Source organism: Gordonia hankookensis, from assembly GCF_014673215.1.
Classification (GTDB): Bacteria; Actinomycetota; Actinomycetes; order Mycobacteriales; family Mycobacteriaceae; genus Gordonia; species Gordonia hankookensis.
The window spans coordinates 115,343-173,013 of record NZ_JACWMS010000004.1; the positions used below are offsets into that span (position 1 = coordinate 115,343).

Sequence of the window (57,671 nt, forward strand, 5' to 3'; positions counted from 1 at the left end):
CATCGTTGCCGCACGGATGGGGGCACGACGTCGAGGGCACAAGACTCACCGTCGCGGCCGCGACGCCCGGCGTGAACGTGAACCGCCTCAACGACGGGACGGTGCTCGACCCGCTGTCGGGCACCGTGGTGCTCAACGGCCTGCCCGTCCAGATCGTGCCGGGCTGATCCGGCGGAGCCCTGTGCGTAGGGTTGGACCCGCGGCGACGAGTCGCGGTTCGACGACGTCTGGGAAGGGAAGCGCGTGCTCTACGAGGACGAGGGAACGAGGACCGACGCCGGATACCTGGTCAAAGTGCCCGTCCGGTGGTCTGACATGGATGTCTTCGCCCACATCAACCATGCCCGGATGGTGACCCTCCTCGAGGAGGCGCGGATTCCGTGGCTCTTCTACGACGGGCGGCCCACCGCCTCGCTGCGAGAAGGGTGCGTGGTGGCCGACCTGCACGTGAAGTACCGGGAGCAGGTGCGCCACGACGAGGGGCCGATCGAGGTGACCATGTTCGTCGAACAGCTGCGCGCGGTGGACTTCACGGTCGGCTATGAGGTCCGGCCGAAGGGAGCAGGCCCGACGAGCAAGCCTGCCGTCACCGCCACTACTCAGCTCGTCGCGTTCGACGTCGATGCGCAGCGTCTGCGGCGACTCACAGCGGACGAGAAGGAGTTCCTCGCGTCCTTCCGCCGTGCGGACCAGGAGGTTCGGTGACCGCTCCGGAACGCCACATCACCGTGACCGGGTCGGGTGACCGGTCCGATGCGGTCGCATTCCTTGGACGTGCGGTCCGTCTCGACGACACGGCCGCCGTGCGGGTGTCCGCCCGACCCGATGGTTTGCTCGGTTTCTGGGTCAACACCGGATTCGACGTTCTTGCAAGCAGATCCGTGTTCGGGACGATGCGACCCGACGACATCGTCGCGGACGCCGGGATGCTGCGCACGGCACTGTCGGCGGCGGAGCCGGGGAGCGCGGTCGACCCGGGTTTCGGTCTGGACAGTGCCTGGCGCGGCGCGCTGCCTGCGAACTCCGGGTTCACCCAGCTCGATGACGTGCCGGCGCGCACCGTCGTCGAATTGTCCCGCGGCGGTGCACATCTCGCGCGGACCGAGGGCAGTGCCCATGGTCCGGCGACCGGATTGCTCGACCAGGATGTGCTTGACGTGACGTCGCGCGACGGTGAACGGCGGGCCTCGGTCTCGATGAGGTCGCTCTTCGCCGTCACCGCGATGGGGTTCATCCGGGACGCCGACGGCCACGAGATCACCGAATCGTCCCCCCTCGACCGTATCGCCGCCGACGAACCGGTTCGGATCCGTGTGTCCGGGGCCTGGATTCGTATCGATGCACGCTACGGATCGGTCTTTCAGCGCCTGGAGAAGATCGCGATGATGACCGTGTGACCACGCCGGTCGCGCGGTGTTCGCCGGAAGGCGTTCAGACCAGCCAGGCAGCCGAGTTGGGTGCGAGCTGACCGTCGATGAGCGGATAACTGGTCAGCAGGATCTCGCCGGGTGGGAGCGGGACCGGGACGTCGCCGGTGTTGAGGGCGCAGGTCAGGTGCCCGACCGACCGGCGGAAGGCCAGGCAGCCGTCGGGGGCGCCGTACCACTCCACCGTGTCACCCTCGAATTCCGGTCGTTCATACCGCATCTCGATTGCCTGCCGGTAGAGCGAGAGCGTCGAACCGATGTCCTCGAGCTGTGCTTCGACGGTGAACCGCGTCCATGATGCGGGCATCGGCAGCCACGTGTCCGGATTGCTGCTGAAACCGAACGGCGGCTCGTCACCCTCCCAGGGCAACGGAACCCGGCACGCGTCGCGGCCGCGTTCGGTGTGCTCGGAGCGCTCCCACACCGGGTCCTGGAGGGCGTCGTCAGGCAGGTCGGCGTTCGGCAGTCCGAGTTCGGCGCCGTTGTAGATGAACACCGTTCCCGGCAGTGCGAGTTCGACGAGCAGCATCGCGCGTGCCCTCAGGATGCCCAGGTCGATGTCGGTGTCGGGCGACTCGATATCGACATCGACATCGACGGGGTCGGCACCGGCGGGTGTGACCGTGATACGTCCGTAGCGGCTGACCTCACGGTCGACATCGTGGTTGGAGAGGGTCCAGGTGGGCACCCCGGACACCGACAGCACTGCCTCCAGGGAGTTCTCGATCGCGTCCCGGATCGATTCGGTGTCGAACGTCGCCTTGGCGAGGCGGAAGTTGAAACCGAGGTGCAGCTCGTCGGGCCTCAGGTATTCGGCGAATCGTTCGTTGTCGTCGACCCAGATCTCACCGACGTTGGCCGCGCCCGGATACTCGTCGAGCACCTTGCGGATCTTGCGATGGATGTCGTGTACCGCATAGTTGTTGAACCGCGGATCGTCGTCGTCGTTCTGCAGCAGCCCCGCCGATTCGAGATCCATGTCGGGTAGGTCGGCAGGCTTCGCCATGCCGTGGGCGACGTCGATGCGAAAACCGTCCACGCCGCGGTCGAGCCAGAAACGCAGAGTCTTCTCCAGGTCGTCGAAGACCTCGGGGTTCTCCCAGTTCAGATCTGGTTGTTCGGCAGCGAAGATGTGCAGATACCACTGGCCTGGAGTGCCATCAGGATCCGGGACCCGCGTCCAGGCCGGACCACCGAAGATGCTCTGCCAGTTGTTCGGCGGCTCGTCGCCGTCATCGCCTCGTCCGTCGCGGAAGATGTACCGTGCCCGCTCGCTGCTGCCGGGTTCGGCCGCCAGCGCCTCGACGAACCACGGATGCTGATCGCTGGTGTGGTTGGGGACGAGGTCCATCGTGACCCGGATCGACCGCTCATGTGCCTCGGCGATCAGCTCATCGAATCGCGCGAGATCGCCGAAGATCGGATCGATGTCGCGTGGATCGGAGACGTCATAGCCGTGATCGGCCATGGGGGAGCGCATGATCGGACTCAGCCACAGAGCGTCCACCCCGAGGAGTTCGAGGTAGCCGAGCTTGTCGATCACGCCGGCGAGGTCGCCGACGCCGTCGCCGTCCAGATCGGAGAACGAGCGCGGATAGATCTGGTAGAAGATCGCGGACTTCCACCAGGTGTCGTCATCGGTATCGAGTTGCGTCGCAGCGCTTGTGGGTACCACGGCGTCGTCGGGATCGACAGACTGGTCGTCGGAATCGATATCGTCGGCGTCGATGGCGTCGATGGCGTCGTCCGCGTGGTCGACCTCAACGCCCTCAACGGTTTCGGCGGTCTGATCGCTGTCGTCTGCGGCCTCGATCTCCGGGTCGTCGATGTCCTCGTCGTCGCTCGCAGCGACGTCCGCGTCCGGAGTTCCGGTCTCGTCGGTGTCACCCGCATCGCCGGCCTCGGTGGGACCGGGATCTGCACCCGCAGAGTCGACGGCGTCGTCCGACAGTTCGTCGCCCACGACCTCGGCAGCGTCTTCGTCTGTGCTGTCGGTGGCCGTGGCCTCCTCGGAGGTCACGGCGTTCCCGTCGGCATCGGTGGACACCGCGTCGGGCGCGGCATCGGGATCCGGTTCGGCGGGGACAGCGTTCGATGTCTCGTCGCTCACCGTCGTCATTGTGCCCTACCTGTGTTTTCGGTGAGAACTACAGGTCATCTCGGCGCGTCGAAACGGACGTGTCGGCGTGTCAGACGGGCGAATTCATCATCGATTGCGCTGCCATCTCCATGTAGTCGACCAGTGCCCGCCGGTGCGGGTCATCGAGGGTCTGAGCGTCGATCGACCCGATCGCCGTGTGCATGCAGCGCAGCCATGCATCGCGCTCGATGGGACCGATGCGGAACGGGTGGTGGCGCATGCGCAGCCGTGGATGGCCACGTTCCTCCGAATACGTGCGGGGCCCGCCCCAGTACTGCTCGAGGAACATCCGAAGACGTCGTTCCGCGGGTCCGAGGTCCTCCTCGGGGTAGAGCGGCCGTAACACCTCGTCGGCGGCGACCTCCTCATAGAACCGCGCGGTCAGCTTGTGAAACGTCTCCGCGCCGCCCACCTCGTCGTAAAAGGTTCGCTGCGTGGAAGGGTTGCTGGGCTCTATGCCGCCGGGGACCTCGGTACTCACGGACTCCATTGTCCTGACCGCGGGCGCAGGCCTCAACCGCCGTGCTCCGCGGGTGATCGGGTCACCGGGTGTTCACCGAGGCGACCTGCGGTGACACGCACAATTGTCGTGCAATAGTCGGTGTTCCATGGTCAACTTGACCTCGTCGTGTTGAGGTGGGAGACACATATGACGAGCAGGAGCGCAGCAAAGACGGCATCGGCCGACGGCGGCCGGGCGCGCATCACTGCGCTCACCACGCTCCCCGGCGGCCGCGCGCACGAGTCCGTGGGCACCGGTCCATCGCGGTCGGCATTGCTGTGGGGCCGTCGCCGGGTTCTGTTGCTCAACGCCACCTATGAGCCGCTGACTGCCATCTCTCTGCGTCGGGCCATCGTCCTGGTCCTGCGTGAGCGGGCCGACGTCGTGCACGCCGACGACGGCGGACTCGCCGTGCATTCGGCCGACATGTCGGTTCCGGTGCCCTCGGTCATCCGGCTGCGGTCGTTCGTCAAGGTGCCGTATCGCGCCGTGGTGCCGCTGACGCGGGCGGCTCTGATGCACCGCGACCGTTTCCGCTGCGGGTACTGCTCCGCCAAGGCGACCACCATCGATCACGTCTTGCCGCGGAGTCGGGGCGGAGCCCATTCGTGGGAGAACTGTGTCGCCTGTTGCGCGAGCTGCAACCACCGCAAGGCCGATCGGCTCCTGAGCGAGCTGGGCTGGTCGCTGCGCGTCCAGCCGGGTGTCCCGAAGGGGCGTCATTGGCGCTTGCTGGCCACGGTCAAGGAGATCGATCCGGCGTGGGCGCAGTACATCGACGCCGGTGCCGCCTGATCCGGCCAGGATCGGACGGTGGATCGGCGGAATACTGTCTACGACGCACTGTAGGGGTCAGCGCCCGAGTGCCGCGTGCGTCGGCTAGATTGATCACAATGACCTGTACTTCGGATGTTCCGCAGGTCACCGCAGTGCAGCCGATCGAAAGGGTGACATGGACAACCTGATCGTCGCCATCGGAGTGCCTGTCACGATCATCTGTGTGGTCCTTGTCGTGGCATGTGTCATCGCGATGGCGTTCACGTTCAACACGAAGTATCCGAAGGTGTCGCTGTACACCCTCGATCAGCAGTGGGATCGCGCCCCTCTGCTCTTCAGTGCCACGGCCATCGAGCCGATGACGCTGGCGCATCATGCGGAATCGACCGACGTGGACGGAGGCTCGGCCAGTGGCAAGTGGTGAGGTAGCAACAGGTCGTCACGCCGAGGTCGAGGCGGCATCGGCGGCCGGGAGTGCACTGCCGGTCGGCACGGTCATCACCAACAGCGGACGCGTCTCCGCGACGCGGTTCCCGGGCCAGGCGCCCACCACGCCGCCGTTCACCCGTGAGGAACTGATCGGGCTCGACGACGCGCTCAAGAGCGCCAGCGAGAAGGCCCTCGTCCGGTTCTCGGTCTACATCGGTGAGCTCGGCGCGGACGCTGTCGCGGATGCGCGCGCGGTGCTGCTCCGCGCTCCGGAGCCCGCCAACGGCGCGCTGATCGCGGTGTCCCCGAACGCCCACGAGGTCGTGGTGGTCTCGGGTGTCGCCGTCGCCGACCGGGTCAACGATCGCGTCGCCCAGCTCGGCGTGACCGCGGCCGTGACGAGTTTCCGTCAGGGTGACCTGATCGACGGATTGATCGCGGCGCTGCGGGTCATGTCCACCGCCGCCGCCGTCTCGTGACAGGCGGTACGGGAGGCTTGTGACGGCCTGCACCGGAGTCTCCTGAGGGAACACCACACCAATCCAACCGACGGCCGCTCACCCCTGGGTGAGCGGCCGTCGGTCTTTCCGTCGGTGGCGCGTCAGTGATCGGTCAGTACGCGATCCGGCCGCGGTGAAGTCCGCGCCGCGTCGTCGCCGGGGCGACGGTCCACCGGTTCGTCGTCGACCATGTCCGACTCGTTGAACGGCGCGCCGCCGCGCAGGACGGTGTCGACCCTGCCCTTGTCGACGGTCCCCGTCCACGAGCCGACCAGCAGCGTCGCGACCGCGTTGCCGGAGAAATTGGTCACCGCGCGGGCCTCGGACATGAACCGGTCGATCCCGACGATGAGTCCCACGCCGTCGAGCATCTCGGGTCGATGGGCCTGCAACCCGCCGGCCAGGGTGGCCAACCCCGCGCCGCTGACGCCTGCCGCACCCTTCGACGCGATGATCATGAACGCGAGCAGACCGATCTGTTCACCGATCGAGAGCGGGTCGCCCATCGCGTCGGCGATGAAGATCGAGGCCATCGTGAGATAGATGGCCGTCCCGTCGAGGTTGAACGAGTATCCGGTGGGCACGACCACACCAACGGTGGTCTTCTCCACGCCCAGGTGTTCCATCTTCGCGATCAGGCGCGGGAGGGCGGACTCCGACGACGAGGTGGCGAAGATCAGCAGGTACTCACGGGCGAGGTAGCGGACCAACCGGAAGATGGACACGCTCGCCACTGTCCGCAGCAGGACGCCGAGGACACCGAACACGAACACCACGCAGGTGAGGTAGAACGCCAGCATCAGGATCAGCAGTTGCTGGACCGCGGCCCACCCCGTCTGACCGACGACGTTGGCGATCGCGCCGAATGCGCCGATCGGGGCCACCCACAGGATCATCGACAAGACCTTGAAGACGAGTTTCTGGAAGTACGACACCGCGGTCAGGATCGGCTCGCCGGTGCGACCCATGGCCTGGATCGCGAACCCCACGAGCAGGGCGACGAACAGCGCCTGCAACACATTGCCCTCGGTCAGCGCGGACACCATCGAGGTGGGGATGATGCCCTCGACGAAGTCGAGCGTCCCACCGGATTCGTGTGCCTCTGCCGCGAGTTCGGCGCCCTTGCCAGCAGTCGTCGTGATGTTGAGGCCCTCGCCGGGCTTGATCAGGTTGCCGACGACGAGGCCGATCGCCAGCGCGACGGTCGACATCACCAGGAAGTAGACGAATGCCAGTCCGCCGACCTTGCCGACGGTCGCCGCTTTTCGCACCGACCCGATGCCGAGAACGATGGTGCAGAAGATCACCGGCGCGATCATCATCTTGATCAGGCTCACGAACATGGTGCCCAGGAACGCGAGATCCTTGCCGGCCTGCGGTGCGACGAGCCCCACGACGACACCGGCCACCACCGCGACGATCACGGCGATGTAGAGCCAATGCGTGCGATCGCGCTTCTTGACCGCAGGCAGGTCAGCGGTGGACACCGGAGGAGCGGGTTCGTCGCCCGGCTCGTTCGGTCGTGATCGCAGATTCATCGGATTCCTCTCGTCGTCGCCGCGTCATGGACCGCGCGGTCACCGTCCGTGTATGGATTGTGGGACGAATGCGTGACACGGGTCACGATTGAGTTCGTTTCGTTCACCGAACGAAATCGACGAATCCCGGGTGGAGGTGGCCGATGTATCGAGCGATTCCCCGGACTCTCGCCGGTCAGGCGGTTGCCTGGCTGCTGATGCTGGTCGCCGTCATCGTCGTCGCCGGCAGTGTGCTCGCCGCGATCGATGCCCGCGTCGACGGTGATCGTGCCGCCCGGGGCGAGGTGACGGCGATCGCGGTCAGTCTCGCCGATTCACCGTCGACGTCGCGCGCACTCATGTCGTCCGATCCGGCGGCGACCCTGCAACCGGTGACCGAACAGGTCCGGAAGGCGACCGACATCGCCTTCATCACGATCATGGGCACCGACGGCACCCGCTACACGCACACCAATCCCGGGCTCATCGGGCAGAAGTACATCGGCTCGACCGCCGAGGCGCTCCGGGGAGAGGTCCACACCGAGACCTACACGGGCACCCTCGGACCGTCGGTCCGGACGGTCGCGCCGGTCCGGGCCCCCGACGGGCGGATCGTCGGGCTGGTCGCGGCAGGGATCACCCAGCAGTCGCTCACCGCGGCTTGGCGTGCGCAACTGCCGCTGATCGCTGCGATCGCGCTGGCGGCGCTCGTGACGGCGGGGTTGGGTCTCTGGCTGATCCGCCGCAGGCTCCTCCGGCAGACCGGTGGGCTGGCACCGTCGGAACTCCGGCTCATGTACGAACACCATGACGCGGTGCTCCACGCTGTTCGCGAGGGGCTGGTCGTGACCGAGCGCGGCCAACCCGCACTCGTCAACGACGAGGCTCGGCGGCTGCTGGGCGCAGGGCACAACGGCGAGATCGAACTGCCTACCTTTCTCGTCACGGGCGACGAGCCGTTGGTCGACGTGCTCTACGCCGAACAGGGCAGGACACTGGTGGTCAGCCGGTCGCCGGTGCCGACCGACGCCACCGCCGCGGTCGTCACGATTCGGGACCGCACCGAATTGGCCGATGCCATGGGCGAACTCGACTCGATGACCCGATTCGCCGAGGCGCTGAGATCGCAGCTGCATGAATCCGCGAATCGCCTGCACACCGTGGTCGCGATGATCGAGACGGGCCGCAGCGCCGAGGCGGCGTTGATGGCGACGACCGAGATGCAGTTGTCGCAACGATTGATAGATCGGATGACCGAAACCGTGGCGGAGCCGGCGCTGGCCGCACTGTTGCTGGGGAAGTCGGCACAGGCCGCCGAGCGTGGTATCTCGTTGATGCTCACGGAGGATTCGCAATTCGGCGACGATGCGATCGAACTCCTGACCGTGGGTGAGATGATCACCGTTGTGGGCAATCTCATCGACAACGCGCTCGATGCATGTGATCCCGCCGACCCCTGGGTGGAGGTGACCGTCGTCGGGGACCCCGCCCGTCTCGAGGTCGTCGTCGCCGACAGCGGACCCGGAATGGACCCCGGCGAGTTCGATCGCGCACAGGCCAGGGGCTACTCGACCAAGGCGGGCGGCGATGCCCTCGGCCGCGGGTTGGGTCTGGCACTGGTCGCCCAGGTGGTCGATCGGCACCACGGAACCCTGCGTGCCGAGAACACCTATGCGTCCGTGGTGACGGTTCTGTTGTCGGCACCCGAACGCAGCGGCCGCGCCGACGTTGCCGATGCGGATGCCGCGATCGAGGGGGACGGTGATCGATGATCCGCGTGCTGATCGTCGAGGACGAACCCCTCATCGCCGAGGCGCATCGCGAATATCTCTCCCGCGTGGGTGGATTCGACGTGGTGGCATCGGTCACGACGGCGCAGCAGGCGATGCGCGTGGCGACCGAGGCCGCGGGATCGTCCGAGCCGATCGACCTGGTGCTGCTCGACCTGGGACTGCCCGATGCGCGTGGGGTGGACCTCGCCTCCGCGCTGTCGGGGGTGCGGCCCGGACCGGATGTCATCGCGATCACCGCGCAACGGGATCTGGCCGCGGTCCGCAGTGCGATGTCTCACGGCGTACTTCTGTATCTCCTGAAGCCCTTCACCTTTGCCGCGTTCGGCGAGAAGATCCGGCAGTATCTCAACTATCGGGGTGCGCTCACCGCAGGCAGTGATGCGGTGAGCCAGCGTGACGTCGACCGAGCTCTTGCCGAACTGCGGACCTCCGACACACGTCGGACCGCGAAGAAGGGGGCCGCCCCGGACACCGAGGATGCCGTCGGGCGCGCGGTCCGGGACAGCGACGGCGGCCTCACTGCGTCGGAGGTGGCCGCGGTGCTGGGGAGTTCGCGTGTCACCGCCTGGCGATATCTGGAACGGCTGGCCGACGACGGCACCGTCGAGCGCACCACCGAATACGGCAACACAGGTCGACCTCAGGTCCGATACTGCTGGCGAAGCCGCTGAGCGAGCCGGGGTCCGACGACGGTGCCGCCGGACCCCGGACACTCACTGCTGTGCGTCGAACTCCCGTGCGCGCAGCGACCGGGCCACGGTGTCACGCCCCTCGGAGATCAGGCGTTTCAGTGCCGGCGGGTGATCGGCGGACAGGAACTCGTCCGCGGCGGAGATACCCTCGGCGTTGATCGCCCAGTGTGGGTAGAGGCCCACGACAACCGTCTGCGCCACCTCACTCGACCGACGGGCCCAGATATCGGGGATCGCCTCGAAGTACTTGGCCACATACGGCTGCAGCAGCTCGTCCTGGCCTGCCCGTGCGAAGCCCTCGATCATGGTCCGGGTGTAGACATTCGAGAGCGAGTCGTCGTCGACGGCCTGAGCCCAGGCGTCGGCCTTGGCCTCGGCCAGTGGTCGGGACGCCCGCGCGGCGGCCGCCTGGCGCTGACCGGTGGCTGTGTTGTCGCGTCCCGCCTCGGCGTCGATGACCGGCGAGCTCGCCGGATCCGTGTCGATCGCGCCTGCCGAGGCCAGTGCGCGCACCAACTTCCAGCGCATGTCGGTGTCCACCACGAGACCGGCGAGTCCGTGCGACGTCGGATCGTCGCCGTCGAGCAGACCGCGCGCGGCCGGGATCTGATCGTCATTCAGCTTGCCCGCGAGCCAGGTGTTCACGAAGGCGAGCTGATGATCGGAGCCGGACTCGGATCCTCGCGCGAGTTCGAGTAGTCGGGCGCTGAAACCCGGACGGCCTGTCGCCGACACCCATGCGGGATCGGCGTAGGCCTCGACTGCGCTGGTCGCCTGCATCAGGACTCGTTGCACCACACCGATCTCCGATTCGGAGGCGATGCCGCGCTGTACCAACTCGGCGAACTCGCGGGCCGCCATCTCGGCCTGCCGGGTCATCTCCCAGGCCGCCGACCAGACGAGCGTGCGCGGCATCGGATCGGCGATGTCGCCGATCCGGGCGGTCGCGGTGGCCAGCGACTCCGAGTCCAGGCGGACCGACGCGTAGGTGAGATCGTCGTCGTTGAGCAGCACGAGGGCGCCGCGGGCCACCCCGACGAGCTCGGCGACGTCGGTCCGTTCGCCCTCGACGTCGAGTTCGGCGCTGTGGACGCGCTCGAGCGCCCCGGAGCCGTTGTCGTCGTAGATGCCGACCTTCATGCGATGGACGCGGGTCTCGCCTGCGCCTGGTTGCGCGCCGTCCTGGACGATCGTGAACCGGCTGAACTTCCCGTCCGCGTCGAGCTCGAAGTCGGGCCGCATCACGTTGATGCCGGTCGTCTTGAGCCACTGGGAACCCCAGTCGGACAGGTCGCGCCCGGACGACTTCTCCAGTGCGGCAAGGAGATCGGAGAACGATGCGTTGCCGAACTTGTGGGCCTCGAAGTAGTCGCGCAGACCGGCCAGGAAGTCCTCGAGGCCGACATAGGCGACCAGTTGCTTGAGGACCGACGCACCCTTGGCGTAGGTGATGCCGTCGAAGTTGACCTCGACGGCTGCGATGTCGGGGATATCTGCGGCCACCGGGTGGGTCGACGGCAGCTGGTCCTGTCGATACGCCCAGGATTTCTCGACGTTCGCGAACGTGGTCCACGCGTTCTTGTACTCGGTCGCCTCCGACTGGGACAGGACAGAAGCGAACGTGGCGAAGGACTCGTTGAGCCACAGGTCATCCCACCACTGCATGGTGACCAGGTCGCCGAACCACATGTGGGCCATCTCGTGCAGGACGGTCTCGGCGCGACGCTCGTAGAGGTACTTGGTGACCCGTGAACGGAAGACGTAATCCTCGAGAAAGGTCACCGCGCCTGCGTTCTCCATGGCGCCTGCGTTGAACTCCGGCACGAAGAGCTGATCGTATTTGCCGAAGGCGTAGGGGATGCCGAAGTTCTCGTGGTAGAAGCCGAAGCCCTGTTTGGTCTCGGTGAACAGCCGCTCGGCGTCCATGTGCTCGGCAAGCGATGCGCGGCAATAGATCCCGAGCGGAATGGTGCCGTGATCGTCGGTGTAGCTGTCGGTCCACTCCGCATAGGGGCCGGCGATCAGGGCGACGAGATACGTGCTCAGCAGCGGCGTTGCGCGGAACCGGTGGAGTCCCGGTTCGGCAGCGAGCGTGTTCACCACCGCCGCATTCGAGATCACCTTCCAGTCCTCGGGTGCGGTGACCGTCAGCGTGTAGGTGGCCTTCAGGTCCGGCTGGTCGAAACAGGCGAACATGCGCTTGGCGTCGGCTGTCTCGAACTGGGAATACAGATAGACCGCATCGTCGGTCGGGTCGACGAAGCGGTGCAGCCCCTCGCCGGTGTTGGAGTACGCACAGTCGGCGACGACCGTGAGGGTGTTCTCGGCGGCCAGTGACGGGAGTGCGATGCCCACCGACTCGTCGAAGCCGGACACGTCGAGATCGGTGCCGTTGAGGGTCGCCGAGATGAGCGACGGTGCGACGAGGTCGATGAAGGTCTCGGCCCCGGGCGAGGCCGTGAACGTCACGGTGGTCACCGATCGGAAGGTGTCGACCCCCGGGCCGCCGTTGCCGTCGGTGAGGTCGAGGTCGATCGCATAGTTGCCGACATCGATCGTCGCGGCGCGTTCGCGGGCTTGGTCGCGGGTCAGGTTGGGAGCAGTCACAGTCGGGTCAGTCCGCCTCTCGAATCGTGGTCCGTGGGCCAGCTTAACGGGAATGAGCGTCCGGGAATCTGGTTGTAGTTTGCGAAGAGGTATACCCACGACACACGCGGAAGGTCAGGTCGATGGCGACAGAGACGCAGACAGGTCAGCAGGCACAGGATCGGGTGGATTTCTGGTTCGACCCACTGTGTCCGTGGTGCTGGATCACTTCGCGATGGATTCTGGAGGCCGAGAAGGTCCGTTCCATCGACGTGAAATTCCACGTCATGAGCCTGGCGGTGCTGAACGAGGGCAAGGACATCCCCGAGGAGTACCGCGAAGGACTCAAGCAGGCCTGGGGTCCGGTACGCGTGATCGCCGCGGCATGGGCGCAGAAGGGTGACGAGATCCTGGCACCGCTCTACGCGGCGATGGGCACGCGCATCCACAACAAGGGCATCAAGGACTCCGGCCAGGTGATCAGCGAGTCGCTGGCCGAACTCGAACTGGACCCGTCGCTGGCCGACGCTGCCACCTCGGAGGAGTTCGACGAGTGGATCCGGACGAGCCATCACGAGGGCATGGACAAGGTCGGCGACGACGTCGGAACCCCGACCATCCATGTGAACGGTGTCGCGTTCTTCGGGCCGGTGCTCTCCCGTATCCCGCGCGGCGAGACCGCAGGGACCGTCTGGGACGGTGCCGTAGCGCTCGCGTCCTACCCGCACTTCTTCGAACTGAAGCGCAGTCGCGACGAAGATCCCGAATTCGACTGACTCCCGGCCGGGCCGGTGCGGCGGTGTCGCACCGGCTCAGAGCTTGGGTGGCATCTCCAGCCCGTTGGGCAGCGTGCCCGGTGTGACGGCCGCCGGGTGCGGTGGCGGCGGGACCGGGACGACGTTTCCGCTGCCGACGCCGCGCACGATGGCCTTCGGACGGAACAGCATCGCGCCCGCACGGGTGCGATCGCGCAGTGCCGCCGCCCGCCAGGTGAGCACGGGGTGTGAGGCCAGTGCGTTGACCGCCCAGGTGAAGAATCCACGTTCGTGGGTGGCCCGGTCCGCGAACTGGTCGAAATCCACCGCCGACAACATGTATTTGCCCGCCGAGAGCACGCCCATCGCCCCGGGTACCCCTCGGGGTTTGGTGTAGTAGCCGTAGTTGTCGGCGGTGTATTCCTGTGCCCGCGACAGTGCCGCGCCGATCAGCGGGATGTTCATGCCCACCACGGTGGCCAGCTGTCGCCAGTAGGAGGTGTGGCCCGCGGCGATATGACCGACCTCGTGGCCGATGATGAACTCGAGCGCCTCGGGGTCGCGCGCTCGACCACCCACCTCGAAGAGGTCCGAGTAGACCACCACGTACCGCCGGAAGCCGTGTCCGGAGGCGAAGGCGTTGATCATGCCGTTGCCGAGCACCACATAGGCATCGGGAACGTACTCGAGTCCGTAGCGGGCGGCCGCCTCGACCACGATCCGGTAGCCCTCGGGGAATTGCGTCGGCGTCATCTGCACGCCGTTCACGCGGGGTTGCGCGTAGGTCAACCCACGAATCAGCAGGAGGACCAGGGGAGCGGCCAGGAGCGCGAGGAAGTACTCGCTGAACTGGCCGAGGACCACCAGCCAGACGATCACGAGGTAACCGATGAGCGTGATCGCGACGATCAGCACGAGCATCGGGATCTCCCATGGATGCAGGCGTGGCCGCAGCGCGTATTGGGCAGGCGGCAGCCAGTAGGCGCCTGGCCCCGACTCCGGAGGCGCTGAGGTCCGGTCACGGTCGGCGTCCGCGTGTGAGTCCGAGACACCGGGAACATTGGGTATCGGCGATTGTGCGTCCACCCGACCAATCTATAGTGACGCCATGCGTGTCTACCTCGGTGCCGACCATGCCGGATTCGAATTGAAGAACGCGATCGCCGAACACCTGACGTCCAACGGTCATGAAGTCGTCGATTGCGGTGCGCTCACCTACGACGCGCAGGACGACTATCCGGCGTTCTGCATCGAGGCCGCACGTCGCACCGTGGCAGACCCGGGCAGTCTGGGAATCGTATTGGGCGGCAGCGGAAACGGCGAGCAGATCGCCGCGAACAAGGTGCCCGGTGCGCGTTGCGCCCTGGCGTGGAGCACCGAGACCGCCCAGCTCGCCCGGCAGCACAACAATGCGCAGCTCATCGGGATCGGCGGCCGGATGCACAGCACGGCGGAAGCCCTCGCGATCGTGGATGCGTTCATTGCGACCCCGTGGTCGGACGAGGCTCGTCACCAGCGACGGATCGACATCCTCGCCGACTACGAGCGCACCGGCGAGGCGCCTGCCCTGCCGGAACAGAGCTGAGGCGACCCGCTCCGGGTCGTGGGTGAGTCGTGCCCGAAGGTCACACCCTGCATCGGTTGGCCCGCCGACAACAGCGCGCGTTCGGTGGGTCGTCGGTTCGTGTCAGCAGCCCGCAGGGCCGCTTCGTCGACGGTGCCGCCGCAGTCGACGGCATGGTGTTCGCCAAGGCGGAGGCGTGGGGCAAGCACCTCGTCCAGCATTTTCGGCCGCTCGGGGGACGGGCGCGCGCCGGTCGGCGGATGATCCACGTCCATCTCGGTCTGTATGGTGCGTTCAGCGAGGCGGCGATGCCGATGGACGATCCGGTCGGCCAGGTCCGGATGCGGATCGAGGGTCGCGACGTGGGGACGGATCTGCGCGGACCGACCGCGTGCGAATTGTTCACCCCGGCCGACCTGGATGCCCTGATCGCCCGGCTGGGTCCCGATCCGTTACGCAGCGATGCGGATCCGGCACGTGCCCGGGACGCCATCGCCCGGTCGCGCCGTCCGATAGGTGCCATGTTGATGGACCAACGTGTGATCGCTGGCGTGGGGAACGTCTATCGGGCCGAGGTCCTGTTCCGGGCGGGCATCGACCCTTATCGGGAGAGTCGCCGGATCGATCCCGCCGAGTTCGACGGGCTGTGGTCTGACCTCGTGGGCCTGATGCGGATCGGGGTGCGTCGCGGACGGATGCACGTGGTCCGGCCCGACGACGATCACGGGGCGCCGTCGTATGCGACCGATCGTCCGCGCACATATGTGTATCGCCGCGCGGGGGAGCCCTGTCGGATCTGTGGGGCCACCGTACGTGTCGCCGAACTAGACGGGCGAAACCTGTATTGGTGTCCCGCTTGTCAGCGTTGAGGGGCGATCAGCGGGTTTCGGCGCGCTGCGCCATCACCAGGAGTTCGTCGCGCTGGTTGCGACTGGCGAGCGCATAGATGTCGGCGTAGAGCTTGCGCTGTGCGAAGGGCTGGAAACGGGCGCGGAGGCGTGCGAAGGACATGAGGGTACAACTCCTGAATTTGCGGTGCTTCGACTCCCATTGTCCGTGTTACAGCCAGGTTAATCAATCTGACCTGGGGTGATGTCCCTTACGTCGAGTACGCGAATCACAGGAAACCCTCAGGCTCGGCCACGGAATTTCACACCCGGTACACGCACCATGGGGCGATGGGCGGGTTCTCTGAAATCGGATCACGGCAGCACCGGCGGGTGACCGTGCTCGCAGTGGGCGGCACCGGGGAGTCCTTCGACGGCGACCGACGACGTGCCGTGACCGGCATGCTGCGCGGCGTCACCGAAGGACTCGACGATCGCTTTGACTGTCGATGGATCGGATATCCCGCCAGCTACGGCCCCGCACCACACATCGGCGGGATCAGCTATCAGCGCAGCCTCGACATCGGGATGCGCGAGGTCGGCTCGGCCCTGCGGCAGACCGAGGGACCCGTCGCCTTGATCGGTTACTCGCAAGGCGCCGTGGTGATCCGGGCCGCGCTGCACGAACTGGGCGAGGCCTCCGACCCGGTACTCGAGCGCGTGTTGGCGGTCGGGTTCGTCGCCGACCCCCATCAGCCGCCGGGCGTGGTGGCGGGTTGTGAGGGATGGGGTGTCGCCGGCCCGGGGCCTGCCCTGCCGGCCACCGTGCCGGCTCACTGGGTTGGCACGCCGGACGACATGATCTGCAACGCGACTGCGGACTCTTTCCTTCGCGACGTCGCCGATCTGACGGCAGGTTTCGCAGTGGGCCGAGTCAGATCCTGGATGATGCAGATGTGGAACATATTGCGGCACAATTCCTTCCAGAATGCCGATCGGACATCGCCGGGGCTGGCGCAGATGTCACACGACGTCGGGCGGCTCTGGTCGGCGGGCCGGGAGGTGCTCGGTTATCTACCCGGGACCATCGCCTGGCGCGGACTGGTGTTCCGTAATCGCCGGGGCGGCCGGCACACGTCCTATGCCCGGGAGCCGTACCGGCGCGAATCATGGACGGACCCCGACACCACCGGATGCGAGGCGCTCGCCGCCTGGCTGCAGGTGTGCGCGACGTTCTCCGACGTCGGTTGCGCGGCGGAGTGGGGCGAGGTCGAGTTCGCCGCCTGAGCGTGTGGCGCCCGATCCGTCCGCGCCGATGATTCGTCGGTGTTAAATCCCGTCGAACACTGTGCTTCTCGAGTCGTACCGCCCCGGATTCGGGGCGAGACTTGATCCATGGATCATTACGACGTCGTCGTCATCGGTTCCGGTCCGGCGGGGCAGAAGGCCGCGATCGCCGCGGCCAAGCTCGGCAAGCGGGCTGCCATCGTCGAGCGGCGGGACATGGTCGGGGGAGTGTGCATCAACACCGGCACCATCCCGTCGAAGACGTTGCGCGAGGCCGTTCTCTATCTGTCCGGACTGAATCAACGTGAGCTGTACGGACAGTCCTACCGGCTGAAGTCGGACATCACCGTCAGCGATCTGGCAGCCCGCACCATGCACGTGGTCGGGAAGGAGATCGACGTCATCCAGAGCCAGCTCGCCCGGAACTCGGTTCGGATGCTGATCGGCAGTGCACATTTCGTCGATCCGCACGAGATCGCGATCGAGGATGCCACCGGAGATCTCAAACGCGTCAGCGCCGATCATTTCGTGATCGCCGTCGGGACCAGACCGGCGCGGCCGGCGAGTGTCGAGTTCGACGGGATGACCGTCGTCGACTCCGACCAGATCCTGTCCATGGACCGGGTTCCCGGTTCGATGGTGGTGGTGGGCGCCGGCGTGATCGGCATCGAGTACGCCTCGATGTTCGCCGCGCTCGGCACCAAGGTGACCGTCATCGAGCAGCGTCCCGTGATGCTCGACTTCTGCGATCGGGAGATCGTCGAGGCCCTGCAATACCAACTGCGTGAGCGGGGAGTCACCTTCCGGTTCGGCGAGCACGTGAAGACCGTCGAGACACATCCGTCGGGCACGCTGACCATCCTGGAATCCGGCAAGAAGATCCCTGCCGACACCGTGCTGTACTCGGCGGGCCGTCAGGGCGTCTCCGACGAACTCCGGGTGGAGGCCGCCGGGCTGACCGCGGACGCTCGGGGCCGGCTGAAGGTCGACGAGCACTTCCGCACCGCGGTCGATCACATCTACGCGGTCGGCGACGTCATCGGATTCCCCGCCCTCGCAGCCACATCGATGGAGCAGGGGCGTCGTGCCGCCTATCACGCCTTCGGCGAGCCCGTCGGTGCCACCGACGAGGATCTCCAGCCGATCGGGATCTACGCGATCCCGGAGATCAGTTTCGTCGGCAAGAGCGAAGACCAGCTGACCACTGCCAACATCCCGTTCGAGGTGGGGGTCGCACGCTACCGGGAACTCGCCCGCGGCGCGATCATGGGCGATTCCTACGGTCTGCTCAAACTCCTCGTCCACGCCGAGGACCGAACCCTGCTGGGAGTCCACGCGTTCGGTGGCAACGCCGCCGAACTGGTGCACATCGGGCAGACGGTGATGGGTCTGTCGGGCACCGTCGACTACCTGGTCGACGCGGTGTTCAACTATCCGACGCTCGCCGAGGGATACAAGGTCGCGGCGCTGGACGCGGCGAACAAGATGCGGGCCATCGCCCGGGTGCGGTCGGCGGGGCAGCACCTGGATCTGGAGGCGGGGCCTGCGGTCGGGGGATGAGGGTCGCCCAAGGGGGCTCCGGGCCTGGCGCCAGGGTCTCCGAGGACCGACGAGCAATGAGAAGGGCCCGGTCCGTGTGGACCGGGCCCTTCTCAGGTTCGTGAAGATCTGGCGGGTGTACTCAGTCGCCGGTGTATTTCGGACCGACGGTGCCACGCACGACGATCGGAGTATCACGGGGGATGGTGTTGAACACCCACTTGCCGTTCTCGGTGCTCACGTTGATGCAGCCGTGGCTCGCATTGCTGCGGCCCTGCTGTGACACCGACCAGGGAGCCGCATGGATGAAGATGCCGTCCCACGACATGCGGGTCGCGTACTCGACGTACGTGCGGTAGCCCTCGGCGGAGTCGACCGGCACACCGTACGTGGACGAGTCCATGTACATGTCGCGGTACTTCTCCTTGGTGTGGTACACGCCGTTCGGGGTCGGGTGATCGTTGGTGCCCATGGAGATCGGCATCGTCTTGACCTGATTACCGTTGTGCCACCAGGTGATCTGATGGGAGGCGTCGTCGGCGAGTGCGATCCAGCCGGTCGAGGTCTTGACTCCGGGGATGGCCGGGCCCTTGGGCTTCTCCGGCGTCGTGGGAGTCGGCTTCGGCTTCGGAGTGCTCTTCGGCGTCGACGGGGCACCCGGGATCTGCGGGGCACCCGGGATGTCGGGGATCGTCAGCGGCGGCAGCCCCGGCACCGGGGAGATGGTCGTCGGTGCGGCACTGGCGGCGATCGGCAGGGCGAGCACGACGGCGAGCGCGCCGATCACGATGGCGATCGCACGTTGTGTCAGGCCGCGACGCGCGCGACGTGAAGGCTTCGATGTGAACACAGAGAGACCTTTGCAGTTCGAGTTACTGAAGCGCTTCCCCCGGAGCGCTCAACCATCGTTACACAAACGTTGTCATCGGGCCAAAGCCGAAACGTCGAACATTCCACCAATTCCGCCCGACGGATGGGGTGATTCCGTGAACAGCGTGGTGACCGGTGCAGGTGACCCAGTCGGCGTGACAACCGTCACATCTGGACGGGTCATCTGTACGACCTGCGGCCGTCACGTGGCCGCGACCCGATGACAGTGTTCACGCGGGGTCACCCGGTGACCCCGCGTGAACTCCGGTCAGCAGCTACTCGGAGCCGGAGCCCCGTTGAAGCGGTCGGTGAGGTATTGGAAAGCGGGCAGGAGACCGATGACAGCAGCCGACAGATGATCGGGCGACGGCGTCAGCAGTCGCTGGACGCGAGCGCCGGCCCGGCAGTATCGGTTGATCGTGTAGTCGATCGACGACACGGGGATGAGGACATCGGTCGGGCTGTGCCATTCGAAGATGGGAACCCGCGGGATTCCGGGATAGAGCGAGAGGCTGTTCTCCTCGACGACCCGACGCGCATCCTTGTTGTCGAAGATCGCTCGGCCGCCGATGGTCACCTGCTGCGCGTCATGACCGGCGCCCAGGCGCAGGATGTCGTTCGTGCAGGCGTTGCGCATGCCCTGGTACATCTGCCTCCCGAGCGGCGACAGGTATTTCATCATCGGGATCTGTTCGGGGTACTCGCGCGCGACGCCGATCGCCGCGGCGAACGCCAGGCCGAAGGCCGGATGTGGGTTGTTGTAGCCCAGCCCCTCGGCCATCTTGATCAGGTTCATCGGCACGCCACCGTACGCGGCGCCGACGATGTTCAGCTCGGGCGCGTACTTCGGTGCCAGCGCGGCTGCCCACGCGGTGGCCATACCGCCACCGGAGTAGCCGGCCATGCCGACGCGACTCTTGGCCACCTGTGCGGGTGCGAATCGCTGCACCGCGCGGATGCCGTCCAAGGTGATCTGGCCCCCGAGTTTGGCCGCCCCGTAAGCGCTGCGTGGGCCGAGGTGGTCGGGGATGGCGATCGTCCAGCCGCGCTGCAGTGCCACGTTCAGAGCCGGGGCCTCCCGGATCGTCAGATTCGGATCCTGGGTCCAGAGTGCTTGCGACGGAGCGCATTCGAGGCCGGTCGCGTTGATGATGTGCTGGAACGACAGAAGTGGTCCGTTGACGGGCTTCTTGGTGGGCACCAACAGGGTGGTCACGGCCGAGATCGGCTTGCCCTGGCTGTCGGACGAACGGAACTTGATCTGGTAGGTCCGGACGTCGAAGAACGCGGGAGGATTGGGTCGGCCGCGCACCGAGATCACGTCACCGGGCGCATACTTCCCGATGTTCTTCGGGATCGTGTAGAAGCTGTCGGGTAGCGGTGTCGGCATCGCCACGTCGTCGGCGGACGCGGTCGGTGTGGCGGCGATCATGCCGCCCGCGATCATCGACAGTGCCGCCGCGGCGGCGACCAGTCTGCGTCGAATGGCCGTCGTCCTACGCGGCGGCGACGGCGTGATGTGCGTTCGGTCGTCGGGCAAGAGCATGTGTCCCCCAGGGCTGACTTTCAGGATCGGCTGTTCTCCGACGTCCTCCGACCCCCACGGTGGTGTCCGTCGTTCGTCCTAATGGTGCGACACATGGATGCTCAATGCCAACGCGTGTTGAGATATTTGGTCCGGACGGATGGTTGGTTGGCATGCCGAGACCCGGCGCCCGCGGGCGCCGGTGCGATGGGGCCGTCAGGCCGGCTGCGGGTGCTCGGTCCGTAGGTGACGAGCCGGTTCAGAACAGGACTCATCGCGGCACACGAGCATCACGTCGACGCGTCCGGGACCGGTGTCGGAGTGTGTGACGTCCTTTCGGACGTACAGGTGTGCACCGCAACTCGGGCACTTGCGCGGGCTCTTCGAATGGCTGGATGACATGGCCCAACCCTACGCCGCATGTGGCGCATATCACAGGTCCCGGCATGGGTCCCGTGTAGGTCCGACAGTCCTCGTGATCGAGGTGTCGTTCGTGTGGAGCGGGTGACGGGAATCGAACCCGCGTAGCTAGTTTGGAAGACTAGGGCTCTACCATTGAGCTACACCCGCGTGCCGCGCCACCGATGGGATCGCCACCGGCGTCGCGTGCGCACCAGACTGTACCCGGTGAGGTCGGTGATCTCGAAATCGCCTCGCGGGTCGGTATCCGCCCGGGTCGGAGAGCACCCGTTTAGGTCGTCGGCGCACCGCCACGTACTATCTTCTGTTGGCCCTGCTCTGCGTTCTCACCGGTCTCCGGTCCGTGTCGCGACGAGGGTCGACCGGGATGTGGCGCAGCTTGGTAGCGCATCCGCTTTGGGAGCGGAGGGTCGCAGGTTCAAATCCTGTCATCCCGACTCAGGTGAACGACCTCGAGACTTGTCATTACCCGACGCAGAAATGCAGATGTTAGGAGCAGGCGTGAAGAGCACCGTCGAGCAGCTGAGCCCGACCCGAGTGAAGCTCAATGTCGAAGTCCCCTTCGAGGAGTTGTCCGGGGAGTTCGACCGGGCCTACAAGTCTCTGGCCCAGCAGATCCGGATCCCGGGCTTCCGACCGGGTAAAGCGCCCGCGAAGCTGATCGAGGCCCGCGTCGGTCGTGATTCGATTCTCGCCCAGGTGGTCAACGACGCGCTCCCGACCAAGTACTCGCAGGCCGTCGAGGAGACCGATACGAAGGCGATCGGTCAGCCCGAGATCGACCTCGCCGAGCTCGTGTACGGCGATCCGGTCACCTTCACCGCCGAGGTCGACGTCCGTCCGGACGTCGAACTGCCGGACTACTCGACCCTGGCCGTCGAGGTCGACGCCATCGAGGTCGACGACGCCGAGGTCGAGGAGCAGGTCGAGGGGCTGCGAGCCCGGTTCGGCACCTTGAAGGGCGTGGACCGTGGCGCCGAGAACGGTGACTTCGTCTCGATCGACCTGGCCGCCACCGTCGACGGCGAGGCCGTCGAGGAGGCATCGACCGAGGGCCTGTCGCACGAGGTCGGTTCGGGTCAGCTGATCGAGGGCCTCGACGACGCGCTGGTCGGGATGACCGCAGGCGAGAACAAGGAGTTCACCACCAAGCTCGTCGCCGGCGACCATGCCGGTGAGGACGCCCAGGTGACGGTGACCGTGAACTCGGTCAAGGAGCGCGAACTCCCCGAGCTCGACGACGAGTTCGCCCAGATGGCCAGCGAATTCGACACCGTGGCCGAACTGCGCGAGAGCCTCGTGGAGCGCGTCGAGCAGTCGAAGAAGCTCGAGCAGGCCAACGCTATCCGCGACAAGGTCCTCGAGGAGCTGCTCGAGAAGGTCGAGATCCCGCTGCCGGAGAAGGTCGTCGCCGACGAGATCGAGGGCCAGCAGCACCAGGTGATCCACGCGCTCGGTCACGATGACGAGCAGGTCGCCAAGTTCCTCGAGGCACAGGGCAAGACGCGCGAGGAGTGGGACAACGAGGCTCGCGGAGAGGCCGAGAAGTCGGTCAAGACGCAGCTGCTGCTCGATGCCATCGCCGAACAGCAGGGCACCGAGGTCGGCCAGGACGAGCTGACCCAGCAGATCCTCTTCCAGGCGCAGCGCTACGGGATGCAGCCGCAGGAGTTCATCCAGCAGCTGCAGAACGCCGGCCAGGTCGGCGCGGTCTATGCCGATGTCCGGCGGGGCAAGGCACTCGCCGGGATCGTCGCGGACGTGACCGTGACCGACAGCAAGGGTGCGGCGGTCGACACCGACGAGTTCTTCGGCAAGCCCGAGGAAGCAGCCGATGACGAGGCAGCCGAAGACAACAGCGCGGAGAACTGAGTATCCACACGTAGATGCATGAACAGCCGGAGCCGGGTCAGCACCCGTCGCCGGCTGTTCTGCTCTCAGCGAAGAGCGGTGTCATCGGGACTGTCCGTCCGGCCGCATTGGTTAGTGTCGATGAGGACGTCGAGATGGCCACCGGGCCGACCCCGGGCATCGCACAGACGAAGGTAGACCCGTAACCGGTTGACGCGGTCGAGGACCGCATGTCACCACGACAGGCAAAGGTAGGAACTGTGAGTGAGCCGACCATCCACACACCAACGCTGAGTTCGGGAGTGGCCGGGCTGAACCTGACCGATTCCGTGTTCGAGCGACTGCTCCGAGAGCGCATCATCTTCCTCGGCACCCAGGTCGACGACGACATCGCGAACCGGTTGTGCGCGCAGATCCTGTTGCTCACCGCCGAGGACCCGACGCGCGACATCAACCTCTACATCAATTCACCGGGTGGTTCGGTCACCTCGGGCATGGCCATCTTCGACACGATGCAGCTGGCCGAGTGTGACGTCGCGACCTACGCCATGGGCATGGCGGCGTCGATGGGGCAGTTCCTGTTGGCGGCCGGTACCCCGGGCAAGCGCCACGCACTGCCGCACGCGCGGATCATGATGCACCAGCCGTCGGCGGGCATCGGCGGCACCGCGGCCGACATCGCCATCCAGGCCGAGCAGTTCGCGGCCACCAAGAAGGAGATGAACCGCCTCAACGCCGAGTTCAGTGGGCAGCCGCTGGAGAAGATCGAGGCCGACGCCGACCGTGACAAGTGGTTCACCGCGCAGGAGGCCAAGGACTACGGCCTGGTCGATCACGTGGTCACTCGCGCATCGGTGATGCCGTCCTGATCTCTCCCGACCACCCCAGTCCCACGAGGCCACTCACAGCAACGGAGCACAAGATGACCAACTCCAGCTCGCTCGACTCCCGACTCCCGGGATCGCTCCCTGCCGACGTCGCGGCCGGTATCCCGGCGTCGGCGCTCGCGCTGCGCGCCATCGAGGCGCGGTACATCCTGCCGCAGTTCATCGAGCACACGCCCAACGGTCAGCGCCAGTACGACCCCTACGCCAAGTTGTTCGAAGAGCGCATCGTCTTCGTCGGTACTCCGATCGACCAAACCGTCGCCAACGACGTGATGGCGCAGCTGCTCGTCCTTGAGTCGCAGGATCCCGATCGCGACATCACGATGTACATCAACTCCCCGGGCGGCAGCGTGCCGGACATGCTCGCGATCTACGACACGATGCAGTACGTGCACTGCGACATCGTGACGGTCTGCCTCGGTGAGGCGGCGTCGGCTGCCGCGATCCTGCTCGCCGGTGGGACACCGGGCAAGCGCGCGGCGCTGCCCAACGCGACGATCCTGATCCATCAGCCGCGGACCGGTGGCGCGTATCAGGGGCAGGTCTCCGACCTGGAGATCCAGGCGGCCGAGATCGAACGGATCCGCAACCGACTCGACGAGATCCTCGCCGGGCACACCGGACAGGACCCGGCGAAGATCCGTAAGGACACCGACCGCGACAACATCCTGACGGCAGAGGCGGCCAAGGAATACGGGATCATCGACGAGGTCTTCGAGTACCGCAAGAAGTCGTTGAAGAAGTAGTCGTCCTGACCCGAGGTACGTGCATCGGCTCGACACGCCGGGCCGATGTGCGTGCCCGAGGTCGTCGTCGCGGTCATCCTTGACGTCTGCGCCACAGTGCCTCACCGGATACCGACGCAGGCGAAGATGACGATCAGGTAGACAGAAGACGACCGAATCGGGACACGACATTTGTCCTTATCGGTCGAAGTTCGAGCGGCACGCGGGTACCGTCAGGTTGATGGGCATTCCGATTGACGGTCGGTGGCCCATGCCCGGCTGCACGCGGAGACCGTCCGCCGGTTCGACCGGAGCAACAAGGAAGGTACAGCACAGATGGCACGAATCGGAGACGGTGGCGATCTGCTGAAGTGCTCTTTCTGCGGAAAGAGTCAGAAGCAGGTCAAGAAGCTGATCGCCGGACCCGGCGTATATATCTGTGACGAGTGCATCGACCTGTGCAACGAGATCATCGAGGAAGAACTCGCCGAGAACGGCGATGTGAAACTCGACGAGTTGCCGAAGCCGGTCGAGATCCGCGACTTCCTCGAGAACTACGTCATCGGCCAGGACACCGCCAAGCGCACTCTCGCCGTTGCCGTCTACAACCATTACAAGCGCATCCAGGCCGGCGAGAAGAAGGATTCGCGCAGCGGCGAGACCGTCGAGATCGCGAAGTCCAACATCCTGATGCTCGGACCGACCGGCTGCGGCAAGACCTACCTCGCGCAGACCCTCGCCAAGATGCTCAACGTGCCCTTCGCGATCGCCGATGCCACCGCCCTCACCGAGGCAGGCTATGTCGGTGAAGATGTGGAGAACATCCTCCTCAAGCTGATCCAGGCGGCGGACTACGACGTCAAGCGCGCCGAGACCGGGATCATCTACATCGACGAGGTCGACAAGGTCGCGCGCAAGAGTGAGAACCCGTCGATCACCCGCGACGTGTCGGGGGAGGGTGTGCAGCAGGCGCTGCTGAAGATCCTCGAGGGAACACAGGCATCGGTGCCGCCGCAGGGGGGACGCAAGCATCCCCATCAGGAGTTCATCCAGATCGACACCACCAACGTGTTGTTCATCGTCGCGGGTGCGTTCGCGGGTCTGGAGAAGATCGTCTCCGAGCGAATCGGTAAGCGCGGCATCGGCTTCGGCAATGAGGTGACGAGCAAGGACGAGGTCGACACCACCGATCACTTCGCCGAGGTGATGCCGGAGGATCTGATCAAGTTCGGTCTGATCCCCGAGTTCATCGGCCGTCTGCCGATCCTCGCATCGGTGACCAACCTGGACAAGGACTCGCTCGTGAGCATCCTGTCCGAACCGAAGAACGCGCTGGTGAAGCAGTACACCAAGCTCTTCGAGATGGACAACGTCGAACTCGAGTTCGCCAAGGACGCACTGGAGGCGATCGCCGATCAGGCCATCCACCGCGGCACCGGGGCCCGTGGTCTGCGCGCCATCATGGAGGAAGTCCTGCTGCCGGTGATGTACGACATCCCGAGCCGCGACGACGTCGAGAAGGTCGTCGTGACCGGAGAGACGGTGCGCGACAATGTGCTCCCGACGATCGTCCCGCGCAAGGAAGGTCGCGACGAGCGGCGAGACAAGAGCGCCTGAGCCATTGTCTGCTCCGTGAGGAGCGAGGCCGTCAGCGAGCCCCGAAGGACCACCAGCCCTTCGGGGCTCGCTGCTGTCGGGCGCACGTCGCGACGCCCGGGAGTCGGTCCGGGCTCGATCAGGCGGTGCGACTCGGCTCGAGACGCACGACGACGGCCTTCGACACCGGGGTGTTCGACTCCTTGGCCACCGCGCCGAGCGGTACCAGTGGATTGGTCTCCGGGTAGTAGGCGGCGGCGTTGCCGCGCGGCGTCGCGTAGGCGATCACCTCGAATCCACTGACCCGCCGTTCCTGTACGCCGTCGGGCGCGGCGAACTCCGACACGATGTCCACCCGGTCACCGGCCTTCAGGCCCCAGCTGTCGATGTCGTCGGGGTTGACCATGATGACCCGGCGATTGCCCTTGATGCCGCGGTAGCGATCGTCGTGGCCGTAGATCGTGGTGTTGTACTGGTCATGACTGCGCAATGTCTGCAGGATCAGTCGTCCCTCGGGGACGCGAACCCACTCGAGGGGATTCACGGCGAAGTTGGCGCGGGAGGTGGCGGTGTCGAACTCTCGACGGTCGCGTGGTGGGTGCGGAAGGACGAAACCGTCGGACAGCCGGACGCGGGTGTTGAAGTTCTCGAAGCCGGGGATGACCCGTGAGATGTGCTCGCGTATCACGTCATAGTCGCCGCGGAACGTCTGCCATGGCACGGCGTGGTCCGATCCCAGAACTGCGGTCGCGAGGTCGCAGACGATGGCCACCTCGCTGTGCAGTTCGGGTGACGTCGGCGGCAGCGAACCCCGGGAGAGATGGACCACCGACATCGAATCCTCCACCGAGACCTGTTGGGGGACACCGTTCACGACGTCTTTGTCGGTACGTCCGAGGGTGGGCAGGATGAGAGCGGCCGAGCCGGTGGCGAGGTGGGACTCGTTGAGCTTGGTGCTGATCTGAACGGTCAGCGAGCACTGCTCGAGCGCCGCTCGGGTGTATTCGGTGTCAGGTGCGGCTGAGACGAAGTTCCCGCCCATCGCGACGAACAACCGGACGTCGCCACGGGCCATCGCGCCGATGGCCGCGACGGTGTCGTACCCGTGGGCGCGTGGACTCACGATGCCGAACTCGGCGTCCTGGGCGGCGAGGAACGACTCGGGCATCTTCTCGAAGATCCCCATCGTCCGGTCGCCCTGCACGTTGGAATGGCCGCGGACCGGACACAGTCCGGCGCCGGGTTTGCCGATCATGCCGCGCATCAGCAGCACGTTGGTGCCCTCGCCGATGGTGGCCACGGCATGGTGATGCTGGGTCAGACCCATCGCCCAGCAGAGGACTATGCGTTCGGACGACGCGACGGCCTCGGCGAGGTCGACGATCGCCGCACGGCTCAGCCCGGTCGCCTCGAGGATGTCGGCGAAGTCGACGTCCTCGAGCAGGCGGAGATAGTCGTCCACACCGGCGCAGTGGCGGTCCAGGAACTCCTGGTCGAGAACTGTTCCGGGGGCGGCACGCTCGGCATCGAGGAGCAGGCGCGCGACACCGCGGAACAGCGCCATGTCCCCGCCGAGGCGAATCTGCAGGTAGTCGTCGGCGAGCTTCACCCCGTGCCCGACCACGCCGCTGACCTTCTGCGGATCCTTGAACCGCATCAGACCGGCCTCGGGCAGCGGGTTGATCGCGATGATCCGGGCGCCGTTGTGCTTGGCCTTCTCCAGAGTCGACAACATGCGCGGATGGTTGGTGCCCGGGTTCTGCCCGGCGATCAGGATCAGGTCGGCGGCCTCGATGTCGGGCACCGTGACCGATCCCTTGCCGATCCCGATCGAGGCGCCGAGTGCCGCGCCGGACGATTCGTGACACATGTTGGAACAGTCGGGGAGGTTGTTGGTGCCGACGCTGCGAGCGAAGAGTTGATAGACGAAGGCAGCCTCGTTGCTGGTCCGTCCCGAGGTGTAGAAGACCGCCTCGTCCGGCGACGACATCGCGGCGAACTCGTCGGCGATGATGCGGTTCGCCTCGTCCCAGCTGACCGGGCGGTAGTGGGTGTCACCGGCGGCCAGGTGGACGGGATGGGTCAGTCGTCCCTGCTGGGACAGCCAGTACCCCGACCTCTCGCGTAGATCCGCGACCGAGTGGGTGGCGAAGAACTCCGGGGTGACCCGCCGCTTGGTGGCCTCCTCGGCGACCGCCTTGGCCCCGTTCTCGCAGAATTCGGCGTGCTTGCGGTGTCCGGGGGTCTCCGGCCAGGCGCAGCCGGGGCAGTCGAAGCCGTCGCGCTGATTCAACTTGGTGAGTGTTCGCGCCGTGCGCAGCGGCCCCATCTGCTCGAGCCCGCGCGCCAGGGCGACCGCAACCGCCGGCACGCCCGCCGCGTAATCCTTCACGTGCCCGATGTGGACGGCGTCGGGTTCGGCGATGGGGGTTTCGTCGCGGGGCTCTGCGGGACTCATATCACCATCTTGCCCCCAGAGACCGGGCGCTTCACAGAGACTGGTCCCATGGCGCAACAGGATGCAGAGCAGCGGGTGGCGGGGATCGTGCTGGCGGGCGGACGCTCACGGCGGATGGGCCGGGACAAGGCGGCACTGGAGTGGGAGGGCGAGCCGATGCTGGCCCGGGTCGTGCGGGTGGTCGGGGAGCGTTGCCAACCGGTCCTGGTGGTGGCGAACGAGGAATCCGCCGCATACCGGTCGATGTTCGGCACCGGCGGTCCGGAGGCCCAGTGGGTCACCGACGAGGCGCCGGGCACCGGCCCGCTCGGCGGGCTCGCGGTCGGACTGGCGAGGGCCGCGGAGGCCGGCGCGGAGTGGGCCTTCGTGTGCGCCACCGACATGCCGTTGATCTCGGTCGACCTCGTCGACGAACTGATGCGCGGCGTGACACCGTCGAACCAGGTGGTGATCGCGACCGACGCCCAGCGCGACCATCCGATGGCAGGTGTCTACCGCACCGACGTGGCCGGGACACTCGGCCGTCTGACCGACGGCGGCGAGCGCCGGATGCTGGCCGCACTCGACCTGCTGACCACTCATCGAGTGGCGGTGAGCAACCCCGAGTGGCTCACCAACGTCAACGCGCCCGAGGACCTGCATCGGCTCCATGTGTGAGACACATGCAGGCCTGCCGACCGAACACCTACGGGCCTGCAGTCCAGTGGTGACCCGTTCCCTAAGATTGTGGGGTGACCACATCCGATCCCACCCGTGAATTGCCGAAGTCCTGGGACCCCGCCGAGCACGAGGACAGGCTCTATCAGGGCTGGGTGGATGCCGGCTACTTCACGGCCGATGCGACCAGTGACCGGCCGGCCTTCTCCATCGTCATCCCCCCGCCGAACGTCAACGGTTCGCTGCACATGGGGCACGCCTACGAGCACGTGCTGATGGACGCACTGGCACGCCGGCGACGGATGCAGGGGTATGAGGTGTTGTGGCTGCCCGGCATGGACCACGCGGCGATCGCGATGCAGACGATGGTCGAGCGCAAGCTCGCCGGTGAGGGGTTGACGCGCGACGACCTCGGTCGTGAGGCCTTCATCGAACGTGTGTGGTCCGAGAAGGCCGAGATCGGCGACAACATCGGTACCCAGATGCGACGGCTGGGCGACAGTGTCGACTGGAGCCGGGAACGGTTCACCATGGACGACGGACTGTCCCGCGCGGTGCAGACGGTGTTCAAGCAGATGTTCGACGACGGGCTGATCTACCGCGCCGAGCGATTGGTCAACTGGTCGCCGGTGCTCAAGACCGCGATCAGTGACATCGAGGTCAGCTATGCCGACGTCGAGGGCGAACTCGTCAGCTTCCGGTACGGCAGTCTCGACGACGGGCAGCCCCATATCGTCGTCGCCACCACTCGCTTGGAGACGATGCTGGGCGACACGGCGATCGCCGTGCACCCCGACGACGAGCGCTACGCGCATCTGATCGGCACCGAACTCGAACATCCGTTCTCCGGCCGGATGATCCCGGTGATAGCCGACGCCTACGTCGACCCCGAATTCGGTAGTGGTGCAGTGAAGATCACGCCCGCCCACGACCCCAACGACTTCGCGATCGGGCAGCGACACGACCTGCCCATGCTGACGATCATGGACGACGAGGCCCGGATAGCCGACACCGGGACACCGTTCGACGGCATGGACCGGTTCGAAGCCCGGGTCAAGGTGCGCGAAGCCCTTGCCGAGCAGGGACGGATCGTGAAAGAGGTACGGCCCTATCTGCACAGCGTGGGTCACTCCGAGCGCACCGGGGAGCCGATCGAACCGCGACTGTCCATGCAATGGTGGGTCAAGGTCGAGTCCCTGGCCAAGGCGGCCGGTGACGCGGTCCGCAACGGCGACACCGTGATCCATCCGACATCGATGGAACCACGCTGGTTCGGCTGGGTCGACAGCATGTACGACTGGTGCATCTCACGACAGCTGTGGTGGGGCCATCGCATCCCGATCTGGTACGGCCCGGACGGTGAGGTGGTGTGCGTCGGTCCCGACGAACAGGCGCCGGAGGGATACGTGCAGGACACCGACGTCCTGGACACGTGGTTCTCGTCCGGACTGTGGCCTTTTTCCACGATGGGCTGGCCCGAGAAGACACCGGACCTCGAGAAGTTCTATCCCACTTCGGTTCTCGTCACGGGTTACGACATCCTGTTCTTCTGGGTGGCCCGGATGATGATGTTCGGCACCTACGTCGGACCGCAGCTCGGCGAAGACGACAAGGTCCCGTTCCGCAATCTGTTCCTGCACGGCCTGGTTCGCGATGAGCACGGTCGCAAGATGTCGAAGTCGAAGGGCAACGGCATCGATCCGTTGGACTGGGTGGAGCGATTCGGCGCCGACGCCCTGCGTTTCACGCTCGCGCGGGGCGCCAACCCGGGCAGTGACATCTCGGTGGGCGAGGACCATGCCCAGTCGTCGCGCAACTTCGCCACCAAGCTGTTCAACGCGACCAAGTTCGCGATGATGAACGGGGCGACCCTCGGAGATCTGCCGGAGAGAGCCACCCTGACCGAGGCGGATCGCTGGATTCTGGATCGCCTCGCGACCGTTCACGCCGAGGCCGACGCCGGGTTTGAATCCTACGAGTTCGCCAAGGCCTGCGAGGCGCTCTACCACTTCGCTTGGGACGAGGTGTGTGACTGGTATCTGGAGTTGGCGAAGGTCCAGTATGCCGAGAACGATGCAGAACGTTCGCGGTCGACCTCGTTGGTGCTCGGCACGGTGCTCGACAGCCTGCTGCGTCTGTTGCATCCGGTGATGCCCTTTGTCACGGAGGCATTGTGGACGGCGCTGACCGGCCAGACGTCGGTCGTGGTGGCCGAGTGGCCCCAGGGTGGCGATGCTGCAGGCGACGCCGCGGCGGCACGGCACATCGACGATCTCCAGCGCCTCATCACCGAGGTCCGCCGTTTCCGCAGTGACCAGGGACTGAAGCCGGGGCAGCGGGTCGCGGCCGAGATCAACGGCCTCGACGTCGCCGGACTGGCGCCGTCGCGGGCCTATCTCGATTCCCTCGCCCGTCTCGAACCTGCGGGTCAGGACTTCTCGGCCACCGCAACCATCGACGTCCGGTTGTCGGCGACCACGGTGACCGTGCGGATCGACACGTCGGGGACGGTCGATGTGGCGGCCGAGCGCAAACGCCTGACCAAGGATCTCGCCGCTGCCGAGAAGGAATTGGCAGGCACCACAGCGAAACTCGGCAACGAGCAGTTCCTGTCCAAGGCCCCCGACCACGTCGTCGCGAAGATCCGCGACCGGCAGCAGGTCGCCACCGAGGAAGTCGAACGACTCGGAGCCGCCCTCGATGCGCTGAGCGGCTCGTGAGTCCGCGCGAGCGGGGACACGGCAGCGCCGACGACGAGGACGTCGACGACATCGACCGTGACCACCTCGGCGAGGATCCGCTCGACCGCGATGAGATCGATGTCGATCCGCTCGGCGCCGCTCCGCTGCCGACCGACCTGGGGTCCCTGCTCGCCGGCCGCGGTGGGGCACCCGATGACCTCTACGCCGACGACGTCGACGACGACGGATCGGGGTACGACGGATCCGGGTACGAAGAGTCCGCGGACGATGACGGCGATCGTGGCCGATCGCCGGTCGACGCAGGCCCGCGCGACGACGCGGCGACTCTGGCCGAGCTCGCGGAGCTGGAGGCCGAACTCGACACGCGCTGGCCGGAGACCAGGATCGAGCCGTCGCTGACCCGCATCTCGGCGCTGATGGATCTCCTCGGTTCGCCGCAGAACAGCTATCCCGCGATCCACATCGCGGGTACCAACGGCAAGACGTCGGTCACCCGCATGGTCGATGCGTTGCTGATCGCGCTGCACCGACGGACCGGCCGCATCACCAGCCCGCACCTGCAACGGGTCACCGAGCGGATCTCGGTGGACGGCAGGCCGATCAGCGCGCGGCACTACATCGACACCTACCGCGAACTCGAGCCCTACATCACCATGGTCGACGACTCCTCGACCGCGGCCGGCGGACCACGGATGAGCAAGTTCGAGGTCCTCATCGCGATGTCGTATGCGGTGTTCGCGGAGGCGCCGGTGGACGTCGCCGTCGTGGAGACCGGGATGGGCGGACGCTGGGATGCCACGAACGTCATCGACGCCGCCGTCGCGGTGATCACCCCGATCGCCATGGACCACGCCGACTATCTGGGCGACTCCCTCGGTGCGATCGCATCCGAGAAAGCCGGGATCATCAAGAAGGGCGCCGCCGACGAACTCCTGCCCACCGATCCGGTCACGATCATCTCGACACAGGAACCCGAGGTGTCCGACGTGTTGCTGCGGCAAGCAGTCGAGTCGGAGACGATCGTCGCGAGGCAGAACTCCGAGTTCGCGGTGCTCGACTCGATGACCGCCGTCGGGGGTCAGATGTTGCGCCTGCAGGGACTCGGCGGTGTCTACGACGAGGTCTTCCTCCCGCTGCACGGCGCCCACCAGGCAGCCAATGCCGCGCTGGCGTTGGCCGCGGTCGAGGCGTTCTTCGGCGCCGGTGCCGATCGCCAACTCGACATCGACGCGATCCGTGCGGGTTTCGCGTCGGTGACGAGCCCGGGGCGTCTCGAGCGGGTGCGGAGCGCACCCACGGTCTTCGTCGACGCCGCGCACAATCCGCACGGCGCCACCGCGCTGGCGCAGGCGTTGGCGGAGGAATTCGATTTCCGACGCCTCGTGGGCGTCATCGGCATGCTCGGCGACAAGGACGCCGAGGGCTTCTTGGAAGCTGTCGAGCCGGTGTTCGACCAGATCGTGCTGACCAACAACGGATCTCCGCGGGCGGTGGACACGGAGTCACTCGCAGAGATCGCGCGACCGATCTTCGGGGATGACCGAATCGTGGTGAAGCCCTTCCTGCCGGATGCGGTGGAGACGGCGATCGGCCTGGCCGAGGAATCCGAGGGCGAGCCCGTATCCGGTGCCGGCGTGGTGATCACCGGGTCGGTGGTCACCGCCGGTGCTGCGCGCACCCTGTTCGGCAAGGAGCCCACATGACTGAACCGGTTCGGTTCACCCCGCCGCCCAACGACCCGTGGAAGGGGCTACGTGGCGTGATGGCCGGCACCCTGATACTCGAGGTCATCGTGCTCGGCCTGGCATTCCCGATCGTGGCGAACATCGGCTCCGGCCTGACATGGCTGTCGGGTGTCTACCTGGGCGTCGTCGTCCTCGCCCACATCCTGGCGGCCGGATTTCAGGGCCGACCCTATGCGCTTCGACTCGACCTGGCGCTCCAGGTCCTGGTGATCGTCGGGGGCATCTTCCACTGGTCGATCGCCGTGATCGGAGTGATCTTCCTCTGCGTATGGATCTACATCGCGTACATCAAGCACGACGTGGAGGTCCGGATCGCCCGCGGGATGCTGCCCGGTCAGCAACCGCTCGACGGCTGACCTCTCCGTTTCGGCAACCACCACGCCAGGTTCGGCGAGTGCAACACGTGTTGCCCGACTGTGACCTCGGAGCCCTCGCTTTTGGTGCGGCGGGCCTGTGACAATGTCGCTGCCGGGGGGGCGCTTTTTGGTGCGTTCCCCGTGTTCCGACTTCCAGTGATGTGAGGAAACGCTTGTCTGTCAACACCCGCCTGCACCGCCCCTTGGCCACCGCCGCGATGGCGCTGGCCGTGATCGGATCGTCGCTGGCCGCCGGTGCCGCCAACGCTGCGCCGCCCGTCGACCCTGCGGATCTGCCGGTGGCGGACGCGCCGATGCCGGTGTCGGAGGGGGAGTACAGCTACGTCGCCACTCACGACGTCACCGTGCGCGCGGCCTCGATGAAGGTTCCTGATGCGGTCGCGTCCCTGCCGGTGCCGGCTCAGTACCGTCCGGCGAACCTCGCACTCGCGGCTCAATTCGACATGGCGCTCGCCGGGGCTCTCAAGTCCCCGGGTGGTTGCCTGCAGATCGTCGTGGATCCGCGCGCGAAGTCGGGCAACCTGTTCAACTACGGATTCTTCCCGGTTGCCGGGAACTACTGCCAGTGACTCGTGGCGCGTGGGAGCGAAGCGAGCCTGCAGACCGCAACGATAAGGTGACGTCGTGACTGAACGGACTCTGGTACTCATCAAGCCCGACGGCGTCGAGCGGTCGCTGGTCGGCGACATCATCAGCCGGATCGAGCGCAAGGGATTGACGCTCGTGGCGCTGGAACTCAAGACCGTGAGCGACGACGTCGCGCGCGGGCACTACGCCGAACACGAGGGCAAGCCCTTCTACCCGTCGTTGCTGGAGTTCATCACCTCCGGCCCGTTGGTCGCCGCGGTGCTCGAAGGGCCGCGGGCGGTGGCCGCGTTCCGTCAGATCGCCGGTGGTACCGACCCGGTCGAGAAGGCTGTCCCGGGAACGATCCGTGGCGACTTTGCCCTGAGCACGCAGACCAATCTGGTGCACGGCTCGGACTCGCCGGAGTCAGCCGAGCGCGAGATCGCGCTGTGGTTCCCTGACCTGGGCATCTGACCGAGGCCTCACCCGCATTGCTCGTACCGCGGACACCCCGGCAGCGAGCAAACCCGCATAGTGTGCGGGGATCGACTCGTGGTGTGGGATACTTGCAGAGTTGTCGGTGACACACTTTGTCGCCGGCAGCCGGATGACGCCTCCGGTATCGGTCACCCCGATCACCCGTCTTCCCCATCAGGCTCGGGCTGCCGTGGCAGCCGGACGGCTGGCTCGAACGCCCGCGGCCCGATGGCGTGGAAGACCTGACCGGTTGAGGTCATCAACAACGCAAGGCGCCGCCTCGCGACCAGTTGTTGCAGGTCGCGGAGAAGGCGCGAAGACCACACAACACCGGTCCACCAGAGACCGGGACACAGAGTGAAGCCCTCGCGTGGCCGCGTCAGCCCGACGCGCCCGGGGGCTCGAGGAGACTGAGTGACCGACAACGGGTCGCCGGCTGACGCGAACGCATCGTCAGGATCGGCGGAAGAATTTCCCAGCAGGCTTCGCGTGCATGCTCTGGCCAGGACCTTGGGCCTGACCAGCAGACAGGTGCTCGCGCACCTGACCGAGCTGGGGGTGGAGACACGTAGCCCCCAATCGAGTATCGACCGCGAGGTCGCACAGCGGGTGGCTGACCGGGTCCGCGCGCATGTCGAGGTCGACGAGGCCGCCGTCGAGGCGGTCGAGGATGCCGCCGACACGGCCGGGACCGACGAGACGGTGCAACCCGAGGTCGAGCCGGCCGACCCGGGGCAGGCCGGACCGGACGCCGGTGAGACCACACCCGCAGAGACAGCTCCGGCCGTCACCGAGGCACCGGCCGCCGAGAGCCCGGCCCCCGAGACCCCTGCCGCCGAGACCGCGGCTGCGGATGACGGATCGCAGGCTTCCTCGGCTACGGCAACCCCCGACACGAGCGGCATGCCGTCGTTGTTCTCGTCGGTCGAGCAGACCCAACACCAGCCGATCTCGGCCGCTGAGGTGGCCGTGTCGCAGCCGCTGTTCCTCTCGCCTCAGGCGGTCGAGCCGGTGAAGCGCGCACCCCGCCAGACGAAGGCCGAGGAGCAACCCGAGGACAAGAAATCCCAGGGCGCGAAATCCGACAGGGCGAAGTCCGACAGGTCGACCGATGACGAGGCCGGCGCCGGCAAGGCTGCCGACGCCGACAAGACGCGCGACGCCGACACGACCCGCGATGACGACAGCGGGCGCGACGACGACTCGGACGGCGACCGCGGGTCGCGTCGGCGCCGCCGTGGTCGCCGCGGACGAGGCCGTGGTCGGGGAGACCAGGCCGACACGGGCACCGATGAGACATCCGACTCCACCGACGAGGACTCCGACGACGAGTCGGCCGATGCCGCAGGCGACGACCGGAGTGCACGTCCGTCCGGCAAGAAGAGCAAGAAGTCCAAGGCGAAGGACAAGGACCGCGACTCCGACGACGAGGAGAGCGGGAACGACGAGGGCGAGGCCACCGACGACGCCGACGGTGGTTCGGGCTCGGAGGATTCCGACCAGAATTCGTCCAAGCGACGTCGACGTCGCCGCCGCCGCAAGGGCGGTGCGGACGCCGAGGACGCCTCGCTGGACGATCCGCCGAACACCGTGGTGCACGAGCGTGAGCCGCGCAGCAAGCGGGCCCGTGACGAGGTGCAGGGCATCTCCGGTTCCACTCGACTCGAGGCCAAGCGTCAGCGTCGGCGTGACGGTCGCGACGCGGGTCGTCGACGACCGCCGATTCTGAGCGAGTCCGAGTTCCTGGCGCGACGGGAGGCCGTCGACCGGGTGATGGTGGTGCGCGAGCGCAGCGCGAACAGCTCGATCACCGTGGGGGCGAACGGAGGCGACCACGGGCACGACCAGGCCGTGCCGGTCGAGGACTACACACAGGTCGCCGTGCTGGAGGACGGGGTGCTCGTCGAGCACTTCGTGACCACCGAGACCTCGTCGTCGATGGTCGGCAACATCTACCTCGGCCGCGTGCAGAACGTGTTGCCCGGGATGGAGGCCGCATTCGTCGACATCGGTCGGGGACGCAACGGCGTGCTCTACGCCGGCGAGGTCAATTGGGACGCCGCCGGACTCGACGGCGGTTCGCGAAAGATCGAGCAGGCGCTCAAGCCGGGCGACAACGTCCTCGTCCAGGTCAGCAAGGACCCGGTCGGGCACAAGGGTGCGCGTCTGACGACACAGATCTCGCTGGCCGGCCGCTACCTCGTCTACGTACCGGGCGGATCGTCGACGGGTATCAGCCGCAAGCTGCCCGATGTCGAGCGCAAACGGCTCAAGAGCATCCTCGGCAAACTCGTCCCCGACGACGCAGGCGTGATCATTCGCACCGCCTCCGAGGGTGTCAGTGCCGAGGATCTCGGCGCCGACATCGAGCGCCTCGAAGGTCAGTGGAAAGAGATCGACGCCGCGGTCGCCAAGGCCAAGGGCGGATCCGGTTCGACCTCGCCCCAGGCTCTGTACGAAGAGCCCGATCTGCTGGTGCGGGTCGTGCGCGACCTGTTCAACGAGGACTTCAAGAAGCTCGTCGTCGAGGGGCAGAAGGCCTGGGATCTGGTCCAGCGCTACATCAGCGCGGTGGCACCGGATCTGATGGATCGGGTCGAGCGATTCGAGCGTGCGCATGCAGACGCGCCGGACTCGTTCGTCGTGCACCGGATCGACGAGCAGCTCGCGAAGGCTCTCGATCGCAAGGTCTGGCTGCCCTCGGGTGGCACGCTGATCATCGAACACACCGAGGCCATGACCGTGGTCGACGTGAACACCGGAAAGTTCACCGGGTCCGGCGGAAACCTCGAGGAGACCGTCACCCGCAACAACCTCGAGGCCGCCGAGGAGATCGTCCGGCAGATGCGTCTGCGCGACATCGGCGGCATGATCATCGTCGACTTCATCGACATGGTCCTCGAATCCAATCGTGACCTCGTCCTGCGCCGCCTGACCGAGGCGCTCGCACGCGACCGGACCAGGCATCAGGTGTCCGAGGTGACCTCGCTCGGGCTGGTGCAGATGACGCGCAAGCGTCTCGGTACGGGACTGCTCGAGGCCTTCTCCACGACGTGCACCCATTGCAGCGGACGCGGCATCATCGTGCACGCGAATCCGGTCGAGGTCCGATCCGACGACACCGCGAGGTCCGACGGCGGCGGTGGATCGAAGCGATCGCGGCGCAATCGTCGCAAGGCCGAGCCGACACCCGAGACGCAGAAGCCTGCACACAATCCGGCCGAGCACCCGATGTTCCGCGCGATGGCGGCCCACACTCACGATCACGACGGCGAGCACGATGTTCACGGCGAATCGGACGTGACGGCGGACACCGCGGCCGCCCAGGCAGATGCTGCTCAGGGCGACCACGCCGACGTGGTCGAGAAGACCCCGAAGGTCTCGGTGGAGACGTCGGTGGACAGCGACTCTCGTGACGCCGACTCTGGCGACGCAGATTCCCGGGAAGCAGATTCCCGGGACGACGTGAGTTCCGAGCCCGGCACGGCCGCGAGCGAGTCCGTGGCCGCGCCTGCCGAGCAGACCGGGACCGCAGCGAGCAAGCACGAGGACGCGGCCTCGCAGTCCGAGCCGGCGCCCACCGCGCCGAAACGCCGACGTCGGGTGGTCCGCCAGGCGGCCTCCCCGCCGACGGCCTCGGAGCCGGTGGTCCTCACCGCCGACACGGACGGATCGTCGTCGGGACCGAAGACCACGTTCGGGCCGGTCGGCGGGACCGCATCGTCCGAGGCCGCCGTTGCGGTCAGGCGTCGCCCTCGTCGCCGGACGGCAGGCAGGCCTGCCGGCCCGCCGCCGGCGGAGGAATGAGGATGACGACCGCTGTGAGCAGGTCGGGAGGCTGCACGTGAGTTTGACCCGAGCGACGACGGTCCCGTAATCTTGATTGGTCGCCTTCCGCGGAGGGCTTGCGCTGTGCCCGGAACATCCAGGACGACCCTGGAACCGACAGACGCGCGAGATCCGACGGCAGGCATCTGGTGTGATCCGTAGTGACTCCCCGGCGCAGATGCGGGGTTGGCGTGCGGCCCGTACCAGGCACGCACCACCCACACACCCCGGTGCGCAACAGCGCCGTGGGTCCGACAGACGAGTTAAAGAGGACAGCTTCGATGGCAACGTACGCGATCGTCAAGACCGGCGGTAAGCAGTACAAGGTCGCTGAGGGCGACATTGTGAAGGTCGAGAAGATCGACAGCGAGCCGGGCAGCAGCGTGAGCCTGCCGGTGGCGCTGGTCGTCGATGGCTCGAACCTCACCACCGATGCGGACAAGCTGGCGAAGATCTCGGTGACCGGTGAGGTCGTCGAGCACGTCAAGGGCCCGAAGATCCGCATCCACAAGTTCAAGAACAAGACCGGCTACCACAAGCGCCAGGGTCACCGTCAGAAGCTGACGGTCCTCAAGGTCACCGGTATCAAGTAACTCGATTCCCGCACGTACCTCAGGAGGACTGCAGAGATGGCACACAAGAAGGGCGCGTCCAGCTCGCGCAACGGTCGTGATTCCAACGCCCAGCGACTCGGCGTCAAGCGTTTCGGTGGACAGAAGGTCAGCGCGGGCGAGATCCTGGTCCGCCAGCGCGGCACCAAGTTCCACCCGGGCGTCAATGTCGGTCGCGGTGGCGACGACACCCTGTTCGCACTGGAGACCGGCTCGGTGGAGTTCGGCACCAAGCGTGGCCGCAAGACGGTGAACATCGTCCCGGAGACCGTCGCGGTCTGACGGACGCCGGGAGCACGTTCGGCTCTACACAGGGCGGGCAAGGGTCATGACGTACCCGGCCCGCCCTGCTTGTTTTTCTCAGGAAGGAAGTCACCGATGTCTCGGTTCGTCGACCGTGTGACGATTCACGTCGCGGCGGGCAACGGCGGCCATGGCTGCTCGTCGGTGCACCGCGAGAAGTTCAAGCCGCTCGGCGGTCCCGACGGTGGCAACGGGGGCAACGGTGGGTCGGTTCGTCTCGTCGTCGACCCGCAGGTGCACACGCTGCTGGACTTCCACTTCCGGCCGCACGCCAAGGCGTCCAACGGTAAGCCGGGCGCCGGGGACAACCGCGACGGTGCCACCGGTGACGACCTGGTGCTGGCAGTTCCCGACGGGACCGTCGTGCTCGACGAGGACGGCACGATCCTCGTCGACCTGGTCGGCGAGGGCACCACATTCGAGGCCGCACAAGGTGGACGCGGGGGACTGGGCAACGCCTCCCTCGCCTCCAAGGCACGCAAGGCGCCGGGCTTCGCACTGCTCGGGGAGGAAGGTCAGCACCGGGACCTCGTCCTGGAGCTGAAGTCCGTCGCCGACGTCGGTCTCGTCGGGTTCCCGTCGGCAGGCAAGTCGTCGCTCGTGTCGGTGTTGTCGGCGGCCAAGCCGAAGATCGCCGACTACCCGTTCACCACGCTCGCGCCGAATCTCGGAGTGGTGCAGACCGCCGGAGACGTGTTCACCATCGCCGACGTTCCGGGCCTGATCCCCGGTGCCTCGACCGGCCGTGGGCTGGGGCTGGAGTTCCTCCGGCACCTGGAACGCTGTGCAGTGCTCGCTCACGTCGTCGACTGCGCCACCTTGGAGCCCGGTCGTGATCCGGTCTCCGACATCGACGCCCTCGAGGCGGAACTGGCCGCATATCAGCCCGCTCTCGACACCGACCACAGCCTGGGCGACCTGGCCGAGCGACCGCGCGTGGTCATCCTCAACAAGATCGATGTCCCCGACGCGGCCGACCTTGCTGATCTCGTCGAACCCGAACTCGCAGAACGTGGTTGGCCGGTCTTCCGCATCTCCGCCGTGAGCCATGAGGGGCTGCGGGAACTGACCTTCGCCCTGGCGAAGTTGGTCGCGGACTATCGCGAGAGCCATCCGAAGCCCCAGCCGCGCCGCCAGGTGATCCGTCCCAAGGCAGTCGACGAGGCAGGCTTCAGTGTCTCCGCCGATCCCGATGTGGACGGCGGATTCATCGTGCGCGGCACCCGCCCGGAGCGGTGGATCGCACAGACCCAATTCGACAACGACGAGGCCGTCGGTTATTTGGCCGACCGTCTCAACCGGCTCGGGGTGGAGGACGAACTCGTCCGCCTGGGCGCCCAGCCCGGTGCACCCGTGACGATCGGCGACGTGTCGTTCGACTGGGAGCCGATGACGCCCATGGGTGACGACGTCCCGGTCACCGGGCGCGGCACCGACATCCGGCTCGACCGCAACGACCGCGTCGGGGCGGCCGAGCGTAAGCAGGCCCGGCGGTTGCGCCGCGGCGTGCCGCAGCCCGACGAGGACGGCGAACAGGACGTCCGGTGAGCGACGTCCGTGAACGGATCGCCCGCGCACGCAGTGTGGTGGTCAAGATCGGATCGTCGGCGCTGACCGACCTGCACGAGGGGCTCGACCGGAATCGGCTCGACCGGCTCGCCGACGCGTTGGAAGCGCGGATGCGTGCGGGTTCGGACGTGATCGTGGTGTCGTCGGGTGCGATCGGTGCCGGGATCGCACCGCTGGGGTTGAAGCGGCGACCGACCGATCTCGCGACCAAACAGGCAGCGGCGAGTGTCGGTCAGTTGGCGCTCGCGCACGCGTGGGGGACCTCGTTCCATCGTTACGGACGGACCGTCGGACAGGTCCTGCTCACCGCCGATGACATCTCCAACCGTGCCCATCATGCGAATGCCCAACGGACACTTGACCGTCTGCGATCGCTGGGTGCCGTCGCGGTGGTGAACGAGAACGACACCGTTGCGACCACCGAGATCCGTTTCGGCGACAATGATCGGCTTGCCGCACTCGTCGCCCACCTCGCGGGTGCCGACGCGCTGTTCCTGTTGTCCGACGTCGACGGACTCTACGACGGTGACCCGCGCCGGGTCGGCGCCGACGGGCGTCGGGCGCGGTTGATCCCTGAGGTCCACGGGCCGGAGGACCTCGACGGGGTGATCGCAGGCTCCGGAGGAGCGCTCGGTACCGGCGGAATGGCCTCCAAGCTCGCCGCTGCCAGACTGTCGGCCGACGCCGGTGTGCCGGTGCTGCTCGCCGCGGCCGATCAGGCTCCGCAGGCGTTGGCGGATGCCTCGGTCGGGACGGTCTTCGCGGCACGGGACGAGCGCCTCTCCGCGCGGCGGTTCTGGGTTCGGCATGCGGCGGACGCGCGCGGACAACTCGTGCTCGATGACGGCGCGGTCGCGGCGGTCGCGCGGCGACGCCGCTCGCTGCTGGCGGCAGGCATCGTCGGCGTGAACGGGCGGTTCTATGGCGGCGACGTTGTGGAACTCGTCGACCTCACCGGTGCCGTGCGGGCGCGTGGAGTGGTCGCCTACGACTCCGACGACATCGCCCTGGCGGTGGGGCGCTCGACCAGAGACCTGCCGTCGGAGCTCCGTCGCCCGGTGATCCACGCGGACGATCTGGTCGCGACCTGACCTGGCGCAGCTGTTGCGCCTCGGGCACTTTCGTGACCCGTGCCCGGGTCGGCGCTCATGCCGTCGCGCGCACCTGTGACTCCGACAACCTCGGTAGCACCACCGACGCGAGGTGGTCGATCTTGAGGTCGGCGATGTCGTCGGCTCGGGTTGCGCCCCGGTTGACTATGGCGAGCTTCTTTCCGGCGCGGTGCGCATGTCGGGCAAACCGCAGGCCGCTCATCACGGTCAGCGACGATCCGATCACCAGCAGGGCATCCGCCTCGTCGACCATCGAGAATGCCTGGCGCACCAACGGTTTGGGAACGCTCTCGCCGAAGTAGACGATGTCGGGTTTGACGATGCCGCCGCATCGGGGGCAGTCGACCATCTGGAAATCGCTGGTGTCGTCGATGGCGGCGTCGGCGTCGGGGGCCACCTCGATGGCGCCTCGGCCACGGACCCGAGAAGTGAATCCGGTGTTGAGCGCGTCGAGTTCGCGGGCCAGTCGGTGCCGAGAGATCAGCCAGTCGCAGTCGAGACATCGGACGCGTCCGTAGCAGCCGTGGAGTTCGAGGACCCTTCGGGTGCCTGCCTTGGTGTGCAGCATGTCGACGTTCTGGGTGATCACTCCGGTGAGGAGACCGGTGCGTTGCCACTCGGTGAGTGCCCGATGCGCGGCATTGGGCCGTGCGGCATCCATGTGCCGCCAACCGAGATGGTTGCGGGCCCAGTAATGGCGACGGAACTCCGGCGACGACAGGAACATCTCCAGGGTCATCGGCGTGCGCGGTGGAGCGCCCGGGCTGCGATAGTCGGGGATGCCGGAATCGGTGGAGATGCCGGCACCTGTCAGCGCCACGATTCGTCGCCCGTCGAGCAATGCGCGCAACTCGTCGATCCGCGCCTCGACATCGGTGTCGACGGCTGTCGGCTCGGCCGGATCCCAGCCGATCTGGAGTCGAGTGCGCACTCTGCCCAGGGTAACCGCACAGACGCAGGACCCGCCACGACGAGACGTCGTGGCGGGTCCTGAGCCTGTGGCGCGATGGCCGACCGCGGCTATACGGTGCTGTGCTTGCCGGCCGGGGCCGGCACGGCGACGAGCGGGTACACGCCGTCCTCGTCGTGCACCTCGGTGCCGACGACGGGCGGGTTGAAGACGCACAGCATGCGCATCTGGGTATCCGCGGTGACCGTGTGCCGTTCGTGGCCGTTCAGCAGGTACATGGTGCCGGGCGCGAGCGGATAGGTCTCGCCGGTTTCGCGGTCGAGGAGCGTGCCCTCGCCTTCGACGAGCCAGACCGCCTCCACGTGGTTGGCGTAGTGGAACTCGTTGACCGACCCGGCGTTGATGGTGGTCTCGTGGAAGGAGAACCCGACGTGGTCGCCACCGAGGACGATCCGCTTGGAGACCCAATTGCCCTTCGGGTCGGCGACGTCGCGGTCGGTACCGGTGATTTCTGCTGTGGTTCGGACGATCATCCGATCACCTCCTTGACGGAATCGCTGATGATCTGCAGTCCGCGACCCAGGTCCTCGGTCGAGATCGTCAGCGCGGGAAGAAGTTTCACGACCTCATCGGACGGCCCGGAGGTCTCGGCGAGCAGGCCGGCACCAAATGCCGACGCGCACACCTTGCTGGCGGTCGCCGACTCCTCGAAGACGAGTCCGCGGACCATGCCACGGCCACGAGTGCTGATGCCCTCGTAGCGCTCGGCCAGCTCGGTGAAGGCGGTGTTGATCTGCTCACCCTTGGCGTGCACCTCCTTGGTGAGCGAATCATCGCTCCAGAAGTGCTCGATGGTCTTCGTGCCGGTCACGAACGCGGGGTTGTTGCCGCGGAACGTGCCGTTGTGCTCACCCGGAGTCCAGACATCGAGCTCCGGCTTGAACAGCGTCAGGGCCAACGGCAGGCCGTAACCGCTGATCGACTTCGACAGGGTGACGATGTCGGGCTTGATCCCGGCCTCCTCGAACGAGAAGAACTCGCCGGTGCGGCCGCAGCCCATCTGGACGTCGTCGACGATCAGCAGGATGTCGCGACGCTCGCACAGCTCGGACAGTGCGCGCAGCCACTCCATGCGGGCGACATTGACGCCGCCCTCGCCCTGCACGGTCTCGACGATCACCGCGGCGGGGCGGTTGAGGCCGCTGCCCGAATCGTCCAGGACGCGCTCGAACCAACCGAAGTCCTCGGTGACACCGCCGAAGTAGTTGTCGAACGGCATCGGGGTCGCATGGACCAGCGGGATGCCGGCACCGGCGCGCTTCATCGAGTTACCGGTCACCGAGAGCGAGCCCAGCGTCATACCGTGAAAAGCGTTGGTGAAGCTGATGATCGACTCACGGCCGGTCACCTTGCGGGCCAGCTTGAGAGCTGCCTCCACCGCATTGGTGCCGGTGGGTCCGGGGAACTGGATCTTGTAGTCCAGCCCGCGCGGCGCGAGGATCTTCTGTGTGAAGGCCTCGATGAACTTTCCCTTGGCGACGGTGGCCATGTCGAGGCCGTGGGTGATGCCGTCGTCGGAGATGTAGTCCAGCAGAGCCGCTTTCATGATCGGGTTGTTGTGCCCGTAGTTCAGTGAGCCGGCTCCGGCAAAGAAGTCCAGGTATTCACGACCGGTGGTGTCGGTCATCCATGAACCGCTCGCGCGGGTGAACACGGTCGGCCAGCTGCGGCAGTAGCTGCGTACTTCGGACTCGTGTTGGGTGAAGACCGAATCATCAACGGTCTGATCGAGAAGCTCCATCGTGACTTCCCCCTTTTTTGTTGTGACGATCAATGGACGGCGGCGGCCGAGATCACCGGTGACCCGGGAGTTGGCACCGCCGCAATTTCACAATTGTTGTGCGAAATCAGAATTCGGAAACTGTCGGTTCGAGGATGTAGAGATCCTCGGGCTCGTGGGCGCCCGGGAACTGTTCTGCGGCGAACAGATCCCGACGTTCGAATCGCAGTCCACGCGCATCGGCGACGGACTCGAACAACCGTTGCGAGGCGGCATTGTCCGGGCTGATCGTGGTGTGCATCGCCACCACGCCGGACCGCTGGGTGCGGTCGAGAAGACGGTGCAGCATGGTGCCGGCGATGCCGTGACCACGGTAATTGTCGTCCACCGCGACCTGCCAGACCATGATGGTCGACGGGTCGGTCTGACGGCGATATCCGGTGACGAAACCGACCGGATGTCCGTCGACTTCTGCGACGATGGATGTGGTGGCGAAATCATGGCACCACAGGACGTAGGCGTAACTCGAGTTGACGTCGAGAACCTTTGAGTCCGAGGCGATTTCCCACAGTCGCATGCCGTCGTCGGCGGTGGGCTGTCGATAATCGACAGCAAGGGCAGTTGTTGGGGCCGTTCTAGTTTGGGACGGGCTCATGACCTTTTTGACGTTAACAATGTGTGTCCGCGAAGTCATCTAGCAGCGGAAATCGGTCCCGGAATGCCCTACCTTCCGCCTGTTCAGCACCGGTTTGTGAAGTGGGTCACATCCATGTCACCCGGTGCCTATGCGTGGGGACGGGGCGGACGTCATCGACAGGGGTCCGGGGCGCAGAATGAGGGCAATGACCAGAATCATCGCCGGTGACTCCCGCGGGCGCCGATTGTCCGTTCCTGACGACGGTACGCGTCCCACGTCCGATCGGGTCCGGGAAGCCGTGTTCAACATGATCTCCGCCCGGTTCGACCTCGCAGGTACCCGCGTGCTGGACCTGTACGCGGGGTCGGGTGCGCTCGCGATCGAGGCGCTCTCCCGCGGCGCGGAGCACGCGACTTTCGTGGATTCTCGCCGACGCGCCACCTCGGTGATCAGGGGTAACCTCGCCACCTGCGGCAAGACCGGATCAGGTGTGGTGGTCACCCGGCCCGTGGCGACGTTCTTGGCGACGGCCCCAACCGGCCGATTCGACCTGATCTTCCTCGATCCGCCGTACGACCAGGCGAACGACGAGATGACAGCCGATCTCGCGGCCCTCGGGGCCGGGTGGCTGGCCGACGGTGGCGTCGTGGTGGTGGAACGGAGTGCGCGAGCGCCGGTGACCGAGTGGCCGGACGGGATGAGCGTGCTCGTCGAGAAGACCTACGGAGATACCCGCGTGGAGGTGGCCGACCATGAATGAAGCCGTCGACGGCGTCGAACCGATCCGGATCGGTTCGCTGCAGGTCCCGTTGCCGATCATGTGCGCGCCGATGGCCGGCGGCCCCTCGACGCCCGCGCTGATCGCCGCGGTGGGCGCAGCGGGCGGACTCGGCTGGCTCCCCGCGGGTTACCTGGCCCCCGAAGCGCTGGAAGACCTGGTCACCGACGTCGAAGGGCGGTCGGACCGGCCCTACGGCGTGAATCTCTTCCTGTCCGGGCCCGAGCCGGATGACGACAGGGACGGTGCAGTCCAGGCCTACGTCGAGGATCTCGGGAGCGAAGCGGCGCGCTACGGCGTCGCGCCCGGTGAGCCGCGGTTCACAGACGAGCGGGTGGCCGAGAAGCTCGACGTCCTGGCCCGGCACCGGCCTGCGATCATCAGCTTCACCTTCGGTGACCCGGGTGCCGCGGTCGTCTCACGGGTCCACCGCGAACTCGGCGTTCCGGTCGCGGTGACCGTGACCTCGGTGCCGGAGGCCGTCACCGCGGTGGCATCGGGTGCCGATGCGGTGGTGGTACAAGGCATCGAGGCGGGCGGTCACCGCGGTTTGTGGTTCGACGATCCGTCCGAACCCGACGGCGGACCGCGCACCACGACCGCCGACCTCGTGCGCACCGTCGTCGGGGAGGTCGATGTGCCGGTGATCGCGGCGGGTGGTGTCGCCGATGGCGCCACGATCAGATCACTGCTGGCTCTCGGCGCAGTCGGTGCGCAGCTGGGAACGGCATTCCTGTGCTGTGACGAGGCCGGGACGTCTGCACCGTACCGTCGGGCGTTGCTGAACGGGATCTTCGCCGACACGGTCGTCACGCGGTCCTTCTCGGGGCGCTCGGCACGGTCGCTGCGGAACGGATTCGCCGAGCGCCATCCCGGGGCACCGGCTCGGTATCCGCACGTGCATCACGTGACGAAACCGATCCGGTCTGCGGCGACCGCCGCCGGCGAGGCCGACGACATCAATCTGTGGGCGGGGACGAGCTGGCGGTCGGTGACCGCCGGTCCGGCCGCCGATCTCGTGGCTCGGCTGGCGGCCGAGCTGACCGCCGGGTCATGACCCGGACGGCGGGGACCGCTCGCGTAGATTTCCGGATATGACCTCAGCTGTCTTTCCCGGATCCTTCGACCCGTTCACCGTCGGCCACCGCTACATCGTGGAGCGGGCGGCCGCCCGATTCGACTCCCTGGTGGTCACCGTGGTGGTGAACCCGAACAAGCAGGGCATGTTCGGGGTGGACGAACGCATCGCCCTCATCCGCGAGGACTGTGCGGATCTGCCGAACGTCCGGGTGGACCGGTGGACCGGACTGCTCGTCGACTACACGCGCAACGAGGGGATCGACACGATCGTGAAGGGTCTGCGCTCGGGCACCGACTTCGACTACGAGGTGCCGATGGCGCAGATGAATCGCGACCTCACCGATGTGGAGACGATGTTCCTGCTGACAGATCCGCGCTTCGCCCACGTGTCGAGCTCCTTGGTCAAAGAGGTCGCCAAGCTCGGCGGGGACGTTGCGCCCTTCCTGTCGCCGAGGATTCACGAGCGTCTGCAAGCGCGACTGGCGGGTGAGCGCCGCATCTAGGCTCACCGCTGCGCGACACACCCCTCACGCCTCACTAATCACAGACACACCATTCGGCACAATAGTCACAGTTGTTTCATTCGCAGACCGAAGGCATACGCCGGATTGGGGTAGCTGTGTACCGGGTTTTTGAAGCGCTCGACGAACTCGTCGCGATTGTCGAGGAAGCGCGAAGCGTCCCGATGACTGCGGGCTGCGTCGTTCCACGAGGCGATGTCCTCGAACTCCTCGACGACATCAAGGACTCCATCCCAGGTGAGCTCGACGACGCCCAGGACGTGCTCGATCAGCGGGATTCGCTCGTCGGCAATGCCCGGGAGCACGCGGAGAACGTGATCAGCAAGGCCGACTCGGAATCCGATGCGGTGATGGGCCACGCTCGCGCAGAGGCCGACCGCATCCTCTCCGAGGCCAAGGCCCAGGCCGATCGCATGGTGGACGAGGCCGGCGCACACGGTAACCAGCTGGTGGACGAGGCCACCGCGGAGGCTCATCGCCTGTCGACCAGTGCGGCGCGGGAGTTCGACGCCGTCACCGGACGTGCGCGGGCCGAGGCGCAGCGGACCATCGACTCGGCCAACAACTCCTACGACAAGTCGGTCGCCGACGGCATCGCCGAACAGCAGCGACTGGTCTCGGAGGCCGAGGTGGTCGCCGCGTCCAAATCCGAGGCCGAACGCATCATCGATGCCGCACACGCCGAGGCCGACCGGCTGCGGGGCGACTGCGACATCTACGTCGACGAGAAGCTGGCGCAGTTCGAGGAGATCCTCACGGGCACGCTGCGGTCGGTGAACCGTGGCCGCCATCAGCTGCGCACGGGTGCAGGCATGCATGACTACGTCGAGTACCCGCGCAGCGTGGACGAGCCGCCGGCACCGCGCGGCGGTGCGTCGTCGAGCCGGGATGTCGCCGACGAGCCGGGTTCCCGCCTGGCCGTGTGAGGCGTCGGGCCTGCCACGGGTGATTCGAGCGGATGTCGTTCGAACACCCCGCAGGTCGGGCGTATCGTGCAACTGTGTCTGAACATGCAATGAGCCGCGGAAGCGCCGCGGGCGAGTCGGTGTCACCTGCCGATCCGCGCGGCGGCCCCGAGAAGCGGACGCCCGACTCGGCAGCAGCCGTCCGTGATCCCTTCGTACTCGACATCCGGTCCCTCGGCCGCCGGCCGGGAACGATGTCGGAGGTACACCGCACCGCCATCGCCCCCGAGCGTCTCGGCGTCGACATGATCGCGATCCCCGAGGATTCGGAGGTGGACCTCGATCTGCGATTGGAATCGGTCAGCGAAGGCGTGCTGGTGACCGGGACCGTGAGCGGTGAGACCAAGGGGCAGTGCTCGCGCTGTCTGGAGCCGGTCGACGGCACCGTCACCGTGTTCCTCACCGAACTGTTCGCCTATCCGGACAGTGAGACGGAACAGACCACCGATGCCGAGGACATCCACCGCATCTCCGACGACCGCGTCGATCTGGAGCAATCGATCATCGATGCCGTCGCGCTCGAGCTCCCGATGTCGCCGCTGTGCTCGCAGGACTGCGAAGGGCTGTGTCCAGAGTGCGGTGTCCGGCTCGCGGTCGCCGAACCCGGGCACGCGCACGACGTCATCGACCCGCGATGGGCAGCGCTGCGGGACAAATTCGGGTCCACCGAGGAGGCGTCCCCGAACGCATCGGGACGTCCGGACGATCAGGGCGGTGACTGAACCGTCGTGGCCGAAGGACAAGGCGCGACCGACGAGTCGACGCGGACCGAGACCACCGACGGCGGGTTCGGGGATCTGCTGACCGCCGTCCGCGGAGAGTTGTCTCCGCCGATGCTCACCCTGGCATTGACCCACCGTTCCTATGCATACGAGAACGGGGGCCTGCCCACCAACGAGCGCCTGGAGTTCCTGGGCGACTCGGTGCTCGGTGTGGTGATCACCGAGCGTCTCTATCTTCGATATCCGGACAAATCCGAGGGTGAGCTGGCCAAGATCCGGGCGAGCGTGGTCAACATGCATGCGCTCGCGGACGTGGCCCGCGGTCTCGGCCCGGGTGGTCTCGGGCGTCATCTCTACCTCGGTCGGGGTGAGGAGATGACCGGTGGCCGCGACAAGGACAGCATCCTCGCCGACGGCCTGGAGTCGTTGCTCGGTGCGCTGTACCTGGAGCACGGACTGGCCGAATGCCAGACCATCATTCTGGGACTGTTCGACGAGATCATCGGGCACGCAGGACATCTCGGGGCCGGACTCGATTGGAAGACCTCGTTGCAGGAACTCTCCGCCGAACACGGATTCGGTCCGCCGCACTACCAGATCTCGTCCACCGGTCCCGACCACAACAAGGAATTCACCGCGACCGCGATGATCGCCGGGGAAGGACTCGGCGAGGGCAGCGGACGGACGAAGAAAGAGGCCGAGCAGAAGGCAGCAGCCCTGGCCTGGCAGGTGCTGACCGACCGCGCCGCGGCCGCGAACTGATCGGCGGAGCCCAGTGCCTGAGCTACCCGAGGTCGAGACGGTTCGGCGTGGCCTCACCGACCATGTCGCCGGACGGCAGATCGTCGCCGTCGAGGTCCTGCATCCCCGATCGGTGCGGCGTCACCTCGGGGGTGGCGCGGACCTCGCCGGACGCCTGACAGGGAAGACCGTCACCGGTGCCCACCGGCGCGGCAAGTATCTCTGGCTCGACCTCGGTGACGACACCGATGGATTTCCGGTCGTCGTCCACCTGGGCATGAGCGGTCAGATGTTGATCACCGAGGCCGGGGCCCCGGACCACGTGCATCTGCGGATCCGTGCCACTCTCGACGACGGCAACGAGCTGCGATTCGTTGACCAGCGGACCTTCGGCGGTTGGCATGTCGACGAATACCTGGGGCCGCCGGTCGCCGATGGGGGCTCGCTGCCCGAGTCGATCGCACACATCGCGCCCGATCCTTTCGACCCTGCGTTCGATCCGGCCGCTGTCGTACTCGCCATCAGAGCCCGCCACTCGGAGATCAAACGTGTGCTCCTGGATCAGACAGTGATCTCCGGGGTCGGCAACATCTACGCCGACGAGGCGTTGTGGCGCAGTCGGATTCACGGCAGCAGGATGGCAGATCGATTGAGCCGGGCCAAGATCGCCGATCTGGTCGGCTCCGTGACCGATGTGATGGGTGAGGCCCTCGTGGCCGGCGGGACGTCGTTCGATGCGTTGTATGTGAACGTCAACGGGCAGTCGGGCTACTTCGAACGATCACTCAATGCATACGGGCGCGAAGGACTGCCGTGCCGGCGTTGTGGTGCGATCATGCGCCGCGAGCAGTTCATGAACCGCAGCTCGTACTACTGCCCGAAGTGTCAGCGCCGCGAATCGAGCCGGAAGCAATCCGGGTCCGTTCGTGTTGTCAGTTCAGCCGAGATCGCAACCGAGCCGATCACCGGCCGTACACGAGGAAAAGGATCGAATCAGCGACCATGACGACCGATCAGCAGACCACCCAGGCCGCAGCCGACGGCCAGGCGGCACATCATCCCCACACCGATCTGTGGGTCGAACGTACCGGTACCCGCCGCTACACCGGTCGGAGTTCTCGGGGCGCGGAGGTTCTGATCGGTTCCGACGACGTCGAGGGCGTGTTCACCCCTGGGGAACTGCTCAAGATCGCGCTGGCCGCCTGCACCGGCATGTCGTCGGACCGGCCGCTGTCCCGGCGTCTCGGTGACGACTACGACGCCACCGTCCGGGTCAGTGGCGCGGCCGACCGTGAGAACGAGCGATACCCGGTCCTCGACGAAGTCCTCGAGGTCGACCTGTCCGAACTCGACGACGCGGCCGCCGAGCGGCTGCTCGTGGTGGTCGAGCGTGCGATCGACGCGGTCTGCACGGTCGGGCGCACCATCAAGGCCGGTGCCACGGTCAACCTCGCGATCGAGACCGACTGAGCCATGCCCGACAACGGGGACGTCCGGCTCACCGCGTATGTGCACGGGCATGTCCAGGGCGTCGGGTTCCGATGGTGGACGCGCTCCCGGGCACTCGAGATGGGACTCGTCGGCTACGCCGCCAACCTGGCCGACGGCCGCGTGCTGGTGGTCGCGGAAGGGCCCCGGGATGCGGCCGACGCGCTGCTGGCTGCGCTGAGGTCGGGCGAGACCGCGGGTTCGGTCGACCTCGTCGTCGAGCGGTTCGACGCCGCACGCGGCGATCTGAGCGGCTTCGTCGAGCGGTGACCCTCGCCTGCGGCGGCCGCATGAGGCGCGGGAGGGACGTGCTCGCCACCGCGTGGTGACGGTGATCAGGCCACGATGGTGAGTATTCTGTACCGTCGTGCACCTCAAAAGCCTCACCCTGAAGGGCTTCAAGTCGTTTGCGTCGTCGACGACGCTGCGCTTCGAGCCGGGTATCACCTGTGTGGTGGGGCCGAACGGGTCGGGCAAGTCCAACGTCGTCGATGCGCTGACCTGGGTGATGGGCGAGCAGGGTGCCAAGGCGCTGCGCGGCGGCAAGATGGAAGACGTCATCTTTGCGGGTACCTCCGGACGGCCGCCTCTCGGTCGCGCGGAGGTGACCCTGACCATCGACAACTCCGACGGCGCACTGCCCATCGAGTACTCCGAGGTCTCCATCACGCGGCGGATGTTCCGCGACGGGGCCGGCGAGTACGAGATCAACGGGAACTCCTGCCGGCTGATGGACGTGCAGGAGTTGCTGAGCGACTCGGGTATCGGCCGGGAGATGCACGTCATCGTCGGACAGGGCAGGCTCGCGGCCATCCTCGAGTCGCGACCCGAGGATCGGCGAGCGTTCATCGAGGAGGCAGCCGGCGTCCTCAAACACCGCAAGCGGAAAGAGAAGGCGGTCCGCAAGCTCGACGGGATGCAGGCCAACCTGGCCCGCCTGACCGACCTGACCGCAGAGCTCCGACGTCAGCTCAAGCCACTGGGACGGCAGGCCGAAGTGGCGCGCCGGGCGCAGACGGTCCAGGCCGACCTGCGCGACGCGCGTCTGCGGCTGGCCGCAGACGATCTGGTGACCCGCCGCTCCGAGATGGCCGAGCACACGGCGGTCGAGGACGAGGTCCGGCAACAACAGGACGAGGTGACCGCCGCGCTCGACCATGTCACCGCCGAACTCGCCGAACACGAACGCCACCTCGCGGAGGTCGCGCCTGCCGCCACCGCCGCCGCCCAGGCCTGGTTCCGGTTGTCTGCACTGGCCGAGCGGGTGGACGCGACGTGCCGGGTGGCGGCCGAGCGCAGCCGCTACCTGAGTGAGCCGTCCAGCGCGCCGGGTGGCCCCGATCCCGACGAACTCGAACGCGAGGCCGAGGAAGCGGCGATCACCGAGGCAGAACTCGACGGCGCGGTGGGCGCGGCGGCCGAGTATCTGGACGCCGTGAAGGCAGAGCTGTCCCGATCCGAGCAGGTGGCCGCCGAGGCCGAACAGGCCCACATGGCGGCGGTTCGAGCCATCGCCGACCGCAGAGAGGGCCTCGCCCGCCTCGAAGGGCAGGTCGCCAACCTGCGGACCAAGTCGGAGTCGGTCGACGCCGAGACGGCCCGCCTCACCAGCGCGATCGCCGCGGCGAACGAGCGAGCCGAAGCGGCCCAGGCCCAGCAGGACTCGATGGCCGAGACGCTGGGGGAGTACGAGGCCGCCGAACACGGACTCGACGAGCATCACGAACGCTCGGTCGCGGCGCTGAACCAGGCGAACGAGCGGGTGGCGTCGCTGCAGGCCGGGCAACGTGAGACCGAGCAGCGGATCGCGTCGCTGTCCGCGCGGATCGAGGCACTCGAGGTCGGACTCGAACGCAACGACGGCGGCGCATGGCTGCTCGACAACGCCCCCGACGGACTCGTCGCGCCGATGTCGGAACTGCTCACCGTCGACGCAGGTTACGAGACGGCCATCGCCGGTGCCCTCGGGCCTGCGGTCGACGCGATCGCCACCGTGGACGCCATCGCCGCGGTCCGGGCCCTCGCCGCGTTGAAAGCCGGCGACGGCGGTCGCGCCGCGCTGATCCTCGGCGGCCTGCCCGATGCCGCGGCCCGGACCGACATCGACCTGCCCGACGGTGCCCGCTGGGCATCCTCGGTGGTGACCTGCCGGCCGTCGGTCCGCGGTGCCGTCGAGCATGTGCTGGCCGACACGGTCCTGGTGGACACCGCCGAGCAAGGTCTCGACATCGCGCAGCGACACCGCGTCCGGACAGTCACCCTCGACGGTGACCGGATCGGTCCGGGGTCCATCGAGGGGGGCTCGTCGCACCGGCCGTCGACGCTCGAGGTCCAGTCGGCCATCGATGCGGCGACCTCCGAACTGGCCGCGGCCCGACGTCGGCTCGAGGAGATCGAGGCCGCCCTCGACGGCGCGATGTCCGCGCAGGTGGGCCGGCGTGAATCCGCCGAAGAAGCGTTGGCCGCGTTGCACGAATCCGACGCCAACGTCGGCGGCACCTACGAGCAGATGGCGCGCCTCGGCCACGAGATCCGTGCGGCACGATCGGAGAGCGAACGTCTGACCCGCCAGCGCGGCAAGGCCGAGGAAGGTCGCGCCGAGGCACTGACCACCCTGCATGAGCTCGAAGAGCGTTTGCGTTATGCGCGTGACGAATCCGACGACACCCCGGCTCACACAGGCGACGACACGCCCCGTACCGCCGCGGCGGAGGCGGTGGCCGCGGCGCGGTCGGCGGAGATGGAGGCGCGACTGCAGTTGCGAACGGCCGAAGAACGACTCGCCTCGGTGCGGGGACGTGCGGATTCCTTGCGTCGGGCCGCGCAGCGCGAACGCGAGGCGCGGCTGCGTGCTGAGCGTCAGGACCTGGCACGCCGACGCGCCGCTGCCGTCGCGTCTGCCGTCGTGGAGGCGGGAGCCGAAGTCTCCCAGCGACTTTCGGTGGCTGTGCAGAACGCCCAGGCAGGCCGTGACGAGCTCGAACAGGTGCGCGTGGAGCGGACCGCGGCCGTCGACGAACTCAAGAACAAGGTCGCCGAGCTGACCACCAGACTCAACACGCTGCGCGACACCGTGCACCGCGACGAGCTGGCCAGGGCACAGGCCGCCCTCCGGATCGAGCAACTCGAGGAACAGATCCTGGATTCGTTCGCGATCGCGCCGGATGACCTCGTGGCCGAGTACGGTCCCGACGTACCGATGCCGCCCTCGGCGCTCGAGATGCACGAGTACGAGCAGGCGAAGGCCCGTGGCGAGTCGGTGGTGGCGCCCGCGCCGTTGCCGTTCGATCGCGCGACGCAGGAGACACGGGCCAAGAAGGCACAGAAGGACCTCAACACCCTGGGCAAGGTCAACCCACTCGCACTGGAGGAGTTCGCCGCGCTCGAGGAGCGCTACAACTTCCTCTCGGCTCAGCTCGAGGATGTCAAGGCGGCCCGTCGGGACCTGTTGTCGGTGGTCGAGGAGGTCGACGCCCGCATCCTGCAGGTGTTCACCGAGGCGTACGCCGACGTCGAGCGGGAGTTCGCCCAGGTGTTCACCACGTTGTTCCCGGGTGGCGAAGGACGTCTCGTGCTCACCGAGCCCGGCGACATGCTCACCACCGGAATCGAGGTCGAGGCCCGCCCACCGGGAAAGAAGGTCAAGCGGCTCTCGCTGCTCTCCGGTGGTGAGAAGTCGCTCACCGCGGTGGCCATGCTGGTGGCGATCTTCCGGGCACGGCCCTCCCCGTTCTATGTGATGGACGAGGTGGAGGCGGCACTCGACGACACCAACCTGCGACGCCTGATCTCGCTGTTCGAGCAGTTGCGTGAGCGATCCCAGCTGATCGTGATCACGCACCAGAAGCCGACGATGCAGGTCGCCGACGCGCTGTACGGCGTGAGTATGCGCGGGGACGGCATCACCACGGTGATCTCGCAGCGCCTGCGTGGGGTGGACCTGCCGGTCACCAACACCGACGCGACCTGACGGCCGTTCAGCCTCACGTGCGACCCTGATCGGGTAGCTCGCTCGTATCAACCACAACGACAGGGGTCTACCGGAGTGAACACCGCAGTCATCATCGGCATCGTTGTCGCCGTCATCGTGCTCATCGCGCTGGTCGTTCTCGGCGTGATGTTGTCGCGGCGACGGCGGATCTCGCTGTCCGACGATTCGGGGACACAGCGGCCCGTCGACGGTACTACCAGGCAGGTCGACAAGTCGGGCGGTTATCAAGCGGGCTCGGGATTCAACTTCAGCCAGGGCGGCGGCGGGGTCGGTCTCGCCGAACCCCCGGAGCCGGTGGTGCGTCCCGGTACCGAACGCACCGAGGTCGACGGCCAGCCCGGTGTCGGTGATGACGCGTCGGTACCCCGCGACTCCGCGCAGCGCGGTATTCGGGACGTCGCGCTGCCCGACGCGGATGCGGACACCGGCACGCAGACCCTGCCAGACGACACCACCGAGACATCGGCACCCGACGACGTCGCCGCGGCCCCGAGCTCAGCGCCCGAGGCGCCCGCGGTCGAACCCGCAGAACCGGAACCCGCGCCCGAGCCCGCGGCGCCGGAGGCACCTGAGGCGCCGGCGACATCCGAGGTGCCGGTCGCTGAACCGGCAGCAGCCGAACCCACAGCAGTCGAACCCGCAGCACCCGAGGCGGCCCCGACCGCCGCACCCGAACTCGACGAGATCGCCCCGACGGCGGGCCGGCTCGGCCGTCTGCGCGGGCGGCTGTCCCGATCCCAGGGCGCGATCGGTAAGAGCATGCTCGGCCTGCTCGGGGCCGGCGATCTGGACGAGGAGAGCTGGGAGGACATCGAGGACACGCTCTTGATGGCCGATCTCGGCACGGCGTCCACGATGGCGGTCGTCGAGCGTCTGCGGACCGAACTCGCCACGTCGAGCGTGCGTACCGCCGACGACGCACGCGCGCTGCTCAAGCGGGTGCTCGTCGAGCAGTTGCGTCCCGGGTTCGACCGCTCGGTCCGTGCCCTGCCGCATGCCGGACAGCCCGCCGTGGTCCTGGTGGTCGGGGTCAACGGGACCGGGAAGACGACGACCACCGGAAAACTGGCGCGGGTGCTGGTGGCCGACGGCCGACGCGTGCTGTTGGGTGCCGCGGACACCTTCCGCGCGGCTGCTGCCGACCAGCTGCAGACCTGGGGCGAACGAGTCGGCGCGGAGGTGGTCCGGGGCAAGGAACAGGCGGATCCGGCATCTGTGGCCTTCGACGCCGTCGTCAAGGGCATCGATCACGGTGCCGACGTGGTGATGATCGACACCGCGGGGAGGCTGCACACCAAGACCGGTCTGATGGACGAGTTGGGCAAGGTCAAGCGGGTCGTCGAGAAGAAGGCGCCGGTCGACGAGGTTCTGCTCGTGCTCGACGCCACGGTGGGCCAGAACGGGCTCACCCAGGCGCGGGTGTTCGCCGAAGTCGTCGACATC

General features: G+C 66.9%; 52 protein-coding genes and 2 tRNA genes (2 of these 54 running past the window's edge). 40 read left to right on the forward strand and 14 right to left on the reverse strand.

Going from position 1 to position 57,671, the window contains the following annotated elements; translation table 11 throughout:
• The 3 genes from IDF66_RS18680 to IDF66_RS18690 all read left to right on the forward strand — a co-directional run.
• A protein-coding gene (locus IDF66_RS18680; protein ID WP_190268141.1) for a molybdopterin-dependent oxidoreductase crosses the window boundary here: on the forward strand, positions 1-167 show its end. It extends 2,065 nt beyond the left edge of the window; the window shows 167 of its 2,232 coding nt (coding positions 2,066-2,232); its start codon lies off the left edge, out of view; the stop codon is at positions 165-167.
• Positions 168-243: 76 nt separating this feature from the next.
• Positions 244-705, forward strand: a complete 462-nt coding sequence (locus tag IDF66_RS18685) for an acyl-CoA thioesterase (RefSeq protein WP_190268142.1) — start codon at positions 244-246, stop codon at positions 703-705.
• The gene (locus IDF66_RS18690) at positions 702-1,397 is read left to right on the forward strand and encodes a hypothetical protein (RefSeq protein WP_190268143.1); all 696 of its coding nucleotides are present in this window, start codon (positions 702-704) and stop codon (positions 1,395-1,397) included. The genes IDF66_RS18685 and IDF66_RS18690 overlap by 4 nt, the downstream gene beginning before the upstream one ends.
• 34 nt (positions 1,398-1,431) lie before the next feature.
• On the opposite strand, the gene IDF66_RS18695 is transcribed toward IDF66_RS18690, so the two are convergent.
• Together IDF66_RS18695 and IDF66_RS18700 are read right to left on the reverse strand one after the other, a co-directional pair.
• Complete coding sequence (locus tag IDF66_RS18695; protein WP_223309857.1) at positions 1,432-3,546, reverse strand: glycoside hydrolase family 13 protein; 2,115 nt, start codon at positions 3,544-3,546, stop codon at positions 1,432-1,434.
• A 70-nt stretch (positions 3,547-3,616) separates the two neighbouring features.
• On the reverse strand, positions 3,617-4,057 hold the full coding sequence (locus IDF66_RS18700; RefSeq protein ID WP_190268144.1) for a globin: 441 nt from the start codon (positions 4,055-4,057) through the stop codon (positions 3,617-3,619).
• 159 nt (positions 4,058-4,216) lie between these two features.
• On the opposite strand from IDF66_RS18700, the gene IDF66_RS18705 reads away from it, so the two are divergent.
• From IDF66_RS18705 to IDF66_RS18715, 3 genes are all read left to right on the forward strand, one after another.
• Positions 4,217-4,864: an HNH endonuclease gene (locus IDF66_RS18705; RefSeq protein ID WP_164306619.1), complete on the forward strand. Its 648-nt coding sequence runs from the start codon at positions 4,217-4,219 to the stop codon at positions 4,862-4,864.
• Between the two features lie 157 nt (positions 4,865-5,021).
• Entirely contained in the window at positions 5,022-5,270 is a 249-nt protein-coding gene (gene ctaJ / locus IDF66_RS18710; protein ID WP_164306620.1) for an aa3-type cytochrome oxidase subunit CtaJ, read from the forward strand.
• Entirely contained in the window at positions 5,257-5,754 is a 498-nt protein-coding gene (locus tag IDF66_RS18715) for a DUF5130 family protein (protein WP_317628765.1), read from the forward strand. The genes ctaJ and IDF66_RS18715 overlap by 14 nt, the downstream gene beginning before the upstream one ends.
• A 122-nt stretch (positions 5,755-5,876) precedes the next feature.
• Here the strand turns inward: IDF66_RS18715 and IDF66_RS18720 are convergent, their stop codons facing one another.
• Positions 5,877-7,313, reverse strand: coding sequence for a cation:dicarboxylate symporter family transporter (locus tag IDF66_RS18720; RefSeq protein WP_190268146.1), 1,437 nt, complete (start codon positions 7,311-7,313; stop codon positions 5,877-5,879).
• Between the two features lie 143 nt (positions 7,314-7,456).
• Between IDF66_RS18720 and IDF66_RS18725 the strand changes: the two genes are divergently transcribed.
• Positions 7,457-9,064, forward strand: a complete 1,608-nt coding sequence (locus tag IDF66_RS18725) for a sensor histidine kinase (protein WP_190268147.1) — start codon at positions 7,457-7,459, stop codon at positions 9,062-9,064.
• Entirely contained in the window at positions 9,061-9,756 is a 696-nt protein-coding gene (locus IDF66_RS18730) for a response regulator (protein WP_190268148.1), read from the forward strand. The genes IDF66_RS18725 and IDF66_RS18730 overlap by 4 nt, the downstream gene beginning before the upstream one ends.
• 42 nt (positions 9,757-9,798) lie before the next feature.
• On the opposite strand, the gene pepN is transcribed toward IDF66_RS18730, so the two are convergent.
• Positions 9,799-12,384, reverse strand: a complete 2,586-nt coding sequence (pepN, locus tag IDF66_RS18735; RefSeq protein WP_190268149.1) for an aminopeptidase N — start codon at positions 12,382-12,384, stop codon at positions 9,799-9,801.
• A gap of 122 nt (positions 12,385-12,506) precedes the next feature.
• Between pepN and IDF66_RS18740 the strand changes: the two genes are divergently transcribed.
• Positions 12,507-13,139 (forward strand): mycothiol-dependent nitroreductase Rv2466c family protein, encoded by a 633-nt coding sequence (locus IDF66_RS18740; RefSeq protein WP_190268150.1) that lies wholly within the window; start codon positions 12,507-12,509, stop codon positions 13,137-13,139.
• Positions 13,140-13,175: 36 nt separating this feature from the next.
• Here IDF66_RS18740 and IDF66_RS18745 read toward each other — a convergent pair whose 3' ends face one another.
• The gene (locus IDF66_RS18745) at positions 13,176-14,204 is read right to left on the reverse strand and encodes a M48 family metallopeptidase (protein WP_190268151.1); all 1,029 of its coding nucleotides are present in this window, start codon (positions 14,202-14,204) and stop codon (positions 13,176-13,178) included.
• A gap of 22 nt (positions 14,205-14,226) precedes the next feature.
• Between IDF66_RS18745 and IDF66_RS18750 the strand changes: the two genes are divergently transcribed.
• Both IDF66_RS18750 and IDF66_RS18755 read left to right on the forward strand, forming a co-directional pair.
• Positions 14,227-14,703 carry a ribose-5-phosphate isomerase gene (locus IDF66_RS18750; RefSeq protein WP_190268152.1) on the forward strand — a complete coding sequence of 159 codons (477 nt, stop codon included), beginning with the start codon at positions 14,227-14,229 and terminating at the stop codon, positions 14,701-14,703.
• A gap of 29 nt (positions 14,704-14,732) precedes the next feature.
• Complete coding sequence (locus IDF66_RS18755; RefSeq protein ID WP_190268153.1) at positions 14,733-15,551, forward strand: Fpg/Nei family DNA glycosylase; 819 nt, start codon at positions 14,733-14,735, stop codon at positions 15,549-15,551.
• A gap of 7 nt (positions 15,552-15,558) precedes the next feature.
• On the opposite strand, the gene IDF66_RS23990 is transcribed toward IDF66_RS18755, so the two are convergent.
• Complete coding sequence (locus IDF66_RS23990) at positions 15,559-15,693, reverse strand: hypothetical protein (protein WP_263282344.1); 135 nt, start codon at positions 15,691-15,693, stop codon at positions 15,559-15,561.
• 167 nt (positions 15,694-15,860) lie between these two features.
• Between IDF66_RS23990 and IDF66_RS18760 the strand changes: the two genes are divergently transcribed.
• Together IDF66_RS18760 and sthA are read left to right on the forward strand one after the other, a co-directional pair.
• Entirely contained in the window at positions 15,861-16,796 is a 936-nt protein-coding gene (locus IDF66_RS18760; protein ID WP_190268154.1) for a PE-PPE domain-containing protein, read from the forward strand.
• Between the two features lie 108 nt (positions 16,797-16,904).
• Complete coding sequence (gene sthA / locus IDF66_RS18765; RefSeq protein ID WP_190268155.1) at positions 16,905-18,356, forward strand: Si-specific NAD(P)(+) transhydrogenase; 1,452 nt, start codon at positions 16,905-16,907, stop codon at positions 18,354-18,356.
• A gap of 121 nt (positions 18,357-18,477) precedes the next feature.
• Here sthA and IDF66_RS18770 read toward each other — a convergent pair whose 3' ends face one another.
• The 3 genes from IDF66_RS18770 to IDF66_RS18780 all read right to left on the reverse strand — a co-directional run bounded on the left by IDF66_RS18770 (position 18,478) and on the right by IDF66_RS18780 (position 21,300).
• A complete protein-coding gene (locus tag IDF66_RS18770; protein ID WP_164306632.1) occupies positions 18,478-19,185 on the reverse strand; it encodes a L,D-transpeptidase in 708 nt (235 codons plus the stop codon).
• A gap of 288 nt (positions 19,186-19,473) precedes the next feature.
• Positions 19,474-20,652, reverse strand: coding sequence for a lipase family protein (locus IDF66_RS18775; protein WP_223309891.1), 1,179 nt, complete (start codon positions 20,650-20,652; stop codon positions 19,474-19,476).
• A 574-nt stretch (positions 20,653-21,226) separates the two neighbouring features.
• Positions 21,227-21,300: transfer RNA gene (locus IDF66_RS18780), tRNA-Gly, on the reverse strand.
• 213 nt (positions 21,301-21,513) lie between these two features.
• On the opposite strand from IDF66_RS18780, the gene IDF66_RS18785 reads away from it, so the two are divergent.
• From IDF66_RS18785 to clpX, 5 genes are all read left to right on the forward strand, one after another.
• Positions 21,514-21,587: transfer RNA gene (locus tag IDF66_RS18785), tRNA-Pro, on the forward strand.
• 64 nt (positions 21,588-21,651) lie between these two features.
• Positions 21,652-23,022 carry a trigger factor gene (gene tig / locus IDF66_RS18790; protein ID WP_190268157.1) on the forward strand — a complete coding sequence of 457 codons (1,371 nt, stop codon included), beginning with the start codon at positions 21,652-21,654 and terminating at the stop codon, positions 23,020-23,022.
• A gap of 239 nt (positions 23,023-23,261) precedes the next feature.
• Complete coding sequence (locus IDF66_RS18795; protein WP_190268158.1) at positions 23,262-23,870, forward strand: ATP-dependent Clp protease proteolytic subunit; 609 nt, start codon at positions 23,262-23,264, stop codon at positions 23,868-23,870.
• A gap of 53 nt (positions 23,871-23,923) precedes the next feature.
• On the forward strand, positions 23,924-24,634 hold the full coding sequence (locus IDF66_RS18800; protein WP_223309858.1) for an ATP-dependent Clp protease proteolytic subunit: 711 nt from the start codon (positions 23,924-23,926) through the stop codon (positions 24,632-24,634).
• Between the two features lie 315 nt (positions 24,635-24,949).
• Positions 24,950-26,230, forward strand: coding sequence for an ATP-dependent Clp protease ATP-binding subunit ClpX (clpX, locus tag IDF66_RS18805; RefSeq protein ID WP_164306637.1), 1,281 nt, complete (start codon positions 24,950-24,952; stop codon positions 26,228-26,230).
• A 118-nt stretch (positions 26,231-26,348) separates the two neighbouring features.
• Here clpX and IDF66_RS18810 read toward each other — a convergent pair whose 3' ends face one another.
• Positions 26,349-28,667, reverse strand: coding sequence for an FdhF/YdeP family oxidoreductase (locus IDF66_RS18810; protein WP_190268159.1), 2,319 nt, complete (start codon positions 28,665-28,667; stop codon positions 26,349-26,351).
• A 48-nt stretch (positions 28,668-28,715) separates the two neighbouring features.
• On the opposite strand from IDF66_RS18810, the gene mobA reads away from it, so the two are divergent.
• The 11 genes from mobA to proB all read left to right on the forward strand — a co-directional run bounded on the left by mobA (position 28,716) and on the right by proB (position 42,594).
• Complete coding sequence (gene mobA, locus IDF66_RS18815; RefSeq protein WP_190268160.1) at positions 28,716-29,324, forward strand: molybdenum cofactor guanylyltransferase; 609 nt, start codon at positions 28,716-28,718, stop codon at positions 29,322-29,324.
• Between the two features lie 74 nt (positions 29,325-29,398).
• A complete protein-coding gene (locus IDF66_RS18820; protein ID WP_190268161.1) occupies positions 29,399-32,044 on the forward strand; it encodes a valine--tRNA ligase in 2,646 nt (881 codons plus the stop codon).
• Entirely contained in the window at positions 32,041-33,729 is a 1,689-nt protein-coding gene (gene folC, locus IDF66_RS18825) for a bifunctional tetrahydrofolate synthase/dihydrofolate synthase (protein WP_417398484.1), read from the forward strand. Before IDF66_RS18820 ends, folC begins: the two co-directional genes overlap by 4 nt.
• Entirely contained in the window at positions 33,726-34,127 is a 402-nt protein-coding gene (locus tag IDF66_RS18830) for a DUF4233 domain-containing protein (RefSeq protein WP_190268162.1), read from the forward strand. The genes folC and IDF66_RS18830 overlap by 4 nt, the downstream gene beginning before the upstream one ends.
• A 173-nt stretch (positions 34,128-34,300) precedes the next feature.
• Positions 34,301-34,717: a hypothetical protein gene (locus IDF66_RS18835; protein WP_190268163.1), complete on the forward strand. Its 417-nt coding sequence runs from the start codon at positions 34,301-34,303 to the stop codon at positions 34,715-34,717.
• A 55-nt stretch (positions 34,718-34,772) separates the two neighbouring features.
• Entirely contained in the window at positions 34,773-35,189 is a 417-nt protein-coding gene (ndk, locus tag IDF66_RS18840; protein WP_190268164.1) for a nucleoside-diphosphate kinase, read from the forward strand.
• A 417-nt stretch (positions 35,190-35,606) separates the two neighbouring features.
• Complete coding sequence (locus IDF66_RS18845; RefSeq protein WP_190268165.1) at positions 35,607-38,999, forward strand: translation initiation factor IF-2 N-terminal domain-containing protein; 3,393 nt, start codon at positions 35,607-35,609, stop codon at positions 38,997-38,999.
• A 302-nt stretch (positions 39,000-39,301) separates the two neighbouring features.
• A complete protein-coding gene (rplU, locus tag IDF66_RS18850; protein ID WP_161059414.1) occupies positions 39,302-39,613 on the forward strand; it encodes a 50S ribosomal protein L21 in 312 nt (103 codons plus the stop codon).
• 36 nt (positions 39,614-39,649) lie between these two features.
• Positions 39,650-39,913, forward strand: coding sequence for a 50S ribosomal protein L27 (rpmA, locus tag IDF66_RS18855; RefSeq protein WP_164306645.1), 264 nt, complete (start codon positions 39,650-39,652; stop codon positions 39,911-39,913).
• A gap of 96 nt (positions 39,914-40,009) precedes the next feature.
• Positions 40,010-41,482, forward strand: a complete 1,473-nt coding sequence (obgE, locus tag IDF66_RS18860; RefSeq protein WP_190268166.1) for a GTPase ObgE — start codon at positions 40,010-40,012, stop codon at positions 41,480-41,482.
• Complete coding sequence (gene proB, locus IDF66_RS18865) at positions 41,479-42,594, forward strand: glutamate 5-kinase (RefSeq protein WP_190268167.1); 1,116 nt, start codon at positions 41,479-41,481, stop codon at positions 42,592-42,594. Before obgE ends, proB begins: the two co-directional genes overlap by 4 nt.
• 55 nt (positions 42,595-42,649) lie before the next feature.
• Here the strand turns inward: proB and IDF66_RS18870 are convergent, their stop codons facing one another.
• The 4 genes from IDF66_RS18870 to ectA all read right to left on the reverse strand — a co-directional run bounded on the left by IDF66_RS18870 (position 42,650) and on the right by ectA (position 45,960).
• Complete coding sequence (locus IDF66_RS18870; protein ID WP_190268168.1) at positions 42,650-43,546, reverse strand: Sir2 family NAD-dependent protein deacetylase; 897 nt, start codon at positions 43,544-43,546, stop codon at positions 42,650-42,652.
• 89 nt (positions 43,547-43,635) lie between these two features.
• Positions 43,636-44,058: an ectoine synthase gene (locus IDF66_RS18875; protein WP_164306649.1), complete on the reverse strand. Its 423-nt coding sequence runs from the start codon at positions 44,056-44,058 to the stop codon at positions 43,636-43,638.
• Entirely contained in the window at positions 44,055-45,326 is a 1,272-nt protein-coding gene (ectB, locus tag IDF66_RS18880; protein ID WP_190268169.1) for a diaminobutyrate--2-oxoglutarate transaminase, read from the reverse strand. The genes IDF66_RS18875 and ectB overlap by 4 nt, the downstream gene beginning before the upstream one ends.
• Positions 45,327-45,432: 106 nt before the next feature.
• Complete coding sequence (ectA, locus tag IDF66_RS18885; protein WP_190268170.1) at positions 45,433-45,960, reverse strand: diaminobutyrate acetyltransferase; 528 nt, start codon at positions 45,958-45,960, stop codon at positions 45,433-45,435.
• A gap of 187 nt (positions 45,961-46,147) precedes the next feature.
• On the opposite strand from ectA, the gene rsmD reads away from it, so the two are divergent.
• The 11 genes from rsmD to ftsY form a co-directional block, all read left to right on the forward strand.
• Entirely contained in the window at positions 46,148-46,702 is a 555-nt protein-coding gene (gene rsmD, locus IDF66_RS18890) for a 16S rRNA (guanine(966)-N(2))-methyltransferase RsmD (protein WP_190268171.1), read from the forward strand.
• Positions 46,695-47,777 (forward strand): NAD(P)H-dependent flavin oxidoreductase, encoded by a 1,083-nt coding sequence (locus IDF66_RS18895; protein WP_190268172.1) that lies wholly within the window; start codon positions 46,695-46,697, stop codon positions 47,775-47,777. The genes rsmD and IDF66_RS18895 overlap by 8 nt, the downstream gene beginning before the upstream one ends.
• 37 nt (positions 47,778-47,814) lie before the next feature.
• Positions 47,815-48,303, forward strand: coding sequence for a pantetheine-phosphate adenylyltransferase (gene coaD / locus IDF66_RS18900; protein WP_164306654.1), 489 nt, complete (start codon positions 47,815-47,817; stop codon positions 48,301-48,303).
• A gap of 116 nt (positions 48,304-48,419) precedes the next feature.
• Positions 48,420-49,247 carry a DivIVA domain-containing protein gene (locus IDF66_RS18905; protein WP_190268173.1) on the forward strand — a complete coding sequence of 276 codons (828 nt, stop codon included), beginning with the start codon at positions 48,420-48,422 and terminating at the stop codon, positions 49,245-49,247.
• 74 nt (positions 49,248-49,321) lie between these two features.
• Positions 49,322-50,008, forward strand: coding sequence for a YceD family protein (locus IDF66_RS18910; protein WP_317628766.1), 687 nt, complete (start codon positions 49,322-49,324; stop codon positions 50,006-50,008).
• Between the two features lie 75 nt (positions 50,009-50,083).
• The gene (gene rnc, locus IDF66_RS18915) at positions 50,084-50,770 is read left to right on the forward strand and encodes a ribonuclease III (protein WP_203588507.1); all 687 of its coding nucleotides are present in this window, start codon (positions 50,084-50,086) and stop codon (positions 50,768-50,770) included.
• A 13-nt stretch (positions 50,771-50,783) separates the two neighbouring features.
• The gene (gene mutM / locus IDF66_RS18920) at positions 50,784-51,755 is read left to right on the forward strand and encodes a bifunctional DNA-formamidopyrimidine glycosylase/DNA-(apurinic or apyrimidinic site) lyase (RefSeq protein WP_190268174.1); all 972 of its coding nucleotides are present in this window, start codon (positions 50,784-50,786) and stop codon (positions 51,753-51,755) included.
• Positions 51,752-52,219, forward strand: coding sequence for an OsmC family protein (locus tag IDF66_RS18925; RefSeq protein ID WP_190268175.1), 468 nt, complete (start codon positions 51,752-51,754; stop codon positions 52,217-52,219). Before mutM ends, IDF66_RS18925 begins: the two co-directional genes overlap by 4 nt.
• 3 nt (positions 52,220-52,222) lie before the next feature.
• A complete protein-coding gene (locus IDF66_RS18930; RefSeq protein ID WP_190268176.1) occupies positions 52,223-52,507 on the forward strand; it encodes an acylphosphatase in 285 nt (94 codons plus the stop codon).
• A gap of 97 nt (positions 52,508-52,604) precedes the next feature.
• Positions 52,605-56,207 (forward strand): chromosome segregation protein SMC, encoded by a 3,603-nt coding sequence (gene smc / locus IDF66_RS18935; protein WP_190268177.1) that lies wholly within the window; start codon positions 52,605-52,607, stop codon positions 56,205-56,207.
• 75 nt (positions 56,208-56,282) lie between these two features.
• Positions 56,283-57,671, forward strand: the 5' portion of a protein-coding gene (gene ftsY, locus IDF66_RS18940) for a signal recognition particle-docking protein FtsY (protein ID WP_190268178.1). Its footprint extends 162 nt past the window's final position; only the first 1,389 of its 1,551 coding nucleotides appear in the window; its start codon is at positions 56,283-56,285; its stop codon lies off the right edge, out of view.

Bases quoted from the DNA above. Each gene is read 5' to 3' on its own strand.
- IDF66_RS18720 (WP_190268146.1), bottom strand. From the start codon at position 7,313: ATGAATCTGCGATCACGACCGAACGAGCCGGGCGACGAACCCGCTCCT.
- IDF66_RS18930 (WP_190268176.1), top strand. From the start codon at position 52,223: ATGCCCGACAACGGGGACGTCCGGCTCACCGCGTATGTGCACGGGCAT.
- rplU (WP_161059414.1), top strand. From the start codon at position 39,302: ATGGCAACGTACGCGATCGTCAAGACCGGCGGTAAGCAGTACAAGGTC.
- rsmD (WP_190268171.1), top strand. From the start codon at position 46,148: ATGACCAGAATCATCGCCGGTGACTCCCGCGGGCGCCGATTGTCCGTT.
- obgE (WP_190268166.1), top strand. From the start codon at position 40,010: ATGTCTCGGTTCGTCGACCGTGTGACGATTCACGTCGCGGCGGGCAAC.
- IDF66_RS18740 (WP_190268150.1), top strand. From the start codon at position 12,507: ATGGCGACAGAGACGCAGACAGGTCAGCAGGCACAGGATCGGGTGGAT.
- IDF66_RS18895 (WP_190268172.1), top strand. From the start codon at position 46,695: ATGAATGAAGCCGTCGACGGCGTCGAACCGATCCGGATCGGTTCGCTG.
- IDF66_RS18730 (WP_190268148.1), top strand. From the start codon at position 9,061: ATGATCCGCGTGCTGATCGTCGAGGACGAACCCCTCATCGCCGAGGCG.
- IDF66_RS18775 (WP_223309891.1), bottom strand. From the start codon at position 20,652: ATGATCGCGGGCGGCATGATCGCCGCCACACCGACCGCGTCCGCCGAC.
- IDF66_RS18810 (WP_190268159.1), bottom strand. From the start codon at position 28,667: ATGAGTCCCGCAGAGCCCCGCGACGAAACCCCCATCGCCGAACCCGAC.
- rpmA (WP_164306645.1), top strand. From the start codon at position 39,650: ATGGCACACAAGAAGGGCGCGTCCAGCTCGCGCAACGGTCGTGATTCC.
- clpX (WP_164306637.1), top strand. From the start codon at position 24,950: ATGGCACGAATCGGAGACGGTGGCGATCTGCTGAAGTGCTCTTTCTGC.
- IDF66_RS18700 (WP_190268144.1), bottom strand. From the start codon at position 4,057: ATGGAGTCCGTGAGTACCGAGGTCCCCGGCGGCATAGAGCCCAGCAAC.
- IDF66_RS18760 (WP_190268154.1), top strand. From the start codon at position 15,861: ATGGGCGGGTTCTCTGAAATCGGATCACGGCAGCACCGGCGGGTGACC.
- IDF66_RS18725 (WP_190268147.1), top strand. From the start codon at position 7,457: ATGTATCGAGCGATTCCCCGGACTCTCGCCGGTCAGGCGGTTGCCTGG.
- ctaJ (WP_164306620.1), top strand. From the start codon at position 5,022: ATGGACAACCTGATCGTCGCCATCGGAGTGCCTGTCACGATCATCTGT.
- mobA (WP_190268160.1), top strand. From the start codon at position 28,716: ATGGCGCAACAGGATGCAGAGCAGCGGGTGGCGGGGATCGTGCTGGCG.
- ectA (WP_190268170.1), bottom strand. From the start codon at position 45,960: ATGAGCCCGTCCCAAACTAGAACGGCCCCAACAACTGCCCTTGCTGTC.
- IDF66_RS18875 (WP_164306649.1), bottom strand. From the start codon at position 44,058: ATGATCGTCCGAACCACAGCAGAAATCACCGGTACCGACCGCGACGTC.
- IDF66_RS18705 (WP_164306619.1), top strand. From the start codon at position 4,217: ATGACGAGCAGGAGCGCAGCAAAGACGGCATCGGCCGACGGCGGCCGG.
- sthA (WP_190268155.1), top strand. From the start codon at position 16,905: ATGGATCATTACGACGTCGTCGTCATCGGTTCCGGTCCGGCGGGGCAG.
- ectB (WP_190268169.1), bottom strand. From the start codon at position 45,326: ATGGAGCTTCTCGATCAGACCGTTGATGATTCGGTCTTCACCCAACAC.
- IDF66_RS18830 (WP_190268162.1), top strand. From the start codon at position 33,726: ATGACTGAACCGGTTCGGTTCACCCCGCCGCCCAACGACCCGTGGAAG.
- IDF66_RS18925 (WP_190268175.1), top strand. From the start codon at position 51,752: ATGACGACCGATCAGCAGACCACCCAGGCCGCAGCCGACGGCCAGGCG.
- IDF66_RS18800 (WP_223309858.1), top strand. From the start codon at position 23,924: ATGACCAACTCCAGCTCGCTCGACTCCCGACTCCCGGGATCGCTCCCT.
- IDF66_RS18750 (WP_190268152.1), top strand. From the start codon at position 14,227: ATGCGTGTCTACCTCGGTGCCGACCATGCCGGATTCGAATTGAAGAAC.
- IDF66_RS23990 (WP_263282344.1), bottom strand. From the start codon at position 15,693: ATGTCCTTCGCACGCCTCCGCGCCCGTTTCCAGCCCTTCGCACAGCGC.
- coaD (WP_164306654.1), top strand. From the start codon at position 47,815: ATGACCTCAGCTGTCTTTCCCGGATCCTTCGACCCGTTCACCGTCGGC.
- IDF66_RS18695 (WP_223309857.1), bottom strand. From the start codon at position 3,546: ATGACGACGGTGAGCGACGAGACATCGAACGCTGTCCCCGCCGAACCG.